Source organism: Spirulina sp. CCY15215, from assembly GCF_016888125.1.
Taxonomy (GTDB): Bacteria; Cyanobacteriota; Cyanobacteriia; order Cyanobacteriales; family Spirulinaceae; genus CCY15215.
This window is the reverse complement of the sequence record NZ_JACSWA010000613.1, coordinates 1-42636: the sequence shown is the minus strand read 5'-3', so window position 1 is coordinate 42636 and position 42636 is coordinate 1. Positions and strand designations below refer to the sequence as shown.

Sequence of the window (42636 nt, the reverse complement as noted above, 5' to 3'; positions counted from 1 at the left end):
TATCAAATCCGCATGAATACTATCATTAAAAATCTAGGGAGCGAGACGCTCCCACTACGATAATATTCAATAATTACAGTAGTGCGGGCATCTTGCCAGCTTGTTATACCCATTAACCGGAAAGGAATAATGACAACATCACCCTTTACAAATTCTGCCATGCTTCATCTTCCTCTGGTTTTAACCAATCCCGACTCAAAGATGCTTCACTGAGAAGAGTTACCCCTCGTTTGTCTTGTTGGTATTTATTTTTGAGAAACTGTAAGAAATCCAAAACTTCCTCAACGAGAAACTCTGGAGTTTGCTCGATTTCTTGCATAATTCTTTCTTTTACATTCATTTTATCTCTCGAAAACGGGTTCGCAGGAACGCACAGATTCCCACTCTGTCAGAATATCATTGTCAAGTCAATCCTGTCAAGAGAAAATGAACAAAATTAGGTTTCATCAATCCTGTATAATCCTAACGGTAAGCCTATCAACTTACAAACTTGAGATGCAGCCAAAATCATCGTTCATCAACTGGAATTAACTTAAAATGTAGAGAGATGCAAGAACAAGCCAATATTGACCACGATCGCTCAAGTTCGTTTTGCGGAACAAAACTCCTAACGAATGCAACTGATTTCTGGGTTTGTGGACAGTTATCTAAAATTAAACGAGTCCGAAAATCGCCTATTTATCGAACAAATTGCTACAATTAAACCAAAAGAAAAGGAGGAAGTTATGCAAATCGTCACCAGTTGGATGGAAGAAGGAATCGAGATAGGCCGTCAAGAAGGTCGTCAAGAAAGTTTGCTAAAATTAATTTTACGTCAACTTGCGTGGCGATTTGACCAATTAGCACCCGATCTAGAAGAACGAGTTTCGGGTTTAAATTCCTCTCAATTGGAAGTTTTAGGGTTGGAAATGCTGGCCTTTGAAAGTTTGGATAATTTAATAACTTGGTTGGCAAAGATCGAATCAAAAACTGAGGAATCAGAAAGCGATCGCACCGAGGAATAAAAAATCCATCTCATACCAAAAATTCTTTCAATAGGACTATCGCTACCCTTAGATATTATCGTAGTGGGAGCGTCTCGCTCCCTAGAATCAGAGTTATTCGAGGAAATTTTGTAAATTTGCAACTTTGAGATGCACCTTTAATATTCACCAAATTTTAGCTAATTTCAAAACAAATCCCAGTAATACATCTTCTCCTGATAGTGTAGAAGGATTGTTTAAAACTTCTACCTCTTTACCTTGTCGATAAATTTCTACTCGTCTTTTTTTCCGATTAATCAGCCAACCCAATTTTGCACCATTATCCAAATATTCTTGCATCTTCTCTTGAGTTGCTTTCAATGAATCGCTAGGAGACATTAATTCCACCACAAAATCCGGACAAATATTGCTAAATCTTTCTCTTTCTTCTGGAGGTATTTTCTGCCATTTTTCGAGAGGAATCCATGAGGTATCAGGAGAACGTTCTGCACCATTTGGCAACTTAAAACCCCCTGAAGAATCAAATACTATACCCAATTGTTTATCTTCATTCCATAGCCAAAGTTGAGCCGTTAACCCAGCATTACGATTGCTTGTTTCATCACCAGCAGGGGACATAATTATTAAATCTCCATTAGCATTGCGTTCAAAGCGAAGATTTTTGTTTTTAATACATAACTGATAATACTGATCGTCAGTCAGATTTACTGTTTCTAGGTCGAGAGTCAAATTGGTCATCTTAACTCCTAGCAATGCAATGTTATTTCTATCTGTATTATAGGCGCGATCGCATCTCCAAAACAATCCCCTCAGAAAGGCGATCGCACGTCCTAATATTCACCAAATTTTAGCTAATTTCAAAACAAATCCCAGTAATACATCTTCTCCCGATAGTGTGGAAGGATTGTTCAAAACTTCTACCTCTTTACCTTGTCGATAAATTTCCACTCGTCTTTTTTTCCGATTAATCAGCCACCCCAATTTTGCACCATTATCCAAATATTCTTGCATCTTCTCCTGAGTTGCTTTCAATGAATCGCTAGGAGACATTAATTCCACCACAAAATCCGGACAAATATTGCTAAACCTTTCTCTTTCTTCTAGAGGTATTTTCTGCCATTTTTCGAGAGGAATCCATGAGGCATCAGGGGAACGTTCTGCACCATTTGGTAACTTAAACCCTCCCGAAGAATCAAAAACAATTCCTAACTCATTAGTATCAGACCAATTAAATAATTGTTGCGTTAGCCTGCCATTACGATTGCTTGTTTCATCACCTGTAGGGGACATAATTATTAAATCTCCATTAGCATTGCGTTCAAAGCGAAGATTTTTGTTTTTAATACACAACTGATAATATTGTTCATCAGTTAGATTTACAGTTTCTAGGTCGAGAGTCAAATTGGTCATCTTAACTCCTAACAAGGCAATATTGTGTTTATTTAGTATTATAGTTACGATTCAGAAAACGCGATCGCACCCAATGAAAAAACTACCGTTAGCAATGATTTCCATTCCCCTTCTGACAATGCCCTGGTTTTCCTCTCCTGTTACTGCCTTCAATGGCGATCGCCTAACACAATTACTCGCAACTAACGCTTGCCCTGAGTGCGACTTAAGCGATGCTAACTTAAGAAATGCTAACTTGAATAGTGCTGACCTGAGAGGAGCAAATTTAAGCGGTGCCGATCTCAGAGGAGCAAATTTGATTGATGCTGACCTAAGAGATACCGATCTGAGAGGGGCTAATTTAAGCGGGGCTGAATTGAGTTTTGCAAACTTTAGTAACTCCGACTTAAGAGAAGCAGACTTAAGGCTTGCTGAATTGAGAGAAACTCGCTGGCGAGGTGTCGATCTCAGAAATGCTAACTTAAGAGGGGCTAGGTTGAGGGAAAACACTTTAAGCGGTGCAAGGCTTTGTCAGACTATCATGCCCAATGGCAGAAAAAATACTCAGCATTGCGATGATTTTGGTAATTAAGAGACTAGCAATAAAATACCCCTCCTTTTATATCCTTTTGTAAGTTTTATAAGGAGGGGTTAGGAAAGGTTATAAAGAGGGGTTTAATTCGATCGCCGGATTTGAATGTGATTTTCAGGACCTTCACCTGGTTTGATGTAAGTCGAGAAGGGGCTTTCCTGTTCTTCCGATGGTTGTTCTTGAGGCATATTTTCTAAAGCCTCCGTCATTGTCTCCTGTAAAGGATCATTAGGATCAGGAGCCACCAACGTCCCCAAGCCCAAAACTAATTCTTCCAGTTCCTCAGCGCGGGAAAAATAGAGAGAAGGTTCGAGTAATTCCGCTTCGTCTGCGGTTGTAACTTCTGCTTCCTCGGGGTTAAGCCGTTGTAACATCTCTGCCATTGCCCATTCTAAATGAGGTCCCGCATCTACAGGAATCCACCCAGTAGCCATTAAGTGCCGCCATTCAAAGTGTAAGTGAGGTCCCGTGGAATTTCCCGTACTGCCCACTGTGCCGATAACTTCTCCCTGTTCTACCAAAGCTCCAGGCTCGACAAAAATTTCTGATAGGTGAGCATAACGAGATTCTTGAGTTCCATCCTCGTGACGCAGAACTACCATTTTGCCGTAACCGCCAACATAATCGGCGATCGCAACTTCACCTTTATAACTAGCAACAACAGGGGTTCCCAGGGGAGCCGAAATATCCGTTCCCGAGTGCATTCGCCAGTCCCCAAAAATAGGATGAAGTCGCCAGCCAAAAGTAGAGGAAATTTGAGCGGCACTTGGCAGAGGAAAGAGCAGTCCTGTATTGCCGTTATTGGGATAAGCCTGGGAACGAGTTGTTGTTGGGTTCGTTTCCCTTTGTGGTTCCGTATGGTATCGGGTTGGAGAGCTAACTCCCGTGAGTGCGGCCCATTCTGCGGGGGAAGGAACTACTCGGATGCGACGGGAGGAGGCAATAGGAACCGATGCTCCCTGCCAACGGGAACTCGGGGAAATAGCCACCCGAGGCACAGAAACGCGCTGACGGGCAACATTTTGCTGACGGGCAACATTTTGAGGTGCAGGGGTTTGACGGGGAATAACGCGAGGTTGTCTCGGACTCGTGCTACAACTGCCACTACTTAAGCGACCATTCTGAACGACAGCTTCGCATCCCGTCCTGCGGTTTCTCAGGACAACGGTAGGGCGATCGCGGCTAGGTACACTTGCTGAAGTTGCCGGAGAGGGCTTTTGCGCCGTCGTTCCCCCATTGTAATTCGTGCGATCAATGAAATTATTGGTTTCCCTTGCCGAGGCTGTGTTGGGGCGATCGATCAAATATTCAGGAATCTCTCGGCTGGCAGGTTTCGACTCGGGAACGGAAACCACAGGAGCCGATAAGTTAGGCTGAGTATTGCGAGGTGCGGGACGAGGAGCAGGTTGCGCCACGGTTCTCGCGGGTCGAGTGGGTTGGGGTTGCGCCACGGTTCTCGCGGGTCGAGTGGGTTGGGGTTGCGCCACGGGTTGGGGTGCGGGTCTGACCGATGGACGAGGGGCAGGAGCAGGGGCAGGAGGTCGGGTAACGACAGGATTCGCGTTACGAGGGGGTTTGGCTATTTGTGGGGGGGGAGGAGCGGGTCTGGGCGCAGGTTGAGCGACTCGAGGGGGAGGGGTAGTTACTTGTATTTTGGTTGGTTTGGAGAGGCGCGGAGTTGCAGGGGCGGGGGAAGCGGCGGGGGTAAGATTATCAACAAAAGTATTTGTATTCGCCCAGGCCATGCCCGCACTTAATAAGCTGAGACTGCCCAGCATTCCGAGGCTTTTGCCAATGAGACAAGTTCTCATTAAACGGTGTAGATTTTTTTCTGGAGAGTGGTTTTGAGTCATTTGCTCCTCACAACAGACAACAGGGAATTATATTTAACTTTTCTTGGAGTTTTTAGGATTTTTTATGCAGCGATCGCTCGCTGAAATTTTTATCTTTCCGATCGTATCCTAGAGTAATTGTGCCAGGAGGACAACAGATTTCGGTTGAGGCTCCTGGGGACTCGATCCGAATGCGAAGTTCACCTTGGGGGGTTATACCCACAATTTTCCCAGGACAACCATTTATAGTTACAGAACGTCCTTTTGCGATCGCAAGTTCCCAATAGGAAGATAATAGCGCGTCTACTCCTTCGTTTAAAAAGTAATGATATCCAGACAAAATACCACAAGTAGTAATTGCGGCCAAACTTTCCAGCGTGGCGATCGCCCCTCGAGATTGACCCTGTAAAAATGAACTCAGCGCAATTCCAGGCTCTGGAGGCTGATTTTGCCAATTAATGCCCACCCCGATTACTGTGTAGTGTGGGGAGTTGGGAGTTGGGGGTGGATAAACTTGCCTCTTGCCTCTTACCTGCCCCTTGGTGACTGTTTTAATGCCCCCGAGCTTCTTACCCTCTAAAATTAGGTCATTTGGCCATTTTAGTTCCACGGGAATGCCCTCGCGACCCAGTGCTGTAGCAATACCCCAACCGCTAGAAAATGTCAGATGAATGCCGATCGCGCTTTCGATAGCCATTCCTAGGGATAAATATAAACCACCGCGATCGCTTTGCCATTGCCGTCCCCACTGTCCTCGTCCAGCAGTTTGGCGATCGGCAATGACAACTAGGGGAGAAGATGCACCATTTTTTAACAATTCCCAGGCCGTTGTATTTGTAGATTCTAAAACCTCGTAATGGTGTAAGGCGATCGCCCCTTGAGAAAAATGACAAGGAAGGCGATCGAAGACTTGTTGGAATGTTTGGCGATCGAACACTGTTCAATTACTAACTAACCAATTAATTATCAACTATCAACTCTCAACTCTCAACTCTCAACTATCAACTATCAACTATCAACTCTCAACTATCAACTATCAACTATCCACTATCAACTATCAACTATCAACTATCAAACACTCGTCCCGCACAGAACAAATATTGATAGTAAGTGCGTGCAATTTCTCCACCATCCGGCGAAAGGGGGTCAATGCCAATGCCATTGCGTCCTTTATCTTTACCAGAACTATGAATATATTGACCCTCTCCCAAATAAAGAGCAACATGATTCACTCGTTTAGTTTCTTTAAAAAAGATTAAATCTCCCGGTAATAATTCCTCGAAAGAAACTTTCTGTGTAAATGCTTCTTGTTGATAGGAATCTCGAGGCAGCCAAATTCCCGAAGCCGCAAAAGCAGCCTGCATTAACCCAGAACAATCATAATGAGGAGATACCGTCCCTCCCCAAAGATAATGATGGTGGACAGTCATCGCCGCTTTGGTAAATGCGATAATATCGGGAATGCGAACTTCGATCTCTTTTCGGGAAACGGAAACAGGGCGATAAGGAGAGGATGCTGGGTAAAGGCGATCGCAGTATTTAGAGGGCAACCAAGCCTGATAATTATCCTCGCACAAGCAAACCTCCAAAGCAGCATCTTGATGCTGCAAGACTTGCAAATGTCTTCCTTTTGCAGCCTGAGTTGCTAAACCATCACACCGAGGAGAAGTATAGAGATCTAGATTAGTCTTACAGAAATATTCGCCACTAGCGGAAGCGGGAAGATAAAAAGGAAACTCAGACATACTTAATTAGTTGATAATTGATAGTTGATAGTTGATAATTAAACCAATGGCTTTCTTTCAAAAAAACGAACAACTCGAACAAATCGGCTCGGAAATTTTAGAGGTAACATGGAACAAATTTCCCAGTTTGGCTCGTAATCAAATTGCCCTAACATGGATTGTTTATGATGCCCCCGTATTCGTCAATACTGGAGGAGCTATTTCCCATGAAGAATTTTGGCACTATCGGGTCCGAGGATTCAGCTATCGGGGAGTAGAAAGGATTTATCCTGCCAGCATTGTAAAATTGTTTTATTTGGTGGCAATTCTAGAATGGCTAGAAAAAGAGATGGTGAATGGATCGCCAGAACTCGATCGCGCTATTCGGGATATGATTACAGACTCCAGCAATGATGCCACCAGTTTAGTTGTAGATATGTTAAGTGGAACAACAAGCGGTCCAGAAATTTCCGCAGAACCCTTTACCACTTGGCAATATCAGCGCAATATCGTTAATCGTTACTATCAATCTTTAGGCTGGCAAGAACTTGAAAGTATTAATATCAATCAAAAAACCTGGGGAGATGGTCCTTACGGTAGAGAACGAGTGTTCGTAGGAGAACTGCTGGAAAATCGGAATATGCTCACCACAAACGCCTTAGCACGCTTATTCCACAGTATTGTCGGAGGGGTAGCCGTGTCCAGCGATCGCTGCAAAACGATGATGAAACTCCTGCACCGCAGTCTCGATCCCGTAGAGTTATTACCAGGGGACGAAAACCAAGTCCAAGGATTTTTGGGGGAAAGTTTGCCCCCACAAGCGCAACTTTGGTCAAAAGCAGGATGGACTTCTCGGGTGCGTCACGACTGCGCTTATATTGAAGTGCCTACCATTCAGCCTTATCTTTTAACAGTCTTTACGGAAGGGGAAGCACAAGCGCAAAACCGCGAGTTATTGCCTTTTGTCTCAGCACAGATCTTGGCAGCAATTCAAGCTGGGAAAACCATGATCATGTAGGCAACCAATTTTCAGAAACCAGATATGCAAATATCTGGTCTCCCAAGCTCTTGACTAGATCAACCCAGCAGCGCGGAATCCTTTGTAAAGACCAAATGCCGTTACAGTCAAAGCGCCTAAAATACCCACATAAGCAACTATAGCCATTGAGAATCTCCTTGTTGTTCAATGAATTATTATCAATTATCAATTATCAATTATCAATGAACAATTATCAATAAACAATTAAAATACTTCCAGATTACCCTTGGATATTATTTTTTAAAATCGTGCTTAAGAAACTGGGATTATTCTTGTCCATCATCTTGTTTGCGTGCATAACCTTTGCTGTTGGGGCAATTCCGGTTGCTGCTGAAACCTATACGGTCAAAATGGGTGCAGATAATGGGGTGCTTAAATTCGTTCCCGATACTCTCCAAATCAAACCAGGAGATACGGTGAATTTTGTCATGAATAAATTAGCACCTCACAATGTCGTTTTCAATAAAGGACCCGATGGCGCAAATTTAGCTGCTCTTTCCTCGAGTAAGTTGTTATTTGCTCCAGGACAGACTTATGCGACAACTTTTCCTCAAGATGTACCATTAGGAATCTATCAATATTACTGCCAACCTCATCGGGGGGCTGGAATGGTTGCCAGTATTACTGTTGAGTAAAGAAAAATCAAACCATAGATACCTCGGGGATTAGTTCAAATCGGAAACTGGGGGATTTTGTAGCATTTCCTGCCAAACGGCAATTTGCGATCGCGCCGTTGCATAAGTGGGGGTGTTGGGGGGAACTTGTTGAGCGATCGCGATCGCCTCTTGTAAATCTTGCCTGGCTTTTCCTCGAGCTAGAGAGAGAATTTCTGCACTCCAAGTGGCGATGGCCTGTTGGCTTTGCACTGTAACTTGAGAATTGCTGGAAATGTTTTGAGCGGTGTCGATCGCCGCCCTCAAACCTTCGGGAGTGCGTGTTCCAGCCTGTTGATAGGCCGTCGCTAAAGTGACTTGAGCTTGAGAATCTCGCTGCCAACGATCGCGACGATTCTGGGACTCCCGAGAGATGGCGCTATCTTCATTAATCTGCCCCAAGGCTTCAATGGCTTCCCCATAGCGTCCTTGGTTGGCTAAGGCGATCGCTTCATTGAGAAGAGCGCGATCGCGAGCGCTATTGGTGCCTCCATTTGGCCGCGAGTTTACCACCCCAGAAGCGGACGAGTTGCCATTACTTTGATTTCCTTCGCGACGAGTGGGGAATAAGGGGGGATCGATACTCGACTCCAGCCCATTCGCACTGGCCAGTTGAACTTCTCCTCGATCCAAGGCTGGTCGCGCTTTGAGGGCATCGATTCGGCCTTGCCATTGGTTGATTTTTGTTCGTGCCTCATTATAACGAGGATTGTTGGCAGGAATGAGACGAGCTTGGGCGATCGCGGCATCAAAGGCACTGGCAGAACCTTCTCGGGCGAGGCGATCAGCCTGTGCTAAATTTGAGATACCTTCAATTTCCGCTTGCCATTGTTGGATCAGGGTTTGAGAACGACCGTAGAGAGGACGACCTGGGGCAATCTCCCGAGCGGCAGTGATCGCGTCTTCTAAATTTGCTATCGAGCCATAACTCGCCGTTGAAGACGCATCTGCCAAATTATTAATATCAATAATCTCTTCATTTAAGTTTAAATTGGCAGGAATGCTATTGGCAATCTGCATTGCCCCTTGCCAGTCTCCAGATTTCAAATTTTGAAAGGCCAGATCCAGCAGGCGATCGGAACCTTCCTTCATCAGCGATCGCGCTTCGGCATAGGCGCTACTGTCCTCAGTGAATTCCCCCGCAATGGCGATCGCCTGCAACAAATTATCCAAACCCCCGCGATGCAGTTGAGCAAAGGCTTTATCTAACTTTTGACTTTCCTCTCGCGCTAAATTCAAATGCTCATACCAGTGATCGTAACGGGTTGTTGACCAATAACGGTTATTTAATTTGGTCAGACTGGCCGCTGACTGAAAGGCTTGTCCCCAAGCCGATCGCCCTAAATGATCCTTGATTTCTCCTTCAATGCGCTCTCCTTCTGCCCAAGTGGACTGCCAACCGGCAATGCGTTCTTCAATCAGAGTTTTATTGTCAAAATGGAGAGAAACTTGCCTGGCGAGGGCGATCGCAGCATCCAAATCTCCAGCTTGATATTTTTCTTCCCCCCGGAGCAAGGCCTCCGAGACCCATTCTTCCACCAAGCGATCGATTTCCGGGCGCAGGGGATGGTCTTCCCGCAAGTTTTCTACCAATTGAATCGCATAGAGCAAATTTTCGGCATCCTGCTTATTGGCAGCGATTTGAGCGCAATAGAGACGCATAGAAGCCGAAGCTGTGGGCAAAAACATTTCCGGACAATTGGGCACCGCCGGCAATTGTAGCAGTAATGCCGTGGCAGTGAATCCAGTTGTTCCCGTGATCAGAACCAGCAAACTCCCCCACAATTGCCAGTTAAATAGCCAGTTTAAGGGGTGTTTTGGGGATGGGGAGGGGGATTCTGTTTTGGGGGGTGATACCTTTTGCAGAGGCTGTTTTCGAGGCGGATTGGCAAACTTAGAGGTTGTTTTAGGGGTTATTTTAGAGGCGGTGGATAACTTTTGCCCAGAAATTGGCTGCCCAGAAACTGGCTGCCCAGAAATTGGCAAGGTTATTTTTCGAGGATTTGCTTTAGGCTGACCTAGGGATGGCACTCGATAAAGACCGTCCCGATAGCTATTCATATTGTGGCGATCGCTTGGAGTCCCTCCTGCATTGGCGCTGGGGGGAGTGCGATATTCCTCGGAATGGCGATGGCGATCGGGACGTTTTGGCGGCTTATTCATGCTGGCAGCAAAGAGGGGACAACCTCTCAAGACTTAAATTCGGGGAACGTGCTTATGATAAGTTGTTTTTCTCCAGACTGACAAGGGAATTTTGCGAAGAAGCAGAGCAATCCCGCTACATCATTTTGTCTCTAGCTCAGTTGAGAATAGCGCAACTTAAATGCTAGACATTAATTAAAATGGGAGAAAGCCAAGCGCTTCCCCCCATTTCTTAAGTGTTGGATAATCTGCTTTTATTCAGACTGAGATGCACTCGCTTCATAGAAAACCGTAGGGATGGATTGGGGGTAATCCCAATCTTCCGGCTTCGGTTTGGCAGGGGCGTAGCTCTTTCCTGAAGCAGAATAGCCAAACATCGATCGCTTTGATGCTTGGTAAAAAATATTCCGCTTGGGTTGATAAGTGGTTTGGTACAGGGAATTTTTCACCCCATCGATCTCCGTTAAAGACGAGCGATCGTTAACCGCAGGCAATTGGTAAACATAGCCATTTCCTGAAGAGGGAGAGAGTGCCTCGGCATCAGCAAAAGCCGGTTCGTAGCAAACCTCGGGACGGAATTGAGGTTGGCATTGGAATGGCCTTTGATAGACGGATTGCGAAGAACCCTCTCCCCACAAATCTTCTTGCCAAGATTGAAACATTGTGGCAATATCAAAGCCCATAGCCCGTTGAAAATGCCAGATCGATCCTTGCAAGAAAAAGAAGGCGAGATAAAAATGAGCATTCGCCAGCCAGACGCGAGAGGAATAACTCCAAGCCTCAGTTTGCGCCGGATCGAGATAATAGGGGGTAAACGCTGATTTTAATTCTAGAGTCGGCCCGTAAAATTCTACCGGATAGGCAAGGCTATTAAAACCGCAGAAATAGGAGGCAGCAAAACCTGCCAAAGCGATGCCAAATAAGGAGTAAGCGAGAATACCATCTCCTGAGAACAAGAAACGCGCTTTTACCCAATTAAAGGGCGGGACGAGAATATGCCAAATGCCGCCAAGGAATAAGATAATGGCAACATAAATATGTCCCCCAACGAGGTCCTCGAGGTTGTTGACATCGAAAAGATGCGTCCGATAGTCTGCGATCGCGCCGAAAGCCAGAGTTGGCTCGCTCACTAATCGCACTTCTCCTATAGTGGCATCATACAGACCGCCAAAAAACATGGCTTTGGCTACTAATAGGAGCGCCCCAAAGCCTAAAATTAGCAGGTGATGCCCCAAAATGAACCCTAAAGTTTTAGAGTCATCCCAAGCAAAATGAAATTGCGCCGCTTTTCCTCCTGCAAGGTCGAGACTGGGGGCAATTCGCGTTTTGTGAAAATACGCACCCCCTGCCAAAACGATCGCCGCCACGATATGAATGCAGCCGATGGCGAAGTAGGGATAAGTATCGACGATTTCTCCTCCAGTTCCGACTCCCCAGCCCAAAGTTGCTAAATGAGGGAGTAAAATTAGTCCCTGGTCGTACAAGGGTGAGTCTGGGGCATATTTCGCCACTTCAAAGAGGGTAAATCCTCCTGCCCACAGCATCATTAAAGCGGCTTGGGCGACGTGAGCGACGATAAAGGTATTTGATAAATCGATAAAGCGAGCATTGCCCGCTAACCAAGAATATTCCGAATCTGTTGTTTTTGAAGCGTACATAATTTCGCCGTTTCCTCAATCTCTTCTGCAATAACAATTTTTTGCCTCCTCCCAGACAAGGGGAGGAGGTTACGGGAAGATTTACCCAGATTTATTGCAAACCGGAGACAATGCGATCGAGGTAAACGCCCATTTCTTGACCTGCTTCAGTGCCAACGCGCTGAGTGACAACCTCTTTCATGGCATTAATGGACTCGATAACGCGATCGATGGGAACTCCCAAGGTTGTATAAGTCTCTTTGAGTCCATTGAGAACCCGCTCATCAAGAATAGAAGCATCTGCTGCTAACATCGCATAGGTAGCATAGCGGAGAAAATAGCTCAAATCCCGCAAGCAAGAGGCATAGCGGCGAGTGGGGTACATATTGCCACCGGGGAGGGTAATCTCGCCGTAGAGCAAACTTTTCGCAACGGTTTCGCTGATAATGCCATCGGCACCGGAACTAATTGCCGTTGCTGCTTTCACGCGCAAGCTGCCGCTTTGATAATATTTTTGCAGTGCGTCTAATGCACTCGAGTCGAGGTAAGTCCCTTTCTCGTCAGCCGGATTAATTACGGAGGTAATGGTATCTTGCATGGTATTTCTCTGTTTTAAAATTGTGCTGTGAAATGCTTTTGCCGATCGCATTTTGCGATGGACTTAAACTTGCAATTGGGACTTTATCCCAGTTTTTTTCCAGAAATTGGCGCTGATTTTAAAAGGAGCGGATCAGGCGATCGAAATAAGGGGCGGCCAGAGCCATTTCTTCCCCGGTCATCATTCCTGCTGCTACGTCTTTGAGGCTGCCCATCGCAATTCGCAAATTGGCCAGGGGGACTCCTAAAGAAACATACATATCTCGCATTCCATCCAAACCAATATCTTCTAAAGGCTTGTCGTTTCCAGCTAAGACGCAATAGCTAACTAAGCGAATGTACCAACCCTGATCCCGTTGGCACAATGCTGTTTTTTCCGGCTTTCCAGAGTTGCTAGGGGTTTTAGGGCATTTCGACCAGAAGTTCTTGCTGCCTTCGTCAACAATTTTCTGCTCGTTGGCTGCGAGTTTTTGCGCGACGGTAATGCGGAGTTGTCCTTTATTGAAAAAATCTTGCAGTTTGGTCAACTCGGTACTGCTGAGGAAGCGATCGGCTTCATCGGATTGAGCGATAACTTGAGCAATGAGACTCATAGGTTTACCTGATTGAAATAATTCTCTACAGGTAACAAAATATGGTGAATTCCTAAGTTTTGCACAATTTATTAAGAAAAGTTCGCAAATAGCAATATTTTTGTTACAAAATTGCTAGAAACCTTGCTATCGCGGAACTTCTCGAAATTCTCAATCGAGAAACTGCTAAGATTCGCAACATTTTTGAGTGCCATTGAGCCTGAGAAAAGTTCTCTCATTCTTCAATGACACGCTGACACGCCTAAATTCGTATGCTTTACTGAAATTATTGAGAGTTTATCCACGAGTAGTGGTACGGAGATGTCGGCGTTGAACAATTATCTGAGCAAGAGTTTCAAGCGGGAAGGCAGGAAAAGACTATTTTATTCTTTTCTTTTTACTCGTTTTTCTGGACGAGTCATTCCCTCGGTCTTTCTAACTTTAATACTGGGGCTATTTCCCGGCGAAGCGTTGGCGCAGCGCGATCGCAATACTTCTCCTGTCCAAAATCGCTTCGGAGTAGTGAGAAGTCAAGAAAATGTTCGGCAATGGTCTAGTATCAATCAGCGCTTGCAACAGACGGGACTAGATTACTGCACCGTGGATCTCGCGGAGATTCGACCCGGCGGGACTTTTAACATTCTCAACAGTGAAGTGGGGGTTTTACTCCTACCCAATTTGGAAACTCTGACTGGCGCTCAAGTCAATGCCCTCGATACATGGATGCGTAGAGGGGGGAAGGTGATTGTCACAGGTCCCGCCGGACATTTATCGCAACCGCAGATTAAAACTCAATTGCGATCGCTTTTTGGTGCCTATTGGGGTTTTCCCCTCACCTCTCCTTCTACCTTACAGATTCAAACTGGAGATAATCCCAACACTGCCGGGTTTTCCCGTCTCTCTACAACGGTACATGGCGGTGCGATTATCCCCACGGGAACAAATAGTCAAACGGTGGCGACTTGGCAAGCACAAGGGACCCCTCCTGCTGTGATCATTACTGACCGATCGACCTTTTTAGGATGGCGTTGGGGCAATAATGAGGTTGCTTCTACTGAGGCAGATAGTTTGTGGTTACAGGCTTCTCTCAATCGTTACGGGCGTTTTTCTCCGGTGACGGACTCTACAGGAGGTTCTTGTGGAGATTCTGAAACTATAGCTGTTCAACCGACTACCGATCCTTCTCCTCGAGTTTCTCCTCCCCGTACAACTCCTCCCCGCAATTCCTCAACTCCTCCCCGTACAAATCCTCCCCGCACAAATCCTCCCCGCACAAATCCTCCCCGCACAAATCCTCCCCGCACAAATCCTCCCCGTACAAATCCTCCCCGTACAACTCTTCCTTCTACAACTCCTCCTTCTACAACTCCTGCCCCAACTCCTGCTGATTTGCGTGGGCTACAGCAGGAGTTGGAACGCTTGCAGGGTCGTTACGAAAGTGCATTACTGATTGCTGAAGCGAACAACCAAAATGCAGGAATTTCCCTCAACGAGGTGATCGAACAGGTTGCAGAGAAGTCCGTACAAACTCGCAATAATTCTTTCAATGCTCAACTGACGGAAGTTCGCGAACAGTTGCAAACTTTTAAAACCTTAATTCAACAGGGGGATTTTCCGCAAGCGAGGAATCAAGGGCGCTATGTTCGGAGCTTGATTTGGGATCGCTATCCCACGGAAGCACGACTGCATTACCCGGAAACTCGTGGTATGTGGCTCGATCGCGGTACCATTGTGCGAACGCGATCGAAGCAGGAATTAGGACGAATTTTCGATCGCCTTGCCAATGCGGGCATTAACACGGTCTTTTTTGAAACGGTGAATGCCAGTTATACTATTTATCCCAGTGAAGTAGCACCGGAGCAAAACCCTTTAGTACAGGGCTGGGATCCCCTTGAAGCGGCGATAGAATTGGCTCACGAACGGGGGATGGAACTCCACGCTTGGACGTGGATTTTTGCGGCGGCTAATCAACGTCACAATCAGATTTTGAGGCAGCCTCAAGACTATCTCGGACCGGTTTTAACCCAGCATCCCGACTGGGTGGGGACGGATGCCCAAGGAAATCCTTTTCAAGTGAATACGAAAAAGGCCTTTTTTGATCCTGCAAATCCAGAACTGCGGGCATATTTACTCAGACTTTTGGATGAAATCGCCAGCAAATATGATGTTGATGGTATTCAATTAGATTACATTCGCTATCCTTTCCAAGACCCAAATCGGGGTTTAAATTATGGGTTTGGTGCGGCTTCTCGGCAGGCGTTTTATCGCTTGCGAGGGGTAGATCCTGCGAAACTTTCCGCCAGGGATCCGCTTTGGTCCGATTGGACGCAATTCCGGGTTCAACAGGTGGATAGTTTTGTCGGAGAAGTATCGGAATTGATGCGGAAAAAACACCCCGATATCATCTTGTCGGCGGCGGTTTTTCCCATCCCGACTCAGGATCGGTTGGGACGCATTCAACAACATTGGGAGGAGTGGGTACGACGAGATTATCTGGATGCAATTACCCCTATGACCTATGCGGATGCAACGGATGAGTTGCAACAGTTAACACAACCTATCCTCGATGAAAATGTGCAGGGATCGACGTTATTTTTGCCTGGAATTCGCTTGTTAGGTTTACCGACTATGGTGGCGATCGATCAAATGCAGTATTTACGGGATTCTCAAACGGAGGGTTATTCTTTGTTTGCGGCGGAAAATTTGAGTATTAATTTGCAAACTATTCTTCGTAATACCCAAGGACGAAGCAATTCTAACTCTAATGAACCGATCGCCCATCGCCAACCTTTGGAAACGGCACTGAAACGTTTTGAGATTCTCCAACGGGAATGGGGTCTTTCTCTGGTAAGCGGTCAGTTACAGATGGATGAACGTGCCATGCGAGAATGGGGTAAGCAGTCAAAGGCGGTGGAAATTGCCCTCACGACCCTGGCAAATTCGCGATCGCCGGAAAATCTGCGACGGGCAACTAGCGCACTCGGGACGTTTCGGCAGGGGTTTGGCGCTTGGATGGGACAGCAAGCACGGGAACAACCTTATCAGGTACAAGTCTGGCAAAATCGCTTATCGGGGATCGATCGCCTGATTCGTTATGGGGGGCGCGATCGATAGTTTTGGTTGTTAGTTTCTACTGCGACAGTATTTATAGGACAAGAGGTTAAGAGTTCTCCCTTTCTTCATCTTCAGGTGATAGAGGTTGTTGGGCTGAGTGCCTAATAAAAAGAATCTGTACTGTGTTCTCTATCACAGTAAACAGGATTCGATAAGCACTCTTCCCTTTTCCGTAAATAAGTTGTCTAATCTCTTCTTCTCTCTTCTTCAAAGAAGTCATTCTCAAAAACAAGAGAACAGCGAAGGGGCATTTTCTCCAGAGATAAAATGGATTTATTTGACCCTCTAACCAACTGCGTGCTTGACGTGGGGAATAATTGCTAAACCAGAAATAAGCATCTTTAATCCCTTGTTCTGCTTCTGGTTGAATGACAATCTTATACCGATCGCTCATGAAGCATTATCCAATTGGTCGAACATTTCCGCAAAGAGGTCTTCTGCTGCTTTACATTGGCCTTGTTTCATTTGTTTAAGACCGCGTTTAATTCCTCTCAGAGTTTTGAGCAATTCAGCAGCATCGAGAAGTTCCTGATAGGATTGAGCATCTTGAACAACAAGTTCAGTCTTGCCATTAACCGTTAGCATAAGAGGATGTTTGGTGCGTTTGAGGTTTTCAACCAATTCAGTCGTGTTTCGCTTGAATTCGGTCAGAGAACGAATATCTTGAGTTAGATCTAGCATTGTTTTGAGATTGAATCCGCATCTGAATTATATGCCGATTTAGCCTAAACTTTATGTTCTAGGAGAGGTTATCGGAGTCTAAACCCATTGCAATAATAATACGAGCATTGATGAGAGTGAAAATGCGATCAAGTTCGGTAATGCCGGCAAGTTCAGCCGTTTCCTCTGGCGTAAGGTCGTTATTTTTCTTGCGATCGATGAGGATTTCAAGACGAGTTTGAAGCTCATCAGTAAATTTGAAAAGATTGAGTTCTCGAACCTTTTGGATCTGGATACCTGTTTCAATCCATGAGGAAGGTTGTACCATTGTTTGAGTGATCATTTTTTTCAAAGATGGCTATTTTTTGATTGTACCGAGTCTCTTGGGATTCTTCATGGTATGTAGAGCAAGTTTTATGGCGATCGCCTCATTGTGGGGATCGATCTCTTGATTCGCTATGGGGTGCGATCGCGGAATAGGCAGATCGAAAAGTTTTGTATCAAAATATACAGCAATTGATTGCATTGTTCCATAATGGGGATTGTCAGCGATTGATAATATTAGGAGCAGGTCTTATGGCGATCGCACAACTCTCTCGAAAGACGAGTCCCTCTCAAATAGAATGGGATGCGTGTCAATATATTTCCCAAGATGATTTTCAGGTTTTAGAAGGCGGTGATTGGGTTTCTTTGTTTGATTTGCCTTCTCAGTATGCTCACTATGAAGCATTGTTGCTGTGTAAAGTGGAAAGCGATCGCTGGATCACGTGGATTCCCGATCATGGCGAAATAGAACTGTGTTTGCGTCAGTTTTGCCCTTTATTTTAGCTATAATTGAGGCTCACAGTTTTGCAATCGACCGTTATGGAAAGCTGAATGATGTCTGCAATTCCTGCAATTTTTGTCTCCCACGGTGCGCCGAATTTGCCGATCTATCCCAGTTCCGCCCGAGATTTTCTCGAGCAACTGGGACAGTTTTTGCCTACACCTAAAGGGATTTTAAGTATTTCTGCCCATTGGGAAACTTTAACTCCCGCAATTAGTACGGCATCATCTCAGAAAACAATTCACGATTTTTACGGTTTTCCCGAGGAGTTGTATCGCTTGCAATATCCAGTTGCAGGGGATTCGGTGTTAAGCGATCGCCTAGAATCTTTGTTAAAAGAGCAAGGATATAATGCAGAAATAAAAGAGGGTCGTGGATTGGATCATGGCGTTTGGGTGCCATTAATGTTGATGTATCCCCATGCAGATATTCCGACGATTCAACTCTCGTTACAATTGAGAGGAGAGCCACACTATCATTTTGGGTTGGGACGTGCTTTAGCGTCTTTGCGAGAAGAGGGTATTTTAATTCTTGCTAGTGGAAGTGCAACCCATAATTTAAAAGAATTGGCTGGGAATTCCTTAGATGCAAAGCCCCTAAACTGGGTAACACAGTTTTCAGATTGGTTAAATGATGCTGTTGCCAATAATCAATGGGAAACCTTATTAAATTATCGCGATCGCGCCCCTTATGCCCTTCGCAACCATCCCACGGAGGAGCATTTATTGCCTCTTTTTGTGGCAATGGGTGCGGGAGGAGAGGGTGCAATAGGCAAAGTTTTACATTCAAGTTTTACTTATGGTGTTCTCAGCATGGCAGCTTTTTCCATCAGCAATGAGTAATAAAAAATGCACAATTACTCCACTTTACCATCGCCAGTAACAGTGCTGGTAAAAGTTTTTCCTCCGGCTTCAACTCGCAATGTTCCTTGTTTCCAACCGAGGGAAATGGGGACTCCTTCGGGAAGCGATCGATAGAGTTCAAAATGATTTAATCTGTTATAAATTTCTCCATTTCGTTTAACGAGGGGGATGCGATCGCGATCTTGATAGCTTAAGGATAAAGTATTTCCTAGAGTTCCTTGTAATTCTACTGTTCCTGTTGCTAAATCTTGCAAGTTTAATTGGTTTTTACCCTTGACATTTCGCTTGAATTGTGCATAGTTGCCGTGGGTTTCGGATTCGCCGACTTCGAGGACAAAACCGGCATAGCGATCGCCGATTATTTCTGCTTTTAAGGTTATTTCCTCGCTGTAAGCCTCTTGATATTTCTTATTTTCGATGCTGACTTCAGTATATTTGTCTAAGCCAATGGGACGCAAGGCCAGCCAAGTGCGATCGAGTTGAAAAAACCAAATTCCTTGTTCTATTTCTGCATTTGCTGTCTTCGGAATTTGCAAGAAAAAGGGAGTATTATTTGCTGGACGCAGCCAAATTAATAAATTGCGAAATTGTGCGATCGCATCCCCCGGTTTTTTACCTGGTTGCGCCCATTTTCCTCCCGTATTAGCGAGGAAAATATCGGAACCGCGATCGGCATTGTCAGCAATAATTTTAAAGGGTGCAACATCGCCATCGGGAAAATCTGAGACAATACTTCCCATTTGATAATGATAGCCAAAAAAAGTTGTTTCCCAGTATCCAGGTCGATCTTCTCCTCCTTCTTGCCAATTTTCATAAACGGGTTTAGTTGCTAATAATTCAACAGGTTTGTTGAATTGCTTTCTCGCGAGGGCGATAACTGCTTGCGGAGGGCGATAAGAACTGGTAATAATATGAATTGAATCTCGTTCTGGTTTAGGATTAAGATCAGTAACATCTCCGAAATAAAGCCAAAATAAACTGGCTGCACCGGCTCCATAAACAACATTTGTGCCGTTGCTATCGCGTTTATTCGGTCCTCCCCATCCTCCTCGATAATACTTCACTGCGGCGGCTGTTGAGAGCCAATCAAGGGCGGCTTTTGCTAATACTTTCATTTCTGTATCTTTAGCAAAATCGTATAAATTAAGATAAGAAGCGAAGGTATGACCATGATAAATTGGCGAGTCCCATTCCCCCATACCAATATGATAGAGCGCCCAGACATAACGCTGTATTTTTTGTTTATAAAGTTGGCGGGTTTCTTCGTTTCCTGTTTCTTCAGCCATGAGATAAATAGCAATATCTCGCATCCCACGGAGATTATCTGTATTGCGACCATCTACCCAGTTTCCTTGCTTGCTCATATCCCATCCTTCTAAACTGCGATCGCCATGACCATAGACGGGATGAGGACGAGTTTTAGGGTCTTGTTTTGTCCATTCTTTCGCACCATCAAACATCCGTTGTTTATAAGCAGGATCGAGATAAGTCCCCCAAAGAAAGTATTTGCGAATTTGTCCTTTTAAGGTGAAAGAATAGTAGTAGTCTATGCCTTGAGTGTGTTGGTGTCTTTCGGCTTCGACATCTTCTGCTTGTAGGGCTGCGATCGCCTTTTCTCGATTACCTGCTAAAAAGTCTAACATCGCGAGGGGATATGCTTGTTTTTCTCGTTCTCCGTAGGTTGTTCCGTACTGTTTTCCAGCATAATATTCAATGGCAATTTGGGTGCGTTGTTGAAATTCTGCTTCTAATTCTGGTGTCCAAAAATTCTTGTATTTGTCATCAACTTTAGGAAGAGAAATTCCCCATTCTGTTTCTAAGTTTGTCAGGGGGAGTGTTTGGGTTTGTGCTACTGGTTGTAGGAGGCGATCGCGCTTGTTTTCAAGAGAATTAGAAACAATATCTCTACTCGGTGTCGCGCACCCAGTAAAGAGAAGGGTTATAATTGCAGCAGTTAGCCGCAAGTTGCGTTTATAATCAAAGATCATCCCTGGAGTTATAATATTTTCAGAGTTAGTTGTTTTTCGTATTCTGAGATTTTAGCATATTTAATTTGAGAGGCTAAGTACAGGATAAAAATTAAAGTGAGTCAATTCAAGACAAAAAACACATTCCCCATTAACTTTCTTGGGCTGTAGGTGAGTGCCGATGACAGATAAACTTTGTAGATTGATAATTGTTGTCCGGATTTCTCTTTATTGAATAGTAAAAAGAGTAAAAATGAAGATAAGACTAACTTGCGATCGCGATCGCTGACAACTTGGCGCAATAATTGAGTATATTAGAGGGCAAGGATATCTAATCCGATGCTCTAATTGCTGAAAAGTCAGCCAGTTAGGACAACGAAGAGCATTAAGATTCAGGGGACAATCGGGAGGCGATCGCAATTTAATTCCCATTCGCATCTACACGGGGAAGATCTAGGATCGGCGATCGCGCCAAAAATTAGCCTAAAAATTGTTCTTGCAGGTAAGTTCTTACTTGTAAACTTTTTAGGCAATGTCTAATATAAAATCACAAAAAGGAAAGCAGAACTTATGAAAGTTATTGTTTGGGGATTGGATTATATTGGTACAACTATTGCCGCGTGTTTGGCAGACTTAGGACATAATGTTATCGCGATTGATAAAACCCCTTCCAAAATTAAGGCTATTAATCATCAAAAAAGCCCAATTCAAGAACCAGGACTTGGAGAAATGGTTAAAAAAGCCGTACAATCTGGTCATTTATGGGGGAGAGTAGAAGGAAGAGAGGATGTGAAAGATGCTGATATTTCTCTCATCTGTGCCGAAACTCCCATTAATAGAAAAGGACAACCGATTCTCAAATATGTGGAGGGAATGACCGCAGAAATTTCCCAAGGTTTGCAAGAGTCGGAAAATTATCACGTTATTATCTTACAAAGTGCTGTTTTACCTGGCATCGCTCGTAATATCCTTATTCCCTTATTAGAAAAATACTCACATAAAAAAGTAGGTCGAGATTTTGGAGTCGCAGTCAATCCTCAATTTTTACGGGAAACCACAGCGATCGCGGACTTTTTTGCCCCTCCTTATATCATTATTGGCGAAGAGGATTCGCGATCGGGTAACATTCTTGAACGATTATATCGCGATATTCCCGCTCAAATCCACCGCACGGACATAGAAACCGCAGAAGCCCTAAAAATGTCTGCGAATGCCTTTGAGACGCTTAAAATCAGCTTTGCTAACGAAATGGGACGCTTCTGCGATCGCCTTAATATTAATGGGGATGAAGTGATGGATCTCCTCTGGCAGAATAACCAGTTTTCTGCCCCCCTGCAACCGGGTTTTGCTTTTGGGGGGTCTTCTCTTGAGAAGAATTTGCGATCGCTGATTTCTCAAAGTGAAGAATGCAATGTAAATTTGCCCATTTTAAATGCTATTTTACCTAGCAATGGAGAACAAATTACCTCAGTGGTTGAAAAAGTGCGCCAATTGAGAGTCAAAAAAGTAACGGTTTTGGGTTTAACAAATAAGCCAAAAATGCACAATCTCCAAGAAACTCCTGTCATCCCTTTACTCAAACAATTATGGCAAGAAAACATAGAATTGCGTGTTTTTGATCCTGATATTCATCTCAATAAACTCATTGGCAATAATCGCGATTATATTACTCGCAATTTTCCTCAATTGGGTACAGTTTATGCGCGATCGCTAGATGAGGCTATTTTTGAGAGTGAGTTGGTGATTATTGTCCAAAATCGTCCTATTTTTCATGCTACAGCGAAAGCACTACCCAACGCGGTAAAAATTATCGATTTGACTCATCAGAATAATTTGCAATCTCAACAGAAAATTCAGCATTTTCACGATCCTTATTCTACAGATGCGGCCTAATGAAACAGCCTAAAAAAATCAATACAATTCATACTTTAACAACGTGCAGGACAAAGAACCATTATAAACAGGAAAGCGTCTAGAGGCTTTTAACCCAACCTTTTTAGCCAGTTCTTTGTTCCCTGTCAAAATATAAGCAGTCCAGCCAGTAAAGCGTTGTTTAAAAACATCTCCCATTTGTTTATAAAAACCCTCTAATTGTTTAACTTCGCCGATGCGTTTTCCATAAGGAGGATTACAAAGGAGAATCCCTGTTTCGCAAGGGGGTAGGATTTGAGAGAAATCTTGAACTGAAAATTGAACCCGATCGCGCAACCCACAAGGAGTTGCATTCTCTCGTGCCTGTTGAATCACTTCCCCATCGCGATCGCTGCCCAAAATCGGTGCAGAAAGTTCGCCTCGTTGCCCTTCCTGTGCCTCCTTAACTAACTTTTGCCACAGAGTTTCATCGTAATCTTGCCAAGTTTGAAAAGCAAAGCGATCGCGGCATAAACCTGGGGCAATATTTAAGGCTTTTAAGCCCGCTTCTAAAGGTAGCGTCCCGGAACCGCATAAGGGATCGAAAAAGGCAATATTCGGGTTATATTCTGCCATTTCTAATAATGCCGCCGCCAAGGTTTCTTTCAATGGCGCTAATCCCACCGCCGGACGATAACCGCGACGGTGTAAACTACTTCCAGAACTATCTAAACTGAGAACGCCGCGATCGCGATAAACATGAAGATTAATCGACAGATCAGGGTTTTGGAGATCGACACTCGATCGCCTACCAAATTCTTGACGCTGACGATCTGAAATGGCATTTTTTACTTGTAATGCCGTAAAATGAGTATGATTAAGTTGTTCGTTTCCCCCTGTCCCATGAACAACTAAAGTATTATCTGGCGTTAAATATTCTTGCCAGTCAATATCGTACACCGCTTGATAAAGTTCTTGAGAATTGCGGCATTGAAACTCGGCGATCGGCATTAAAACGCGAAAAAGAATTCTCGACCATAAATTGACCTTGTAGAGTAACTCTTTATCGCCAACAAAATGCACCCCCGTAAAATCTGTTTTCACTTCCATCCCCCCTAAATTCTCTAACTCTCGGGCGGCGATCGCCTCTAATCCTCGGGCTACAGTCGCAAAATAGCGGGTCATTGCTTTAATGTAAATGAGTTCTTATTGTAGGCGATCGCAGCCGGAGAAAGGCTATTAACTCAACTTGCTTGATCAGGGGGGAGAATCCAAAAGCCCCCATTTTTGCCAATATCCTGATATTCCCCCCCATCCCTCGGAGATTAATTCAGAAATTTTGTTCTAAGCATGAGATAAACTTGAATGTGCGAAGAGCTTAACCTTCCTTCAACCTTTGTTTAACTGTAAAACACATGACCGCGACCTCCGCCACGGAATCTTTAAAGCAACACCGACAGAATTTCCCTTCCCTTGCCAATAAAGCCTACTTTAATTTTGGCGGTCAAGGTCCCATGCCGAAAATGGCGCTAGAGGCAATTTATAAGGCTTATGAATACACGCAAAACCAAGGTCCTTTTTCGGCACAAGTGAATAATTGGTTGATGCAGGAATCGGCACTGACCCGAGAAGCCTTAGCCAGAGAATTAGGCACCAGAGCCAAGAATATTACCTTAACGGAAAATGTGACCGCCGGTTGCAATATTGTGTTATGGGGGATTGATTGGCAAGAAGGCGATCGCATTCTCATCACTGATTGCGAACATCCTGGGGTGATTGGGGCAGTTAAAGAAATCGCCCGCCGCTTTAAAGTGAAAGTAACAACTTGTCCCATCGCGGCAACCCTCAATCGCGGCAATCCTTCTGTGGTGATCGAACAGCATTTGCACCCCGATACTCGCTTGTTTATTATGTCCCATTTATTGTGGAATACGGGACAGGTTTTACCGTTGGCGGAAATTATCGAACTTTGTCGCAACTATAAGAGTAATCACCCGGTACAAATTCTTGTCGATGCGGCTCAATCTGGGGGTTCCCTACCGTTAAACTTGGATGAGTTGGGGATAGATTTCTATGCCTTTACGGGACATAAATGGATGTGCGGTCCCGCAGGAGTAGGCGGACTTTATGTTAGCAGCCCAGCCTTAGAAACCTTGAGTCCAACTTTCATTGGCTGGCGGGGGGTAGTGGTTGATACTAGCACGGGAATGCCGACGGATTGGCAATCCGACGGACGCAGATTTGAATTAGCTACCTCTGCTTATCAATTGTATGTGGGATTGCGGGCTGCACTTGCAGTTCACCACAAATGGGGGGATGCAGAGGCACGTTATCAGCAAACCCATCAGAATGGACAATATTTATGGCAGGGTCTCTCGATTTTACCTAATATTCATTGCTTGCGAAATTCTCCTCCAGAAGCGGGGATTATTTCTTTTCAACTCACGGGAAATATTGGTCACAAACAATTAGTACAAGCATTGGAACAACAGGGCTTTTTTCTCAGAACTCTTGCTAATCCTGATTGTATTCGAGCCTGTGTCCATTATTTTACGCTACCGTCGGAGATGGATCAATTAATTAAAGTATTGGGTAGTTTATAGCACTACCCATCACCCAATTTTGCTTTCACCATAGCTTGCACTTGTTTACCATCCGCTTTTCCTTTCAGTTGTTTCATCGCCATTCCCATCACCTTGCCCATATCTTTCGGTAACTTTGCGCCAACTTTAGTAATGATTTCATCAATAAGTTGGCTCAATTCTTCTTCGGACAATTGTTGAGGGAGATATTCTTCAATAATCACTAATTCTTGTGCTTCGCGATCGGCGAGATCGTCCCGGCCTGCATTAGAATATTGCTCAATGGAGTCGCGACGTTGTTTAGCTTGTTGTGCTAGGATATCAAGTTCTTGTGCTTCTGTGAGGGTATCTTGGCCATCAGGACGCAGGCTTATTTCTTTCTCCATGACAGCTTTTTTTATGCTGCGAATGGTTTCCAAGCGAATTTTATCCTTGGCTTTCATTGCAGTTTTGATGTTTTCTGTCAGACGATCTTTGAGACTCATGGCTGGGTTCTTTATTATATTTTCATTTTAGGAATATTATAAACAATATTTTCAAGTTGGTGCAACGCCAATCGGAAGCACGATCGCAAATTCACTCCCTTCTCCTAATGTTGAAACGCATTCCAATTCTCCCTCATGTTGTTCGACAATGATAGAATAACTGGTACTTAAACCCAATCCTTTGCCAGAACCGATCGCCTTTGTTGTAAAAAAAGGTTCAAAAAGTTTCGGTAAATTTTCTGGTTTGATGCCCGCACCATTATCGGAGATTTTAATGGCGATCGCATCACTTCCCGTGATTTTATTTGTACTTATTTTGATTTGTCCGGGATGGCGATCGCCTTCTTTAATGGCATCGATCGCATTATTAAAAAGGTGCAGAAAAACTTGATTAATTTGACCGGGATAACAAGTAATGTTGGGCAGATCGCCATAATTTTTAATAATTTCAATCTGGTTTAATTTACTTTGTAGAATAGAGAGTGTACTATCAATTCCTTCGTGAATATTCACTGATTTTTGTTGGGCTTCATCAAGACGGGAAAAATTGCGAAGAGAATCTACAATTTCTTGAATGCGCTTTGCCCCATTGTGCATAGAATCAAGAACTAAAGGAAAGTCTGTTTTCATAAAATCTAGATCGATATCTTCGGCAGCTTCTATCAGTTGCGAATCTTGAGAATGACTGGCTAAATTGGCAAGTTCGAGTAATTCATTCGCATAACTTTGAGCATGGCTTAAATTGCCACGAATAAAAGTAACAGGATTATTAATTTCGTGGGCAACTCCAGCCACTAATTGACCCAAAGATGACATTTTTTCGGCTTGAATGAGTTGAATTTGTGCTTTTTGTAAATCTTTTAAGGTTTGACTAAGTTTTTGATTGGATAGACTTAATTGTTGTTGTGCTTCGTATAGTCTTAAACCTGACCGCACTCGAGCCAGTAATTCGGTTTTATCTACTGGTTTAGTGAGGAAATCATCGGCACCGGCATCTAATCCTTGAACGCGATCGCGAATTTCTCCTTTTGCAGACAGTAAAATAAAAAAAGTTGCAGCTAATTGAGGATTTTGTTTGAGATGCTGACAAACCTGCAAACCATCAAACTCGGGCATCATCCAATCACAAATAATCAGGGCAGGGGTTACTTGTTTGGCCACGGCGATCGCTTCTGCCCCGTCAGTTGCCTCAACAATGTCGTATCCCCCTTGTTGTAGCAGTCTTTTCAGGAGTAGTCGCGTGGTAGAATGGTCATCAGCAATTAGGATTTTTTTCATCAGTCTTGATTAGAGAATGCTGTGATTAAGTCCCTTCCAATTTTCTTTTCTCCATCGTAAAACAGCTAAAAGGAAATTAATGTTAACTACATTATCGCATTAATCTGCTTTTGTTGAACGTACTACAAAATATAAAAATGCCTTAATTTCTTGCCTCGACTAAAACACTATTCTTGTTGTAAAAGTGCCTTAACTTGGCTTAAACCTTCTGCAATTCGAGACAATAAAATCGAGACTAATTCGGGTTCGAGTTGATTATTTCGTACCAAATCTTCTAACTCTCCGGCTGCCTCTAACAATACCGATGCCCCAATACTAGCAGACCCACCTTTAATGCGGTGAGCATGATGTTCTAGGGCGATCGCATCCCCAACAGTAAAAGCCTGTTTTGCCTTGTCGAGATCGATTTCTGCATCCATCAGAAACGATCGCAATAGTTCCCCTTGAAACTCGCGATCGCCTTCGGTAATCTCATCGAGATAGGGGCGATCGATGGTTTGTTCGATCCCCCCCAACCCCCCCTTACCAAGGGGGGGAGCCGGAAATGGGGTTGCCTCCTGTTGCCTATTGCCTGTTCCCTGTTCCCTACTCATCCATTTTTCCAACATTGCTGCTAAATCATCCGCAGCAACGGGTTTAGAGAGATAATCATCCATCCCTGCTGCGAGACATTTCTCGCGATCGCCTTTCATGGCATAAGCAGTTAAGCCAATAATAACTGTATGATGTTTATCTCCTTCTCTTTCTCGTAGGGTTTGAGTGGCTTTATAGCCATCCATCACGGGCATCTGACAATCCATAAACACCAAATCGCATTCTTGCTGGGTTAAATAATCCAAAGCCTCTTGACCGTTATCGGTACAGTCTGCTTGATAGCCCAATAAACGTAATTGATTTAACAGTACCTTTTGATTTACGGGAGTGTCTTCCACTACCAAAATTTTGGCAGAACTTATCGGGAGAGGTGCGCGCATCTCTCGTTGAGGAACATTTAGCGATCGCACTTCAAAATCTTTTTTACCATTAAAAGTTGCTAACAAACAGGCACGCAAACGGAAAGAACCGATGGGTTTGGTTAAAAATCCCTCAAAGCCGATCGCCCGACAACGACTCATCAAATCGCTGCGTTCCACGGAAGTCATTAAAATTAACTTGATATCATCAAAATCGGACTCGCTGCGGATTAATTGCCCGAGGGCTTCTCCTGTCATGTGGGGCATTTGCCAATCAATTAGAACCGCATCGGGTAAGCGATCGCTTTTGGCTGCAGCCCATAGCTGTTGTAAGGCTGTAACTCCATTATCCGCTTCCTTGACATTCATGCCCCAAGCGATCGCCTCTAAATGAACAAATTTACGATTGGTGGCATTGTCATCAACCACTAGAATTGTTTTACCCTGTAAGCTGGAATGAGCATCAGAGGAACTGCCGCGATCGCCGAGAGTGTCCCCATTACTCCCTTGGAGAAACACCGTAAACCAAAAGGTAGATCCCTCTCCCGCAACACTTTCGACTCCAATATCTCCCCCCATTAATTCTACTAATTGTTTGCAAATCGCTAAACCCAAACCCGTGCCACCATATTGACGAGTAGTAGAAGCATCTACTTGGGAAAAAGAACGAAACAATTTAGCTCGATCTGCTGGGGCGATCCCGATTCCTGTATCCTTGACGGCAAAGCGTAAGGCGATCGCAGGAAGATTAGGAAGAGCAACAGGAAAAGGAAGAGACGAAGACACAGATATAGATACTTCTCCCTCACTGGTAAACTTGATTGCGTTACCCATAAGATTGATTAAAATTTGGCGCAAGCGAGTCGAATCTCCTTGTAGAAATTGGGAAACTTCGGGTTCAATGGTATAAACCAATTCCAACCCTTTTTTATTGGTTTGCGGGGCAAATAAATCTAATAAATCTTCGAGGAGTTTCTTGAGATCGAACTCCCGTACATCTAAACGCATTTCTCCGGCTTCTAATTTGGAGAAATCAAGAATATCATTAATTAGGGTGAGGAGAGATTCCCCACTGATTTTCAGAGTTTGTACAAAGTCTAATTGTTCCTCATCTAAATCGGTGCTTAAGAGTAATTCCGTCATCCCTAACACTCCATTCATAGGGGTGCGAATTTCGTGACTCATATTAGCAAGGAATTGGGATTTGAGACGAACATTATCTAAAGCTGCTTCTCGTGCTTTTACCAGTTCATCGATCGCCACGGAAGCAATAATAATACCCCCAATGACATTTTCCCGCAAATACCAGGGCTGAATTGCCCACCGCAGATAGATTTGGCTGCCATTTTCCCTTTCCCATAATTCTTCTGCATTGGCGATCACTTCTCCTTGCAAACCGCGATCGTAAAATTGTTTCCATTCTGCTTTTAAATCGGGAATAACTGCATAATGGCTTTGACCGATGAGAGATTGTTCGGATTCCAGTTTATAATCTTCCAACCATTTGTTACTGTAGGCAAGATAACACATTTCGCGATCGAACAGTGCCATCGCAACGGGGGCATTAATCACGATTTGTTGCAATTGTTGGCGTTCTTGTTCTAGGGCTGCTTCGTAGCGTTTTCGTTCGGTAATATCTCTTTGTACTGTGGCAAAATAGAGCGGTTCTTGAGTTTGGAGATCGCGGATCAAAAACATATTCATTGCTACATCGATCGCCTTTCCAGTTTGAAAATGTTTTAATCTCGTTTCTCCCGTCCATTGTCCGGTTTCTAAGGTACTTTTCAAGATAGTATATTGAATGAAATCCCAATCTTCTATGCAAAAATAATCGGGAATAGTTTTAGAACTAGCCTCCTGAAAATTAGCTAAACCTACTAAATTACATCCCCCTTGGTTAAGATATAAGGTTTGACCTGTGAGACTGGAAACGCTGATAAAATCTTGACTATTTTCTACTAATAATGCCAGTTTATGCTGTTCTGACTCCGACTGTACTCGGATGAGAGTATTGGCCAAACTTTCCCCCACAACTTTTAATAAATCGATGGTTTCTTGCGCCCATATTTTTGCTTCTGTGACTCCAGCAAATGCTAAAAAACCCAAGAGGCGATCGCCTCCTGCGATAGGAATAATTAATAAAGATTGCAGAGAAAATTGTTGGAAAATTTCCTTTTCTGCTTCGGCTTCTGGGGGTAGATTATCAGCAGTTATATTCAGGGTTTCTAAGCGGTTGAGTCGTTCCATAAACCAGGGTGCGATCGCCACAGGAACATTTTGTGCTTGTTCGAGGTTTGGTTGAATATTTTCGGCACACCATTCGTGAGTTTTACTGTAAGTTTCCTCCTCTGAGAACTGAAAAACTCCAGCGCGATCGCAACCCATAAATTCACCAATATTTTGCAAGGCTCGAGTTACGGCTGCATCGAGTTCCTTGGCATTCAAATTAATAAAACGGCTAGAGATTTGGGTAATCAGTTGTTCGAGATCGGCACGATATTTTAGGTCTTCAGCAGTACGCTGACGTTTCTGCATTTCAGCTTGTAATTGTTCTGTTCTTTCTGTCACTAACTCTTCTAAATCTTCTTGATAGCGCTGTAAAGACTGTTCGATCGCCTTCTGTTCCCTGATTTTTATTTCCAACTCTCGGGTGCGTTCTTCCACTCGTTCTTCTAACACCTTATTGACATTTTGTAAAGCGCTAAATTGCTCTTGTAGTGTGTACGCCATCTGCTGAAAATTGTTTACTAAAGTGTTGATTTCACGCACGGGACTACGCTGCCAAGTTAACTTTTCCCGGTTCATCAATTTGTCTGATAAATTAGTAGTTTTTTCCGCTAGTTGAGAAATTGGTAAAATTAACTGTTGGCTCATAAAACGAGCTAGAATTGCTGCAAAAATAGCAAGAATACTCCCCATTGCTAAATCTAAGACATAGAATTTGTGTAAATCATCGATATAGGAATCAAGGAGAGACTCGATCGCGATCGTCCAAGGAAAATCGAATCCAAAAGGAACATCTTGACGATAAAAAGATTGTCTCCAGCGCAATATAGTTGATAAATTTTCCTCTTTTGGTAGCCAGTGCAAGATTGACTCTTGACTCGTGTTTTCGGAGTTTTCAGCGTAAAATTTAGCTGCAAGTTCTTGAGAATTTTCGGTTTCGGGACTACCAAAAATTTTATCTCCTTGAGCATCGAAAAGAGCGAGACGAATACCAAAATTACGAGAGTCAATTTCCTCAATATATTCTTCCCATTCTGCAAATTCGGTTAAAGAAAATTTCCCCAAAAGATACCCTAAAAACTTTTTATCTTTAGTGACATTAATACGAACAAAAAAAGCTGATGTATCCGGATCGAATGCTGCGAAAGTTTGGTCCTGCAAAAAATCAAAGTTTAAAGGAAAAGAATTTTGAAAAATACGATCGATAGTTGTGTTTGTTTCTATATTTCCTCTTTCGGCTAAAGCATTATTTTGAGATGAAGCTAAAATATTGTCTTTTTCATCAATTGCAACAATGTAAAGAAAAGATGGAAAAATACTATTAATTTCCCGAAGAAATACATCTAAATCATTCCCTTCTTCTTGGTATTTAATGAATTCATCAATTGACCCATTTAATCCCGCAGTATAAACTCTAATTTCATCTCCTAAATCATCAGCGAAATGTACTAAAATTGGCTTAAAATTATTACTTATTTCGACTTCAATATTTGCAAATTCTTTCCTGCCATTGAGTCCAAAAATAAACAAAACAGGGATAAAAATACAGCCAAAAAATAAATTAAATAATGTTTGCTGAAAAGACAGCGTGTGCTTTTTAATCCGTTTTTTTAGCCATTTGTCTAAAGGGAGATTCGACCAAATTAAAGTTGCAATAAAAGCATTAAAAATACCATTGATGGGTTGCTTCAAAATAATTAGAAAAGCGGAAATAAACGGAAGATGTAAAAATTGCTGGTAAAATAAATAATTCAAAGGGTATCCCAAAAAAAGCCAAAATACAATATCGATCGCCACAATATTCCGCTTTCGTTGCTGCCAAGAAAAACCAACGATCGCCGCTTCGAGAGTAAACATCACTAAACCATAAGGGTGTCCCCATAACGGGATCGTGTAAGTATTAATAACTAAAGCAACTACAGTCCCCCAGCCTACACCATAGAGAAATAGTGTCAGCCAAACCGCAATACTCCCAAACAGAAAGTCAACCCCAAATAAGAGGGGAAATTTAAAATAATTTCCTAACCCTCCTAAGAGAATTAGAAAGAATAAGGCGATCGCATCTTTTTTGGTTAAGGGAGAAAATAACTGTTTCATTTGATAAATTTAAAATTATAACTCTATTTTAATTTAACTCTATTTTAACTCTTTTTAAAACTTGTTCAAGTTCCTTAAGAACTACTGCAACTAACTCTCGATTCTCTTGTGATGCTGCTTTTACTAACCGCCTTGCCAAGTCGGGAACAAAACCCACAGCAACACTTTCCGCCGCACTTTTGAAAGAACTTCCCCTTTGAATTAATTCAGCATAATTCTCAACCTCCAATGCGGCTTTTGCAGTTTGCAATTCAGCTTCGATATCGAGCAGAAACGCATTAAACAATTCTACTTCAAAATTGCGATCGCCCCCAGAAATGCTTTGCAAAAGTTGGCGATCGATGAGAGAATGGGAATCAGAAAGCAAGAGTTGGTTGTGGGTTGTTTCCGTCTCTCCTATACTCTCTTCTTCATTTTCCATTGTTAATAAAAACTGTTTGACCTCTTCTAGCAAGACTTCAACTCGATCTAAAAGTGTTTCCATTCCTAGGAATTGTTGTTCTTTAGCTTGTTTTTCTAAAGTTGCTGTGATTTGAGACAATTCTGTAATCGCTAAATTAGCAGCAGCCCCTTTGATGCGATGTGCTTTTTGTCCAAGAGTGAGAGAATCTTCTGATTTTAAGGCTTGTTTGGCTTGTAATAAATCCATTTCTGCATCATCAATAAACGATTGCAATAATTCCATCTGGAAATCGCGATCGCCATCGGTAATTGCGTCGAATTGTTCGAGATCGATGAGTTGTTTGCCCTCTTCTGACTCCTCTTGTGTAGTAGGGAGAATTGAAGTCGAAGTTGACAGTGAGGGATTAATTGAAGCAGAAAGCCATTTTTCCAACATTACTGATAAATCCTGTTTAGAGACGGGTTTAGATAGATAATCATCCATGCCAGCTTCGAGACATTTTTCGCGATCGCCCTTCATCGCATAAGCCGTCAAACCGACAATAATAATATGTTTATCTTCCCCTTCGCGCTGTCGTATTGTTTGCGTCGCTTGATAGCCATCCATCACGGGCATTTGACAGTCCATAAAGAGGAGGGTATAGTTTCCTATACTCCATTGCTCTAACGCCTCGCGACCATCACTAGCGCAGTCAGCCTTGTACCCTAATAATTGCAGTTGATTTAAGACTACTTTTTGATTAACGAGAGTATCTTCAACTACCAAGATTTTGCCCTCGATCGGGGCAATCGGACAGGTAATTTCTTCTTGTTTTGCAGGAGAAAGAGAGGGTAAAATATCTTGAATCGGCACTTGTTCGATCGCATTGAGTAAACTATTTAATAACCGCGAAGTCACAATCGGTTTGAGTAAATAGCCATCAAACCCAATCTCCTCCAACCGAGAAATTAAATCTCTTTCATCGATAGAAGTCATCATAATCAACCGAGTTTGAGCAATATCGACTTCACTGCGAATTTGCCGACCTAACATTTCTCCGGTCATTTCTGGCATTTGCATATCTAACAACACCAGATCGTAAGATTTGTCCAAAACCACCGCCAAACGCAAGATCGCCAGAGCAACAGTACCATTTTCAGCATCGTCTACTTCCATGCCCCATGCTTTCGCTTGTAGGCGCACAATTTTGCGATTCGTGGCATTATCATCAACAACAAGTAGTTTCTTCCCGGTGAGGGTAGAGATCGAGGTCTGTGTCTTCTTACGAGGGAAAGCATTATCTTCTTCTTCTGGGTTTAAGGGATCGAAAATTGCTGTAAACCAAAATGTGGAACCGCGATCGGGGATACTCTCAACGCCAATTTCTCCCCCCATCAATTGCACCAATTCCTTGCATATCGCCAAACCCAAACCCGTCCCCCCATATTTGCGAGTATTAGAAGCATCTACTTGGGAGAAAGATTGAAACAATTTCTTCTGTCCTACCGCAGAAATTCCAATTCCCGTATCTTGAATAGCAAAACGTAATTTATTGTTACTTTGTCCCTCATTATTTATTGATAATTGTTCCTTGATAATTGATAAAGTAATTTCGCCGCGTTCGGTAAATTTCAGGGCATTGCCGATCAGATTAGTGAGAACTTGGCGCAAGCGGGCAGCATCGCCTTTAAGATAAACAGGAACATCTGGTTCAATGATGTAAATAAGTTCTACTCCCTTAGCACAGCTTTGCAGGGTAAATAAATCCAATAAATCCTCGATCGCGCTATTGAGATGAAATTCATGGGCATCTAAGCGCATTTCCCCCGCTTCCAGTTTGGAAAAATCGAGAATATCGTTAATAATTGTCAGCAAATTCTCGCCGCTACTTCTCAAGGTTTGCACGAAATCTAACTGTTTATTGTTGAGAGAGGTACTCAACAATAATTCTGTCATGCCCAAGACTCCATTCATCGGAGTGCGAATTTCGTGGCTCATATTAGCGAGGAATTGGGACTTGAGGCGAACATTTTCGAGGGCAGCTTCTCGAGCTTGGACTAATTGATCGATGCGATCCGTAACCATAACAATACCGCCGATCGCGCCATCGGATTCAGTCCAAGGATGCAATGCCCAACGTAAATAAAATTGTTGCCCATCTTCTCGCAAAAACATATCTTCAGGATGGGAGAGTTTTTCTCCTTGTAGGGCGCGTTGGTGCGCCTCTCGCCAGCGATCGGGGATGTCGGGGAAAATATCGTAGTAATTCCAACCCACTAAGGATGTATCGGGGAGTTCGTAGTCCGTCAGCCAGCGATCGCTATGGGCGATATAGTTCATATTGCGATCGAACATGGCCATGGCAACGGGGGCATTTTTAACGATTTGCTGGAGTTGTTGGCGTTCCCGTTCGAGGTTGGCTTCATAGTTCTTTTGTTCGGTGACATCATGGGCAACGGCATAAATCAAACTTTCTTGGGTAAATGAGGTGGAATGCCAAGACAACCATTTGTAAGAACCATCTTTGCATTGATAGCGATTCTCAAAATTAACGATGTTTTTTCCTTGCGCCAGTTGTGCTGCTGCTTCTATAGTGGCATCGCGATCGCGCCGATGAACGAAGTCGAGAAAAGGGCGAGCCATGAGTTCTTCCCTTGTATAACCCAAAGTTGCTTCCCAAGAAGGATTTACTCGTTTAAAATAGCCGTCAAAGCCAGCAACACAGAGGAGATCGAGGGATTGGGTAAAGAAGCGATCGCGCTCCATTTCTGCCCGCTTGCGATCGCTGATATCCCGCACCATGGCCAGCACTTCATCCTCCCCGCAAGGCACGATTCGCACCTCCTCTTCCAAAGTTTTTTCCGCTTTGACTAATTGATATTCGTAAACTTGCGGTTTCCCTGTTGTTAAAGCCTGTTGCACGCACTTCATCCATTCTTTGGCTGTATTTAAGGGGAGAATATTGTACAGGTTGGCATTTTTGTGAATTTTATTGGGTTTAAATAACTCAACTTCACCCCCACTAATGACATCGAGATAGTCTCCATTCGTGTTCATGCGAATCAATAGATCGGGTATTGCTTGAACTAAAGCGCGATTTCTGGCTTCGCTTTGGCGCAATTTTTCCTCAGCTTGCTTGCGATCGCTGATATCCCGAATAATCATGAGAACTTCATCTTCCCCGCAAGGAACGATTCTCGCTTCCTCCTGCCAAATTTTTTCGTCCTTCACCAACTCATATTCATAAACTTGCGGTTCTCCGGTAGATAAAGCCCGTTGTACATATTCCATGCGCTCTCGAGCTTGATCTTGAGATAAAATATCGTAAATATTGGCAGATATCCGACTGCGATCGGGAGCGAACATTTGCAACTGACCGCCATTAATAATATCGAGATATTCTCCATCGGCTTTCATGCGAACCAATAGATCGGGTATTGCTTGAACTAAGGCGCGATTTCTGGTTTCGCTTTGGCGCAATTTTTCCTCAGCCCGCTTGCGATCGCTAATATCCCGAATTATCATTAAAACTTCATCCTCACCGTAAGGGACGATGCGGGCTTCTTCCTCCAAGACTTTCTCTGCTAAAACCAATTGATACTCATAGGTTAATGATTCTCCCGTCGAGATCGCTTGTTCGATATAGAACATTCGCTCTTCTGCTTTTTTTCGGGGCATAATGTTATAAATATTCGCATTCCCTCCTTTGAGATTGGGATGAAAAACTTCTTCTACCCGTTCTCCACAAATCATCTCGAGATAAGTTCCATCTGACTTCATGCGAATGAGCAGATCGGGAATCGATTCAATCAGGGCGCGTTGCTTGGCTTCGCTTTGGCGCAATTCTAGTTCTGTTTGCTTGCGATCGCTGATCTTGCGGATGATACAGACGGCTTCATCTTCGGAAAAAGGCACTGTGCGACATTCAAAATAGTCTTCGCGATCGCCGATGGGAAGCATATATTCAACCGTAACGAGGGATTTATCGCGCAGGGCATCATCAATGGTTTGCTGCATTTTCTGGGCGACCTCTTCGGGTAAAACCTCAGTAATCTGCTTGCCTAAAAATACTTCAGGAGGTACGTATAAATCGGAAAAATTCGAGGTTTTGCAGTCGAGAAACTGACCCTCTGCTGAGATGCGGAAAAAGAGATCGGGAATGGCTTCAAAAATAACTTGTAATTCGGTGTTTTTCTGGGCGAGGATGGCTTCGGCCTTCTTGCGATCGCTTATATCTTGAAAAATACTCACAAAATGTTTAGAAGTTCCTTTCTCAGTCCAAACGAGAGAAACGGTGAGATATATCCACACAGGAGATCCATCTTTGTGCAGGTAACGTTTTTCGAGGGAATAGGTAGTCCTTTCCCGTCGCAGCAATTCATTAACCCGTTCGACGCTGATCTCAAAATCCTCGGGGTGGGTGATCTCGCGGAAGTTTAATTGTAAGAGTTCTTCCGGCAAATATCCCAACATCTGACAGAGTTTTTGATTGACTCGGGCAAAGGTGCCATCCGGGTAAACTTGGGCAATGCCAACCTCCGCTTGCTCAAAGGTATGTCGGAAGCGTTCTTCGCTCTCTTTTAAAGCGGTTTCTGATTCTTGCCGGCGATCGATCTCCTGGCGAAGTTGTTGATTTCTCGCCTCAAGTTCGGCGGTTCTCTCTTGCACTAATGCTTCTAAATTTTCTTGTTCTTGGCGCAATTTACTTTCAGCTTGTTTGCGCCGCACAATTTCTTTTTCTAACTCATTGAGAGAGATTTGTAAATTTGCCGTGCGTCGATTTAACTCTAAATCTAGTTCTTCCGATGCTTGTCGCAGCAGTTCCTCAATTTTACTGCGTTCGATGGAATAATGCAGGGTTCGCATTAAGAGGCGACTGCTTAATTCTCCCTTCAATAAATAATCTTGCGCCCCTACTTTAATGGCTTTTAGGGCAGTTTCTTCGTCTTCTAATCCCGTCAGAATAATAATCGGAGGTAAAGGCTGCCACTGCTCTAATTGTGGCATTTCTGAAGAGTTTTGTCGCCGGGTCAGACTTTCTTTCTTGAGGCGGGTTAGGGTGTCTAAACCTCGACTGTCTGGAAGAAAAAGATCGAGCAAGATTGCATCAAAGTCGGTGCGATCGAGATGCGCGATCGCGTCAGCTAAAGTTTTAACGTAGATCAATTCGATATCAAAGTTGGGAACATTGAGCAGTAAAATTCTCAATAATCTCCGATCGACAAGATTATCTTCTACTAAAAGAATTTGATAGCTTGTATGTTCATTCATTGTTCCGTTCCGACAACCTTGCCATAATCATCGCTATTGCCATTGATGATGATAGTTTAACCCTTTTACTCGGTTCTCAGTTCCTAGTTCCTATATTGATTATTGTTCCTAGTTCATCCGTTGTCGATCTGCCACCACTGACAGGAGGAATTAAAACAACTTCGTCCTCGTCTTTTAAAAGAGCATTTTTACTCACAAATTCAAGATTAATAGCAAAACGAGTCAGTTCTCGCCATTGTTCTAAATGAGGATATTGCGCGATCGCCCGTTCCAAAACCGCAGAAACGGGGGTATTGTCAGGAAACTCCCAACGCATTTCGGAACAACCATAAGCCTCTTGATAAGCGGCAAAAAATTTAACAGTAACGATCATGGAAAATGATGAGGGATGAATGATGAAGGATGACTGATAATATGATGATATAGATATTGTCTTATGATTGAAGGTATGGAGCGGGAGATTGCAACTGCGTTAGACGCGCTAACGGAGGTTGAATGGGTAACAGGGGAGAAATTGGCAGTAGATTGGCAAAAGCAACTCTATTGTCTTGGTCTTAATTTATCTTCAATTGCTGCGGTTTTTCCAAAAACTGTTGAGCAACTTTCCCAGGTTGTTGAACTTGCAGCCGCAAAACAGGGGAAGATAATTCCTTGCGGTAATGGCAGTAAACTATCCTGGGGGGGACCCGTAGGGGTTTGGTCTCCAAACCCAGCACTTTTGTCCCCAAACCCAGCACTTTTGTCCCCAAACCCAGCACTTTTGCCACCAAACCTTTTGCCACCAAACCCAGCACTCTTGGTGAGTACCCAACGACTCGATCGCATTATAGAACACGCCGTCGGCGATCTAACGGTTACAGTAGAAGCTGGCGTTAAGTTCGCAGATTTACAAGCAGTTTTACAACCCACTGGACAATTTTTACCCCTCGACCCGGCCTATCCCCATGATGCAACTTTGGGAGGCATTGTGGCAACAGCAGACTCAGGCAGTTGGCGACATCGCTATGGGGGTGTGCGAGATTTATTGTTAGGATTATCCTTTGTGCGTGGGGATGGAAAACTGGCTAAAGCAGGGGGAAGAGTGGTTAAAAATGTGGCAGGATATGACTTAATGAAATTATTTTCCGGCTCTTATGGCAGCTTGGGAATTATTTCTCAATTAACCTTTCGCACCTATCCTTTATTGCCAGAATCGGGAACAATTTTGTTAACCGGAGAAGCCGATCGCATTGCCTCGATTTCTCAAACACTTCTCAACTCTGCCTTGAGTCCTACTCGCGTTGATTTACTTTCTTTTGGCATTTTAAAAGAGTTAGAAATTGCGGGAAAATTGGGTTTAGCCGTACAGTTTGCAAGTATTCTCGAAAGTGTTAAGGAACAACAAGAAAGACTATCCAGTTGGGGAGAAAAATTAGGGTTAAACGTAATTTGCGATCGCCAAATTTGGCCGCAAGTTCATCAACTTGCGCGAGTGCGGAAGAGTCCCGATGCAGCGATCGCCAAAATCGGTCTTCTTCCCTCCCATGCTGTTAATTTTTTACAAGAATTAGAGGTTATTTCCCCACAGCAAGATTTAGGACTTATTCATGCAGGTAGTGGCTTAGGTTATCTGCATCTGACTGGAGAAGATATTACTCTGCGCCTGAAACAATTACGGGAAATTTGTCAAGAGAAGCAAGGATTCTTAACAATTTTAGAAGCGCCGATCGCCATTAAAAAACAATTAGAACCCTGGGGATATACGGGAAATGCTTTAGAATTAATGAGACAAATTCAACAAAAATTCGATCGCGATCGCCTATTCAATTCAGGGCGTTTTCTCGTCTAAACTTTAATTATTGCCCATTACCAAAACAGTATTTTGTCCGCCAAAACCAAAACTCAAACAAAGAGTATTGTTAATGTTTGCCGATCGCGCTTCTCGGATAAAATTTAAGTCAAATTCCGGCACTTGTAAACCCGTACAAGGGGGCAAAACTTGATGTTTTAAGGACAATAAACAAAAGGCGACACCCAATGCCCCAGATGCCCCCAAAGTATGTCCCGTTGCCCCTTTAGTGGAACTGAGAGGAACATTTTCGGGAAATAAATGGCCAATTAAGTTTGCTTCATTGCGATCGTTTAACCGCGTGCTGGTACCATGAGCGTGAATGTAGTCAATATCATTAAGAGTTAAATTACTGCGTTCGATCGCATCTTTAATGGCGATCGCGGCACTTTTTCCCTCTAGCTCCGGCGCACTTACATGATACCCATCTGCTGTTGCGCCAAATCCCAAAATTTTGCCGTAGCACGTAGCTCCTCGCTTTTGTGCAAGTTCTTGAGATTCTAAAACCAAAATCCCTCCACCTTCCCCCAAAACCAAGCCCTCGCGCTGCCGATCGAAGGGATAACAACCCGTTTTAGCTAACGCCCCCATCCTCTCAAATCCCGTTAGAGTTAAAGGGGTGATGGGCATTTCCACCGCACCCGCTAAGACGCGATCGCACTCCCCCATGCGAATTAGTTCGGCTCCCCGCGCGATCGCCCATAATCCCGTCGCACAAGCTGCCATAGGCGCAAGTACGGGCGCTCTCGTGGCGATCGTCCTGGCTGCTACAATCGCCCCTCGGTTGGGCAAAGTCTCCAGCCAAGGAGAATTACCCATCGGGAATTGTTCCCAGAGTCCTTGACAGCTACGACTCGAGCCGATCGCCACACCACAATCCGGTAAAGGCAGGGATAAACCCGCATCGGCGATCGCGGCACGAACGACTTTTTCGGAGATCGCGCTAAATTCTCCCGGTTGGCTGCCAATTAACCCCAAAGGATAAAGGGGAAGTTCAGGAAAGGGCTGATGCCAAGCGATTCCCACTTCCCCCCCGATTAAACTCCGCCAACTGGTACTTAAAGACCCTAAAGCGGAAACTAAACCAATCCCAGTGACGACAACTTCCACTCGCTTCTCGTGGTTCAGGAAATATAACGGTAGGGGTTTGGTTTCCAAACCCTCACCCCCTCGTTAAGATTTCTTAAGATTTTCTAATCCTTCAATCACCTTTGCCGACTCAATGCGATCGCCTTGATCGATCGCTTCAACCGCTTCCATGCTCTCCGGAGTCACATAGCCAAAAACAGCATAGTCTCCGTCCAAAAACCCCAAATCCGTGAGGGCAAAATAAAATTGAGAAGAAGCAGAATCCGGCATGGGCGATCGCGCCATAGCGATCGCCCCCTTAGTATGGCGTAAAGCGGGAGGAGCAGAAACTCCTGCCTGTTTGAGAGTTTGGCCATAAACGGGAGCATCTGCACTTTCAGGAGTAATTTCCAAAGGAATGTAGCGAGGTTGCTGAGTGTCGGGATCGATAAAACTCCCCGTCCCCAAACGAGCAACCGGAAAATCAGGATCTTTGCTTTGAGTATCTCCCCCTTGAGCAACAAAAGGTTGAGGTTTCTTAATCACGCGGTGAAAAACCAACCCATTATAAGCACCCCGGTTTACCAAATCCACAAAATTACCCGCCGTAACGGGAGCATTTTCTCCATCAACTTTGATGAGAATTGAAGCACCATTCACCTTCATCTCCACCATCGCCAACCCTTCTAACTGGGGGAGTTCGCTGATCTCTTGACTGCTAACCCCTGCCGTAATCTTATTGGCTTCTGCGGTACTTGCCGTTGAGCTTACTGGGGGTTCGCTGCACCCCACCAATATCAAAGAAATGGCCGCGATCGCCAAAATAGACGTTCTCAACCACACTTGCACTTTATTTTTCATGTTTTCTTGACAAAATTGAACAAAATTAAGATGAATTTTGATTTTTTTTATAACCCTTCTAAAGGAACTTGAAGAAACCGAGCCATTTCTGCCCCTTGATTTTCCAGTTCCGCAAGAGAAAGCGGTTCTCCCGCCCGAGAAAGCGGAATATCTCGTTGTTTTTTAACCCGCAAATAGAGCGATCGCTTCGGATTCAAACCCTCGCGAATTTCTGCCTTCACCGACTGAATATCATCTAAAGGGTATTCAATCTCAATGCGGCGATTTTTACCTGGAAATCCTTGGCGAAAAATCCTCATTTTTCCTGTTTTTTTGTTGAATTCGTTGTAGCCTCCGCCAACATCCAAAAGAATTACAACCACTAAATAGATTGCGACAAGACTTCCGGCAAAGCCGTAAAATAAAAGCGCAACACCTTGGGGAAAAAACACTAAATTACGGGTGTCGCTCACGAGCAAGAAATTTTTCTGGAAATAGCTCGAAAGCCCTGCCAATAAAAAGCCCACTCCCCCCATTGCTGAAATAATCGCCCAAAAATAATTACTGAAGCGACGAGAGCCAATAATCTCTTGGCGCAGGATAAGACTGTCTTGCTGTGTCGTCGGTGCTGTCATAGAGTCAATACTGCCCTGTTCGTTTTAATAATCTCTCATTGTAGGGGAAGTTGAGAAATTGAGAGTTGAGAGGGGGGAAGAGAGAGAAGAAGAGATCGGCGCAAAATCCTTTATTTCCAGTCTTTTCGGGACTCCTTCCTTTTTTCTAGACCAGATTTCTGAGGAAAGATGTGTCAATTTGTAAAATTTTCGGTAATAATGTTTTAAGCGGGTCAAGTGCCGATGCCTAAATGTTCTCAGTCAAAAACCAGACCAAAAACAAGGCAGTTTTGGTTGGTCTCGACCTCGTGGTAATGTTAATAAACGTAAAAACCGTTTTGGAATCGCAATCCAAACGGGAAGAGACCACAAGAAGTAACAAATCCCTAGCACAATCCCTTGTCTAGCTTTGTTACTCCCACATCTCTTTTAAAAAATCTTGCCCCGATTGATAATAAGCAAGAGGTTTTTTGATTATGACCGTAGCAATGGGACGCGCCCAGGCACAACGAGGATGGTTTGATGTCCTCGATGACTGGCTCAAACGCGATCGCTTCGTTTTTATCGGTTG

36 protein-coding genes are annotated in these 42636 nt (G+C 43.8%); 10 read left to right on the top strand and 26 right to left on the bottom strand.

From position 1 onward, the window contains the following. Positions 1-145: 145 nt before the first annotated feature. Complete coding sequence (locus JUI58_RS25200; RefSeq protein WP_204106613.1) at positions 146-340, bottom strand: DUF2281 domain-containing protein; 195 nt, start codon at positions 338-340, stop codon at positions 146-148. A gap of 274 nt (positions 341-614) precedes the next feature. Between JUI58_RS25200 and JUI58_RS25195 the strand changes: the two genes are divergently transcribed. After that, positions 615-1004 (top strand): DUF4351 domain-containing protein, encoded by a 390-nt coding sequence (locus JUI58_RS25195; protein ID WP_204106612.1) that lies wholly within the window; start codon positions 615-617, stop codon positions 1002-1004. A gap of 144 nt (positions 1005-1148) precedes the next feature. Here the strand turns inward: JUI58_RS25195 and JUI58_RS25190 are convergent, their stop codons facing one another. Then, on the bottom strand, positions 1149-1721 hold the full coding sequence (locus JUI58_RS25190; RefSeq protein WP_204106611.1) for a Uma2 family endonuclease: 573 nt from the start codon (positions 1719-1721) through the stop codon (positions 1149-1151). Between the two features lie 99 nt (positions 1722-1820). Next, a complete protein-coding gene (locus JUI58_RS25185; protein ID WP_204106610.1) occupies positions 1821-2393 on the bottom strand; it encodes a Uma2 family endonuclease in 573 nt (190 codons plus the stop codon). Positions 2394-2466: 73 nt separating this feature from the next. On the opposite strand from JUI58_RS25185, the gene JUI58_RS25180 reads away from it, so the two are divergent. Then, positions 2467-2964: a pentapeptide repeat-containing protein gene (locus JUI58_RS25180; RefSeq protein ID WP_204106609.1), complete on the top strand. Its 498-nt coding sequence runs from the start codon at positions 2467-2469 to the stop codon at positions 2962-2964. An 83-nt stretch (positions 2965-3047) separates the two neighbouring features. Here JUI58_RS25180 and JUI58_RS25175 read toward each other — a convergent pair whose 3' ends face one another. From JUI58_RS25175 to JUI58_RS25165, 3 genes are all read right to left on the bottom strand, one after another. Further along, complete coding sequence (locus JUI58_RS25175) at positions 3048-4817, bottom strand: M23 family metallopeptidase (protein WP_204106608.1); 1770 nt, start codon at positions 4815-4817, stop codon at positions 3048-3050. A 52-nt stretch (positions 4818-4869) separates the two neighbouring features. Beyond that, on the bottom strand, positions 4870-5733 hold the full coding sequence (locus JUI58_RS25170) for a biotin--[acetyl-CoA-carboxylase] ligase (RefSeq protein WP_204106607.1): 864 nt from the start codon (positions 5731-5733) through the stop codon (positions 4870-4872). 127 nt (positions 5734-5860) lie between these two features. Then, the gene (locus JUI58_RS25165) at positions 5861-6541 is read right to left on the bottom strand and encodes a C40 family peptidase (RefSeq protein WP_204106606.1); all 681 of its coding nucleotides are present in this window, start codon (positions 6539-6541) and stop codon (positions 5861-5863) included. A 46-nt stretch (positions 6542-6587) separates the two neighbouring features. Here JUI58_RS25165 and JUI58_RS25160 point away from each other — a divergent pair, with 46 nt between their 5' ends. Next, positions 6588-7538 carry a serine hydrolase gene (locus JUI58_RS25160; protein WP_204106605.1) on the top strand — a complete coding sequence of 317 codons (951 nt, stop codon included), beginning with the start codon at positions 6588-6590 and terminating at the stop codon, positions 7536-7538. 54 nt (positions 7539-7592) lie between these two features. Here the strand turns inward: JUI58_RS25160 and JUI58_RS27185 are convergent, their stop codons facing one another. Then, the gene (locus JUI58_RS27185; protein WP_275414396.1) at positions 7593-7685 is read right to left on the bottom strand and encodes a cytochrome b6-f complex subunit PetL; all 93 of its coding nucleotides are present in this window, start codon (positions 7683-7685) and stop codon (positions 7593-7595) included. Positions 7686-7807: 122 nt separating this feature from the next. Between JUI58_RS27185 and petE the strand changes: the two genes are divergently transcribed. Further along, on the top strand, positions 7808-8194 hold the full coding sequence (gene petE / locus JUI58_RS25155) for a plastocyanin (protein WP_204106604.1): 387 nt from the start codon (positions 7808-7810) through the stop codon (positions 8192-8194). Positions 8195-8224: 30 nt separating this feature from the next. Here the strand turns inward: petE and JUI58_RS25150 are convergent, their stop codons facing one another. From JUI58_RS25150 to apcD, 4 genes are all read right to left on the bottom strand, one after another. Continuing rightward, positions 8225-10375, bottom strand: a complete 2151-nt coding sequence (locus JUI58_RS25150; RefSeq protein WP_204106603.1) for a hypothetical protein — start codon at positions 10373-10375, stop codon at positions 8225-8227. A 233-nt stretch (positions 10376-10608) separates the two neighbouring features. After that, the gene (locus JUI58_RS25145) at positions 10609-12012 is read right to left on the bottom strand and encodes a chlorophyll a/b binding light-harvesting protein (RefSeq protein ID WP_204106602.1); all 1404 of its coding nucleotides are present in this window, start codon (positions 12010-12012) and stop codon (positions 10609-10611) included. 91 nt (positions 12013-12103) lie between these two features. Further along, positions 12104-12589 carry an allophycocyanin subunit beta gene (locus tag JUI58_RS25140; protein WP_204106616.1) on the bottom strand — a complete coding sequence of 162 codons (486 nt, stop codon included), beginning with the start codon at positions 12587-12589 and terminating at the stop codon, positions 12104-12106. 118 nt (positions 12590-12707) lie between these two features. Next, entirely contained in the window at positions 12708-13181 is a 474-nt protein-coding gene (apcD, locus tag JUI58_RS25135; RefSeq protein ID WP_204106601.1) for an allophycocyanin subunit alpha-B, read from the bottom strand. 309 nt (positions 13182-13490) lie between these two features. On the opposite strand from apcD, the gene JUI58_RS25130 reads away from it, so the two are divergent. Continuing rightward, positions 13491-16274 carry a family 10 glycosylhydrolase gene (locus tag JUI58_RS25130; protein ID WP_204106600.1) on the top strand — a complete coding sequence of 928 codons (2784 nt, stop codon included), beginning with the start codon at positions 13491-13493 and terminating at the stop codon, positions 16272-16274. 46 nt (positions 16275-16320) lie between these two features. Here the strand turns inward: JUI58_RS25130 and JUI58_RS25125 are convergent, their stop codons facing one another. From JUI58_RS25125 to JUI58_RS25110, 4 genes are read right to left on the bottom strand one after another with little or no spacing between them, the layout of a single operon-like run. Beyond that, complete coding sequence (locus JUI58_RS25125; protein ID WP_204106599.1) at positions 16321-16668, bottom strand: hypothetical protein; 348 nt, start codon at positions 16666-16668, stop codon at positions 16321-16323. After that, positions 16665-16955: a type II toxin-antitoxin system Phd/YefM family antitoxin gene (locus tag JUI58_RS25120; RefSeq protein ID WP_204106598.1), complete on the bottom strand. Its 291-nt coding sequence runs from the start codon at positions 16953-16955 to the stop codon at positions 16665-16667. The genes JUI58_RS25125 and JUI58_RS25120 overlap by 4 nt, the downstream gene beginning before the upstream one ends. Positions 16956-17013: 58 nt before the next feature. Then, positions 17014-17277, bottom strand: a complete 264-nt coding sequence (locus JUI58_RS25115; RefSeq protein WP_204106597.1) for a hypothetical protein — start codon at positions 17275-17277, stop codon at positions 17014-17016. Positions 17278-17292: 15 nt separating this feature from the next. Continuing rightward, positions 17293-17460: a hypothetical protein gene (locus JUI58_RS25110; RefSeq protein ID WP_204106596.1), complete on the bottom strand. Its 168-nt coding sequence runs from the start codon at positions 17458-17460 to the stop codon at positions 17293-17295. 50 nt (positions 17461-17510) lie between these two features. On the opposite strand from JUI58_RS25110, the gene JUI58_RS25105 reads away from it, so the two are divergent. Both JUI58_RS25105 and JUI58_RS25100 read left to right on the top strand, forming a co-directional pair. Next, complete coding sequence (locus JUI58_RS25105) at positions 17511-17762, top strand: hypothetical protein (RefSeq protein WP_204106595.1); 252 nt, start codon at positions 17511-17513, stop codon at positions 17760-17762. A 51-nt stretch (positions 17763-17813) separates the two neighbouring features. Next, positions 17814-18602, top strand: a complete 789-nt coding sequence (locus JUI58_RS25100; RefSeq protein WP_204106594.1) for a class III extradiol ring-cleavage dioxygenase — start codon at positions 17814-17816, stop codon at positions 18600-18602. A 14-nt stretch (positions 18603-18616) separates the two neighbouring features. Here JUI58_RS25100 and JUI58_RS25095 read toward each other — a convergent pair whose 3' ends face one another. Further along, positions 18617-20611 carry a hypothetical protein gene (locus JUI58_RS25095; RefSeq protein WP_204106593.1) on the bottom strand — a complete coding sequence of 665 codons (1995 nt, stop codon included), beginning with the start codon at positions 20609-20611 and terminating at the stop codon, positions 18617-18619. Positions 20612-20712: 101 nt separating this feature from the next. Beyond that, entirely contained in the window at positions 20713-20892 is a 180-nt protein-coding gene (locus JUI58_RS25090; protein ID WP_204106592.1) for a hypothetical protein, read from the bottom strand. Positions 20893-21160: 268 nt separating this feature from the next. Here JUI58_RS25090 and JUI58_RS25085 point away from each other — a divergent pair, with 268 nt between their 5' ends. Then, the gene (locus JUI58_RS25085; protein WP_204106591.1) at positions 21161-22483 is read left to right on the top strand and encodes a nucleotide sugar dehydrogenase; all 1323 of its coding nucleotides are present in this window, start codon (positions 21161-21163) and stop codon (positions 22481-22483) included. Positions 22484-22501: 18 nt separating this feature from the next. Here the strand turns inward: JUI58_RS25085 and JUI58_RS25080 are convergent, their stop codons facing one another. Further along, a complete protein-coding gene (locus JUI58_RS25080; protein WP_204106590.1) occupies positions 22502-23626 on the bottom strand; it encodes a class I SAM-dependent RNA methyltransferase in 1125 nt (374 codons plus the stop codon). 230 nt (positions 23627-23856) lie between these two features. On the opposite strand from JUI58_RS25080, the gene JUI58_RS25075 reads away from it, so the two are divergent. Beyond that, entirely contained in the window at positions 23857-25044 is a 1188-nt protein-coding gene (locus JUI58_RS25075) for an aminotransferase class V-fold PLP-dependent enzyme (protein WP_204106589.1), read from the top strand. Positions 25045-25046: 2 nt separating this feature from the next. On the opposite strand, the gene JUI58_RS25070 is transcribed toward JUI58_RS25075, so the two are convergent. The 5 genes from JUI58_RS25070 to JUI58_RS25050 form a co-directional block, all read right to left on the bottom strand. Continuing rightward, the gene (locus JUI58_RS25070; RefSeq protein ID WP_204106588.1) at positions 25047-25508 is read right to left on the bottom strand and encodes a GatB/YqeY domain-containing protein; all 462 of its coding nucleotides are present in this window, start codon (positions 25506-25508) and stop codon (positions 25047-25049) included. 51 nt (positions 25509-25559) lie between these two features. Continuing rightward, complete coding sequence (locus JUI58_RS25065; protein WP_204106587.1) at positions 25560-26786, bottom strand: response regulator; 1227 nt, start codon at positions 26784-26786, stop codon at positions 25560-25562. Positions 26787-26953: 167 nt separating this feature from the next. Further along, the gene (locus JUI58_RS25060; protein ID WP_204106586.1) at positions 26954-32062 is read right to left on the bottom strand and encodes a response regulator; all 5109 of its coding nucleotides are present in this window, start codon (positions 32060-32062) and stop codon (positions 26954-26956) included. Positions 32063-32090: 28 nt separating this feature from the next. Continuing rightward, the gene (locus JUI58_RS25055) at positions 32091-37715 is read right to left on the bottom strand and encodes a PAS domain S-box protein (RefSeq protein ID WP_204106585.1); all 5625 of its coding nucleotides are present in this window, start codon (positions 37713-37715) and stop codon (positions 32091-32093) included. Between the two features lie 76 nt (positions 37716-37791). After that, entirely contained in the window at positions 37792-38088 is a 297-nt protein-coding gene (locus JUI58_RS25050) for a MoaD/ThiS family protein (protein ID WP_204106584.1), read from the bottom strand. Positions 38089-38151: 63 nt separating this feature from the next. Here JUI58_RS25050 and JUI58_RS25045 point away from each other — a divergent pair, with 63 nt between their 5' ends. Next, entirely contained in the window at positions 38152-39543 is a 1392-nt protein-coding gene (locus tag JUI58_RS25045) for an FAD-binding oxidoreductase (protein ID WP_239121707.1), read from the top strand. Between the two features lie 3 nt (positions 39544-39546). Here the strand turns inward: JUI58_RS25045 and JUI58_RS25040 are convergent, their stop codons facing one another. The 3 genes from JUI58_RS25040 to JUI58_RS25030 form a co-directional block, all read right to left on the bottom strand. Further along, positions 39547-40653 carry a beta-ketoacyl-ACP synthase gene (locus JUI58_RS25040; protein WP_204106614.1) on the bottom strand — a complete coding sequence of 369 codons (1107 nt, stop codon included), beginning with the start codon at positions 40651-40653 and terminating at the stop codon, positions 39547-39549. Positions 40654-40716: 63 nt separating this feature from the next. Continuing rightward, on the bottom strand, positions 40717-41472 hold the full coding sequence (locus tag JUI58_RS25035; protein ID WP_204106583.1) for a peptidylprolyl isomerase: 756 nt from the start codon (positions 41470-41472) through the stop codon (positions 40717-40719). Between the two features lie 47 nt (positions 41473-41519). Next, positions 41520-42086 (bottom strand): photosystem I assembly protein Ycf4, encoded by a 567-nt coding sequence (locus JUI58_RS25030; RefSeq protein ID WP_204106582.1) that lies wholly within the window; start codon positions 42084-42086, stop codon positions 41520-41522. Between the last annotated feature and the right edge of the window lie 550 nt (positions 42087-42636).

What these genes read in the sequence shown, in the direction of transcription:
- JUI58_RS25200 (WP_204106613.1), bottom strand. Translation starts at nt 340, where the DNA reads ATGAATGTAAAAGAAAGAATTATGCAAGAAATCGAGCAAACTCCAGAG.
- JUI58_RS25195 (WP_204106612.1), top strand. Translation starts at nt 615, where the DNA reads ATGCAACTGATTTCTGGGTTTGTGGACAGTTATCTAAAATTAAACGAG.
- JUI58_RS25190 (WP_204106611.1), bottom strand. Translation starts at nt 1,721, where the DNA reads ATGACCAATTTGACTCTCGACCTAGAAACAGTAAATCTGACTGACGAT.
- JUI58_RS25185 (WP_204106610.1), bottom strand. Translation starts at nt 2,393, where the DNA reads ATGACCAATTTGACTCTCGACCTAGAAACTGTAAATCTAACTGATGAA.
- JUI58_RS25180 (WP_204106609.1), top strand. Translation starts at nt 2,467, where the DNA reads ATGAAAAAACTACCGTTAGCAATGATTTCCATTCCCCTTCTGACAATG.
- JUI58_RS25175 (WP_204106608.1), bottom strand. Translation starts at nt 4,817, where the DNA reads ATGACTCAAAACCACTCTCCAGAAAAAAATCTACACCGTTTAATGAGA.
- JUI58_RS25165 (WP_204106606.1), bottom strand. Translation starts at nt 6,541, where the DNA reads ATGTCTGAGTTTCCTTTTTATCTTCCCGCTTCCGCTAGTGGCGAATAT.
- JUI58_RS25160 (WP_204106605.1), top strand. Translation starts at nt 6,588, where the DNA reads ATGGCTTTCTTTCAAAAAAACGAACAACTCGAACAAATCGGCTCGGAA.
- JUI58_RS27185 (WP_275414396.1), bottom strand. Translation starts at nt 7,685, where the DNA reads ATGGCTATAGTTGCTTATGTGGGTATTTTAGGCGCTTTGACTGTAACG.
- JUI58_RS25150 (WP_204106603.1), bottom strand. Translation starts at nt 10,375, where the DNA reads ATGAATAAGCCGCCAAAACGTCCCGATCGCCATCGCCATTCCGAGGAA.
- JUI58_RS25145 (WP_204106602.1), bottom strand. Translation starts at nt 12,012, where the DNA reads ATGTACGCTTCAAAAACAACAGATTCGGAATATTCTTGGTTAGCGGGC.
- JUI58_RS25140 (WP_204106616.1), bottom strand. Translation starts at nt 12,589, where the DNA reads ATGCAAGATACCATTACCTCCGTAATTAATCCGGCTGACGAGAAAGGG.
- apcD (WP_204106601.1), bottom strand. Translation starts at nt 13,181, where the DNA reads ATGAGTCTCATTGCTCAAGTTATCGCTCAATCCGATGAAGCCGATCGC.
- JUI58_RS25125 (WP_204106599.1), bottom strand. Translation starts at nt 16,668, where the DNA reads ATGAGCGATCGGTATAAGATTGTCATTCAACCAGAAGCAGAACAAGGG.
- JUI58_RS25120 (WP_204106598.1), bottom strand. Translation starts at nt 16,955, where the DNA reads ATGCTAGATCTAACTCAAGATATTCGTTCTCTGACCGAATTCAAGCGA.
- JUI58_RS25115 (WP_204106597.1), bottom strand. Translation starts at nt 17,277, where the DNA reads ATGATCACTCAAACAATGGTACAACCTTCCTCATGGATTGAAACAGGT.
- JUI58_RS25110 (WP_204106596.1), bottom strand. Translation starts at nt 17,460, where the DNA reads ATGCAATCAATTGCTGTATATTTTGATACAAAACTTTTCGATCTGCCT.
- JUI58_RS25105 (WP_204106595.1), top strand. Translation starts at nt 17,511, where the DNA reads ATGGCGATCGCACAACTCTCTCGAAAGACGAGTCCCTCTCAAATAGAA.
- JUI58_RS25100 (WP_204106594.1), top strand. Translation starts at nt 17,814, where the DNA reads ATGTCTGCAATTCCTGCAATTTTTGTCTCCCACGGTGCGCCGAATTTG.
- JUI58_RS25095 (WP_204106593.1), bottom strand. Translation starts at nt 20,611, where the DNA reads ATGATCTTTGATTATAAACGCAACTTGCGGCTAACTGCTGCAATTATA.
- JUI58_RS25085 (WP_204106591.1), top strand. Translation starts at nt 21,161, where the DNA reads ATGAAAGTTATTGTTTGGGGATTGGATTATATTGGTACAACTATTGCC.
- JUI58_RS25080 (WP_204106590.1), bottom strand. Translation starts at nt 23,626, where the DNA reads ATGACCCGCTATTTTGCGACTGTAGCCCGAGGATTAGAGGCGATCGCC.
- JUI58_RS25075 (WP_204106589.1), top strand. Translation starts at nt 23,857, where the DNA reads ATGACCGCGACCTCCGCCACGGAATCTTTAAAGCAACACCGACAGAAT.
- JUI58_RS25070 (WP_204106588.1), bottom strand. Translation starts at nt 25,508, where the DNA reads ATGAGTCTCAAAGATCGTCTGACAGAAAACATCAAAACTGCAATGAAA.
- JUI58_RS25065 (WP_204106587.1), bottom strand. Translation starts at nt 26,786, where the DNA reads ATGAAAAAAATCCTAATTGCTGATGACCATTCTACCACGCGACTACTC.
- JUI58_RS25060 (WP_204106586.1), bottom strand. Translation starts at nt 32,062, where the DNA reads ATGAAACAGTTATTTTCTCCCTTAACCAAAAAAGATGCGATCGCCTTA.
- JUI58_RS25055 (WP_204106585.1), bottom strand. Translation starts at nt 37,715, where the DNA reads ATGAATGAACATACAAGCTATCAAATTCTTTTAGTAGAAGATAATCTT.
- JUI58_RS25050 (WP_204106584.1), bottom strand. Translation starts at nt 38,088, where the DNA reads ATGATCGTTACTGTTAAATTTTTTGCCGCTTATCAAGAGGCTTATGGT.
- JUI58_RS25045 (WP_239121707.1), top strand. Translation starts at nt 38,152, where the DNA reads ATGATTGAAGGTATGGAGCGGGAGATTGCAACTGCGTTAGACGCGCTA.
- JUI58_RS25035 (WP_204106583.1), bottom strand. Translation starts at nt 41,472, where the DNA reads ATGAAAAATAAAGTGCAAGTGTGGTTGAGAACGTCTATTTTGGCGATC.
- JUI58_RS25030 (WP_204106582.1), bottom strand. Translation starts at nt 42,086, where the DNA reads ATGACAGCACCGACGACACAGCAAGACAGTCTTATCCTGCGCCAAGAG.